General features: G+C 64.8%; 49 protein-coding genes and 7 pseudogenes (1 of these 56 running past the window's edge). 32 read left to right on the forward strand and 24 right to left on the reverse strand.

Going from position 1 to position 57020, the window contains the following annotated elements; all coding sequences use genetic code 11:
- The first annotated feature begins 259 nt into the window (after positions 1-259).
- Positions 260-1039, forward strand: a complete 780-nt coding sequence (locus ALC15_RS34715; protein ID WP_050631183.1) for an SDR family oxidoreductase — start codon at positions 260-262, stop codon at positions 1037-1039.
- Between the two features lie 121 nt (positions 1040-1160).
- On the opposite strand, the gene ALC15_RS34720 is transcribed toward ALC15_RS34715, so the two are convergent.
- Positions 1161-1460: an HU family DNA-binding protein gene (locus ALC15_RS34720; protein ID WP_021077434.1), complete on the reverse strand. Its 300-nt coding sequence runs from the start codon at positions 1458-1460 to the stop codon at positions 1161-1163.
- A gap of 443 nt (positions 1461-1903) precedes the next feature.
- Between ALC15_RS34720 and ALC15_RS34725 the strand changes: the two genes are divergently transcribed.
- The 4 genes from ALC15_RS34725 to ALC15_RS34740 are packed head-to-tail and all read left to right on the forward strand — an operon-like array spanning position 1904 to position 6973.
- A complete protein-coding gene (locus tag ALC15_RS34725) occupies positions 1904-3517 on the forward strand; it encodes an ABC transporter substrate-binding protein (RefSeq protein ID WP_050631184.1) in 1614 nt (537 codons plus the stop codon).
- A 23-nt stretch (positions 3518-3540) separates the two neighbouring features.
- On the forward strand, positions 3541-4518 hold the full coding sequence (locus tag ALC15_RS34730) for an ABC transporter permease (protein ID WP_050631185.1): 978 nt from the start codon (positions 3541-3543) through the stop codon (positions 4516-4518).
- A 2-nt stretch (positions 4519-4520) separates the two neighbouring features.
- Entirely contained in the window at positions 4521-5351 is an 831-nt protein-coding gene (locus ALC15_RS34735; RefSeq protein WP_050631186.1) for an ABC transporter permease, read from the forward strand.
- Positions 5348-6973, forward strand: a complete 1626-nt coding sequence (locus ALC15_RS34740; protein WP_050631187.1) for an ABC transporter ATP-binding protein — start codon at positions 5348-5350, stop codon at positions 6971-6973. The genes ALC15_RS34735 and ALC15_RS34740 overlap by 4 nt, the downstream gene beginning before the upstream one ends.
- A 14-nt stretch (positions 6974-6987) precedes the next feature.
- On the opposite strand, the pseudogene ALC15_RS34745 reads toward ALC15_RS34740, so the two are convergent.
- A pseudogene (locus ALC15_RS34745) lies at positions 6988-8354 on the reverse strand (NAD(P)/FAD-dependent oxidoreductase).
- A 78-nt stretch (positions 8355-8432) separates the two neighbouring features.
- Between ALC15_RS34745 and ALC15_RS34750 the strand changes: the two are divergent.
- The 4 genes and pseudogenes from ALC15_RS34750 to ALC15_RS34765 all read left to right on the forward strand — a co-directional run bounded on the left by ALC15_RS34750 (position 8433) and on the right by ALC15_RS34765 (position 12550).
- A pseudogene (locus tag ALC15_RS34750) lies at positions 8433-9286 on the forward strand (VOC family protein).
- Between the two features lie 185 nt (positions 9287-9471).
- A complete protein-coding gene (locus tag ALC15_RS34755) occupies positions 9472-10794 on the forward strand; it encodes an ABC transporter substrate-binding protein (RefSeq protein ID WP_050631188.1) in 1323 nt (440 codons plus the stop codon).
- On the forward strand, positions 10791-11729 hold the full coding sequence (locus ALC15_RS34760; protein ID WP_050631189.1) for a carbohydrate ABC transporter permease: 939 nt from the start codon (positions 10791-10793) through the stop codon (positions 11727-11729). Before ALC15_RS34755 ends, ALC15_RS34760 begins: the two co-directional genes overlap by 4 nt.
- Entirely contained in the window at positions 11726-12550 is an 825-nt protein-coding gene (locus ALC15_RS34765; protein WP_050631190.1) for a carbohydrate ABC transporter permease, read from the forward strand. The genes ALC15_RS34760 and ALC15_RS34765 overlap by 4 nt, the downstream gene beginning before the upstream one ends.
- Positions 12551-12737: 187 nt before the next feature.
- On the opposite strand, the gene ALC15_RS34770 is transcribed toward ALC15_RS34765, so the two are convergent.
- Positions 12738-13700, reverse strand: coding sequence for an AraC family transcriptional regulator (locus ALC15_RS34770; RefSeq protein WP_050631191.1), 963 nt, complete (start codon positions 13698-13700; stop codon positions 12738-12740).
- A 216-nt stretch (positions 13701-13916) separates the two neighbouring features.
- Here ALC15_RS34770 and ALC15_RS34775 point away from each other — a divergent pair, with 216 nt between their 5' ends.
- Together ALC15_RS34775 and ALC15_RS34780 are read left to right on the forward strand one after the other, a co-directional pair.
- The gene (locus ALC15_RS34775) at positions 13917-14687 is read left to right on the forward strand and encodes an alpha/beta hydrolase (RefSeq protein WP_050631192.1); all 771 of its coding nucleotides are present in this window, start codon (positions 13917-13919) and stop codon (positions 14685-14687) included.
- Positions 14688-14760: 73 nt separating this feature from the next.
- Positions 14761-15294 (forward strand): hypothetical protein, encoded by a 534-nt coding sequence (locus ALC15_RS34780; protein ID WP_050631193.1) that lies wholly within the window; start codon positions 14761-14763, stop codon positions 15292-15294.
- 282 nt (positions 15295-15576) lie between these two features.
- Here ALC15_RS34780 and ALC15_RS34785 read toward each other — a convergent pair whose 3' ends face one another.
- The 3 genes from ALC15_RS34785 to ALC15_RS34795 all read right to left on the reverse strand — a co-directional run bounded on the left by ALC15_RS34785 (position 15577) and on the right by ALC15_RS34795 (position 18025).
- Positions 15577-16407, reverse strand: a complete 831-nt coding sequence (locus tag ALC15_RS34785; RefSeq protein WP_050631194.1) for an LssY C-terminal domain-containing protein — start codon at positions 16405-16407, stop codon at positions 15577-15579.
- A gap of 155 nt (positions 16408-16562) precedes the next feature.
- Positions 16563-16943 (reverse strand): hypothetical protein, encoded by a 381-nt coding sequence (locus ALC15_RS34790; RefSeq protein WP_050631195.1) that lies wholly within the window; start codon positions 16941-16943, stop codon positions 16563-16565.
- A gap of 404 nt (positions 16944-17347) precedes the next feature.
- On the reverse strand, positions 17348-18025 hold the full coding sequence (locus ALC15_RS34795) for a cysteine hydrolase family protein (protein WP_050631196.1): 678 nt from the start codon (positions 18023-18025) through the stop codon (positions 17348-17350).
- A gap of 201 nt (positions 18026-18226) precedes the next feature.
- On the opposite strand from ALC15_RS34795, the gene ALC15_RS34800 reads away from it, so the two are divergent.
- On the forward strand, positions 18227-19240 hold the full coding sequence (locus ALC15_RS34800) for a formamidase (RefSeq protein ID WP_050631197.1): 1014 nt from the start codon (positions 18227-18229) through the stop codon (positions 19238-19240).
- A gap of 138 nt (positions 19241-19378) precedes the next feature.
- On the opposite strand, the gene ALC15_RS34805 is transcribed toward ALC15_RS34800, so the two are convergent.
- Complete coding sequence (locus ALC15_RS34805; protein WP_050631198.1) at positions 19379-20407, reverse strand: YeiH family protein; 1029 nt, start codon at positions 20405-20407, stop codon at positions 19379-19381.
- Between the two features lie 125 nt (positions 20408-20532).
- On the opposite strand from ALC15_RS34805, the gene ALC15_RS34810 reads away from it, so the two are divergent.
- Positions 20533-21504 (forward strand): LysR family transcriptional regulator, encoded by a 972-nt coding sequence (locus ALC15_RS34810; protein WP_050631199.1) that lies wholly within the window; start codon positions 20533-20535, stop codon positions 21502-21504.
- Here ALC15_RS34810 and ALC15_RS34815 read toward each other — a convergent pair.
- The 3 genes from ALC15_RS34815 to ALC15_RS34825 all read right to left on the reverse strand — a co-directional run bounded on the left by ALC15_RS34815 (position 21452) and on the right by ALC15_RS34825 (position 24496).
- Positions 21452-21673, reverse strand: a complete 222-nt coding sequence (locus ALC15_RS34815) for a hypothetical protein (protein ID WP_063781911.1) — start codon at positions 21671-21673, stop codon at positions 21452-21454. The two genes, ALC15_RS34810 and ALC15_RS34815, sit on opposite strands and share 53 nt — an antisense overlap.
- Positions 21674-21822: 149 nt before the next feature.
- Positions 21823-23061 (reverse strand): ATP-binding protein, encoded by a 1239-nt coding sequence (locus tag ALC15_RS34820; protein WP_050631201.1) that lies wholly within the window; start codon positions 23059-23061, stop codon positions 21823-21825.
- A 151-nt stretch (positions 23062-23212) separates the two neighbouring features.
- Entirely contained in the window at positions 23213-24496 is a 1284-nt protein-coding gene (locus ALC15_RS34825) for an allantoate amidohydrolase (protein WP_050631202.1), read from the reverse strand.
- Positions 24497-24867: 371 nt separating this feature from the next.
- On the opposite strand from ALC15_RS34825, the gene ALC15_RS34830 reads away from it, so the two are divergent.
- The 5 genes from ALC15_RS34830 to ALC15_RS34850 are packed head-to-tail and all read left to right on the forward strand — an operon-like array spanning position 24868 to position 30241.
- Positions 24868-25977, forward strand: coding sequence for a BMP family ABC transporter substrate-binding protein (locus ALC15_RS34830; protein ID WP_050631203.1), 1110 nt, complete (start codon positions 24868-24870; stop codon positions 25975-25977).
- Positions 25974-27083 (forward strand): ABC transporter permease, encoded by a 1110-nt coding sequence (locus tag ALC15_RS34835; protein WP_050631204.1) that lies wholly within the window; start codon positions 25974-25976, stop codon positions 27081-27083. Before ALC15_RS34830 ends, ALC15_RS34835 begins: the two co-directional genes overlap by 4 nt.
- A 1-nt stretch (position 27084) precedes the next feature.
- A complete protein-coding gene (locus ALC15_RS34840; RefSeq protein ID WP_050631205.1) occupies positions 27085-28011 on the forward strand; it encodes an ABC transporter permease in 927 nt (308 codons plus the stop codon).
- Positions 28012-28028: 17 nt separating this feature from the next.
- Complete coding sequence (biuH, locus tag ALC15_RS34845) at positions 28029-28712, forward strand: biuret amidohydrolase (protein ID WP_050631206.1); 684 nt, start codon at positions 28029-28031, stop codon at positions 28710-28712.
- A complete protein-coding gene (locus tag ALC15_RS34850; RefSeq protein ID WP_050631207.1) occupies positions 28709-30241 on the forward strand; it encodes an ABC transporter ATP-binding protein in 1533 nt (510 codons plus the stop codon). The genes biuH and ALC15_RS34850 overlap by 4 nt, the downstream gene beginning before the upstream one ends.
- Before the next feature lie 9 nt (positions 30242-30250).
- Here ALC15_RS34850 and puuE read toward each other — a convergent pair whose 3' ends face one another.
- Together puuE and ALC15_RS34860 are read right to left on the reverse strand one after the other, a co-directional pair.
- Positions 30251-31189, reverse strand: coding sequence for an allantoinase PuuE (puuE, locus tag ALC15_RS34855; RefSeq protein ID WP_050631208.1), 939 nt, complete (start codon positions 31187-31189; stop codon positions 30251-30253).
- Between the two features lies 1 nt (position 31190).
- Entirely contained in the window at positions 31191-31604 is a 414-nt protein-coding gene (locus tag ALC15_RS34860; RefSeq protein ID WP_050631209.1) for a DUF3830 family protein, read from the reverse strand.
- Positions 31605-31798: 194 nt separating this feature from the next.
- Between ALC15_RS34860 and ALC15_RS34865 the strand changes: the two genes are divergently transcribed.
- The 3 genes and pseudogenes from ALC15_RS34865 (at position 31799) to ALC15_RS42420 (ending at position 34068) form a co-directional block, all read left to right on the forward strand.
- Positions 31799-32533, forward strand: a complete 735-nt coding sequence (locus tag ALC15_RS34865; RefSeq protein ID WP_050631210.1) for an SDR family NAD(P)-dependent oxidoreductase — start codon at positions 31799-31801, stop codon at positions 32531-32533.
- Between the two features lie 205 nt (positions 32534-32738).
- A pseudogene (trpS, locus tag ALC15_RS34870) lies at positions 32739-33739 on the forward strand (tryptophan--tRNA ligase).
- Between the two features lie 59 nt (positions 33740-33798).
- Positions 33799-34068 (forward strand): hypothetical protein, encoded by a 270-nt coding sequence (locus ALC15_RS42420; RefSeq protein ID WP_244486387.1) that lies wholly within the window; start codon positions 33799-33801, stop codon positions 34066-34068.
- A 27-nt stretch (positions 34069-34095) separates the two neighbouring features.
- Here ALC15_RS42420 and ALC15_RS34875 read toward each other — a convergent pair whose 3' ends face one another.
- The 4 genes from ALC15_RS34875 to ALC15_RS43695 form a co-directional block, all read right to left on the reverse strand.
- On the reverse strand, positions 34096-34986 hold the full coding sequence (locus ALC15_RS34875) for an aldose 1-epimerase family protein (protein ID WP_050631211.1): 891 nt from the start codon (positions 34984-34986) through the stop codon (positions 34096-34098).
- 113 nt (positions 34987-35099) lie between these two features.
- Complete coding sequence (locus tag ALC15_RS34880) at positions 35100-35867, reverse strand: enoyl-CoA hydratase-related protein (protein WP_050631212.1); 768 nt, start codon at positions 35865-35867, stop codon at positions 35100-35102.
- Between the two features lie 76 nt (positions 35868-35943).
- Positions 35944-36378 carry a MarR family winged helix-turn-helix transcriptional regulator gene (locus ALC15_RS34885; protein WP_050631213.1) on the reverse strand — a complete coding sequence of 145 codons (435 nt, stop codon included), beginning with the start codon at positions 36376-36378 and terminating at the stop codon, positions 35944-35946.
- Entirely contained in the window at positions 36375-36656 is a 282-nt protein-coding gene (locus tag ALC15_RS43695; RefSeq protein ID WP_128089665.1) for a hypothetical protein, read from the reverse strand. The genes ALC15_RS34885 and ALC15_RS43695 overlap by 4 nt, the downstream gene beginning before the upstream one ends.
- A 9-nt stretch (positions 36657-36665) precedes the next feature.
- On the opposite strand from ALC15_RS43695, the gene ALC15_RS34890 reads away from it, so the two are divergent.
- Positions 36666-37565 carry a CHAD domain-containing protein gene (locus ALC15_RS34890; RefSeq protein WP_244486388.1) on the forward strand — a complete coding sequence of 300 codons (900 nt, stop codon included), beginning with the start codon at positions 36666-36668 and terminating at the stop codon, positions 37563-37565.
- Between the two features lie 69 nt (positions 37566-37634).
- Positions 37635-38876: pseudogene (locus ALC15_RS34895) on the forward strand (SulP family inorganic anion transporter); the annotation flags it as partial.
- A gap of 35 nt (positions 38877-38911) precedes the next feature.
- Here ALC15_RS34895 and ALC15_RS46705 read toward each other — a convergent pair.
- Positions 38912-39481, reverse strand: a complete 570-nt coding sequence (locus ALC15_RS46705) for a substrate-binding domain-containing protein (protein WP_162240537.1) — start codon at positions 39479-39481, stop codon at positions 38912-38914.
- A 263-nt stretch (positions 39482-39744) separates the two neighbouring features.
- Positions 39745-40020, reverse strand: a pseudogene (locus tag ALC15_RS47730) (LacI family DNA-binding transcriptional regulator); the annotation flags it as partial.
- On the opposite strand from ALC15_RS47730, the gene ALC15_RS34910 reads away from it, so the two are divergent.
- The 5 genes and pseudogenes from ALC15_RS34910 (at position 40019) to ALC15_RS46720 (ending at position 44750) form a co-directional block, all read left to right on the forward strand.
- Positions 40019-40891 carry a phytanoyl-CoA dioxygenase family protein gene (locus tag ALC15_RS34910; RefSeq protein WP_050631217.1) on the forward strand — a complete coding sequence of 291 codons (873 nt, stop codon included), beginning with the start codon at positions 40019-40021 and terminating at the stop codon, positions 40889-40891. The pseudogene ALC15_RS47730 and the gene ALC15_RS34910 sit on opposite strands and share 2 nt — an antisense overlap.
- Positions 40892-40978: 87 nt before the next feature.
- Positions 40979-42312, forward strand: a pseudogene (locus ALC15_RS34915) (MFS transporter).
- A gap of 3 nt (positions 42313-42315) precedes the next feature.
- Positions 42316-43176, forward strand: coding sequence for a sugar phosphate isomerase/epimerase family protein (locus tag ALC15_RS34920; protein ID WP_050631218.1), 861 nt, complete (start codon positions 42316-42318; stop codon positions 43174-43176).
- A gap of 129 nt (positions 43177-43305) precedes the next feature.
- Positions 43306-43929: a hypothetical protein gene (locus ALC15_RS46715; RefSeq protein WP_244486389.1), complete on the forward strand. Its 624-nt coding sequence runs from the start codon at positions 43306-43308 to the stop codon at positions 43927-43929.
- Complete coding sequence (locus ALC15_RS46720; protein WP_244486390.1) at positions 43926-44750, forward strand: hypothetical protein; 825 nt, start codon at positions 43926-43928, stop codon at positions 44748-44750. Before ALC15_RS46715 ends, ALC15_RS46720 begins: the two co-directional genes overlap by 4 nt.
- A gap of 16 nt (positions 44751-44766) precedes the next feature.
- Here ALC15_RS46720 and ALC15_RS34930 read toward each other — a convergent pair whose 3' ends face one another.
- Both ALC15_RS34930 and ALC15_RS34935 read right to left on the reverse strand, forming a co-directional pair.
- A complete protein-coding gene (locus ALC15_RS34930; protein WP_094194312.1) occupies positions 44767-45618 on the reverse strand; it encodes a division plane positioning ATPase MipZ in 852 nt (283 codons plus the stop codon).
- A gap of 208 nt (positions 45619-45826) precedes the next feature.
- Positions 45827-46615 carry a crotonase/enoyl-CoA hydratase family protein gene (locus tag ALC15_RS34935; RefSeq protein WP_050631220.1) on the reverse strand — a complete coding sequence of 263 codons (789 nt, stop codon included), beginning with the start codon at positions 46613-46615 and terminating at the stop codon, positions 45827-45829.
- A 104-nt stretch (positions 46616-46719) separates the two neighbouring features.
- Between ALC15_RS34935 and ALC15_RS34940 the strand changes: the two genes are divergently transcribed.
- The 4 genes from ALC15_RS34940 to ALC15_RS34955 all read left to right on the forward strand — a co-directional run bounded on the left by ALC15_RS34940 (position 46720) and on the right by ALC15_RS34955 (position 50436).
- Complete coding sequence (locus ALC15_RS34940; protein ID WP_050631221.1) at positions 46720-47289, forward strand: TetR/AcrR family transcriptional regulator; 570 nt, start codon at positions 46720-46722, stop codon at positions 47287-47289.
- A 96-nt stretch (positions 47290-47385) separates the two neighbouring features.
- Positions 47386-48144: an SDR family NAD(P)-dependent oxidoreductase gene (locus ALC15_RS34945; RefSeq protein ID WP_050631231.1), complete on the forward strand. Its 759-nt coding sequence runs from the start codon at positions 47386-47388 to the stop codon at positions 48142-48144.
- A gap of 107 nt (positions 48145-48251) precedes the next feature.
- Positions 48252-49175, forward strand: coding sequence for a glutathione S-transferase family protein (locus tag ALC15_RS34950; RefSeq protein ID WP_050631222.1), 924 nt, complete (start codon positions 48252-48254; stop codon positions 49173-49175).
- Positions 49176-49401: 226 nt separating this feature from the next.
- Entirely contained in the window at positions 49402-50436 is a 1035-nt protein-coding gene (locus tag ALC15_RS34955; protein WP_050631223.1) for an LLM class flavin-dependent oxidoreductase, read from the forward strand.
- A gap of 502 nt (positions 50437-50938) precedes the next feature.
- Here the strand turns inward: ALC15_RS34955 and ALC15_RS34960 are convergent.
- From ALC15_RS34960 to ALC15_RS34970, 4 genes and pseudogenes are all read right to left on the reverse strand, one after another.
- The gene (locus ALC15_RS34960) at positions 50939-52489 is read right to left on the reverse strand and encodes a porin (protein ID WP_050631224.1); all 1551 of its coding nucleotides are present in this window, start codon (positions 52487-52489) and stop codon (positions 50939-50941) included.
- 814 nt (positions 52490-53303) lie between these two features.
- Positions 53304-56408: a helicase-related protein gene (locus ALC15_RS34965; RefSeq protein ID WP_050631225.1), complete on the reverse strand. Its 3105-nt coding sequence runs from the start codon at positions 56406-56408 to the stop codon at positions 53304-53306.
- Positions 56409-56606: 198 nt separating this feature from the next.
- Positions 56607-56723, reverse strand: a pseudogene (locus tag ALC15_RS43700) (uracil phosphoribosyltransferase); the annotation flags it as partial.
- 28 nt (positions 56724-56751) lie between these two features.
- Positions 56752-57020, reverse strand: partial view of a URC4/urg3 family protein gene (locus ALC15_RS34970; protein ID WP_244486391.1) — the final stretch only. It continues 976 nt past the right edge of the window; the window shows 269 of its 1245 coding nt (coding positions 977-1245); its start codon lies off the right edge, out of view; its stop codon occupies positions 56752-56754.

Below are 57020 nucleotides of genomic sequence, written 5' to 3' on the forward strand. Positions count from 1 at the left end.
GCGGGCGGGTGGGGCTCTCTCCACGATATGACTCGCGGAGACGACCCCCACCCCACCTCCCCCGCAAGCGGGAGAGGGGGCCGAGCGACGTGCTCACCTGACGAGGTGCCTCACCCGCATAACCATGGAGACCTCCGATGTCCGGCCCGCTCCATCTCGCGATTATCGTCACAGCACACCTGCTCTGCATGACCTTGTTGGTCGCGCTGTCGGTTTGATAGCGTCGCTCCGGGACCTTGATCCATCGGAGAGAACAACAATGAACCTATCGATGAAAGACCGCGTCGCGGTGGTCACCGGCGGCAGCAAGGGTATCGGGATCGCGGTGGCGCGGCGGTTTGCGGAATCCGGCGCCAAGGTCGCGATCCTCGCCCGCGGCGCGGCCGACCTCGCCGCGGCGCGCGAGGCCCTCGCCAAGGACGGCCTCGTGGTGCGGGATTATGTCTGCGACGTCGCCAAGGCCGCCGATATCAAGACGGCCCATGACAAGATCGTCGCCGATCTCGGCGGGATCGACGTACTGGTCAACAACGCCGGCACCGCGCGCACGCTGGCGTTCGAGAGCATCAGCGACGAGGCCTGGCAAGAGGACCTCGACCTGAAACTGTTCGCCGCGATCCGGTTCAGCCGGCTGGTCTGGCCGGGCATGAAGCAGCGCAAATGGGGCCGCATCATCAACGTGCTCAACACCTTCGCGAAGGCACCGGCCGGCAATTCGGCACCGACTTCGGTGTCGCGCGCCGCCGGCATGGCGCTGACCAAGGTCATGGCCAATGAAGGCGGCGCGCACAACATCCTGGTGAATGCGCTGCTGGTCGGCCTGATCATGAGCGATCAATGGGTCAAGCGGCATGCTGCCCAAGCGCCGACCACGGATTTCGGGGAATTTGCCAAGGGCCTTGCCAAGGGCACGCCGCTCGGCCGCATCGGCGAAGCGGAGGAGTTCGCCAACCTCGCCTGCTTCCTGGCCTCGGAGCAAGGCTCCTACATCACCGGCACCGCCATCAATGTCGATGGTGGCCGATCGCCGGTGGTCTAGAGCCCCGATTCTGGTTCGAGCAGAACCGGAGCTCCAGATTTCTTGCTTTGGCAGGCAGCAACCCAGGCAGGTAGCGACGGCTCAAAAGCAAAAGGCCTCCGTCACCGGAGGCCTTTTCGTCTTAAACCGCGTCCTTGGCGGCCTTGACCGGCCGTGCGCGGACGATCTTCCGGGCCGGCTTGGCCTTGAACATCATCTCTTCGCCGGTGAAGGGGTTGGTGCCCTTGCGCGCCTTGGTCGCAGGCTTCTTGACGACCACGAACTTCGCGAAGCCGGGGACGAGGAACACCCCGGCCTTCTTCAGCTCCTTGTGGCCGACATCGACGAGCGAGTCCAAAACGTTCTTGACGTCGCGCTTGGAGAGTTCGGTGGTGGTCGCGATCTTCTCGATCACTTGCGACTTCGACAGTTGGGTAGCCATGGTTGCTCCATTGATTCTGGAGTGGGCACGATATGGCGGAAAACGCCGAGAAAAACAGTGTTTTCTGCACTCCCCACCACAATATCGCTGTGGACAGCCCCCGAATCAGGGATTTTTCCAGTGTTTTTTCCAGTCAAGGCGCTTCCGACCCCTAAAATTACAGGCTTTGCGCCGCTTCGGGGCTCCCGAAACGGGCCTTCGAGAGAATCACTTGGCGCATCTCGCGCCGTCGCCATGCGACAATGCGGCGCGCAATCCGGGTTGCGAGGCACTGCAGCAGGCCACTTCAGGTTTCGGAAACGATCCTCCAAAAGGCCGAGGCATTAGAAAATGACTCGGGTTCCCATTCCATCGTAACATCGCAAAGGGGCACCACGACCGACCTGCTGGCCGCCCCGATCCAAGCCTTTATGTACGTCCTGACCAGTTCCGGAGACCCGCGTATGGATTTGTCCCGCCTTGAGATCAACCGCCGCACGGCCCTGCTGACCTCGGCCGCGATCGCGGCCAACGTCCTCAATCCGATGCGGGCCTTCGCGCAGGAAACCCCGCGCAAGGGCGGCGTTTTCAACGTCCATTACGGCGCCGAGCAGCGCCAGCTCAACCCGAGCATCCAGGCCTCGACCGGCGTCTACATCATCGGCGGCAAGATCCAGGAGAATCTGGTCGACCTCGACGCCCAGGGACAGCCGGTCGGCGTGCTGGCCGAGAGCTGGGAGGCGACGCCGGACGGCAAGACGGTCACCTTCAAGCTGCGCAAGGGCATCACCTGGCACGACGGCAAGCCGTTCACCTCGGAGGACGTCGCCTTCACCGCGATGAACATGTGGAAGAAGATACTCAACTACGGATCGACGCTGCAGCTGTTCCTGACGGCGGTCGATACGCCCGATCCGCAGACCGCAATCTTCCGCTACGAGCGGCCGATGCCGCTGAACCTGTTGCTGCGGGCCCTGCCCGACCTCGGCTACGTCTCCGCCAAGCATCTCTATGAGAGCGGCGACATCCGCCAGAACCCGACCAACCTGGCGCCGGTCGGCACCGGCCCGTTCAAATTCGTCAAATATGAGCGCGGGCAATACATCATCGCCGACCGCAACCCGGACTACTGGCGACCCAACGCCCCCTATCTCGACCGCATCGTCTGGAAGGTGATCACCGACCGCGCCGCCGCGGCCGCGCAGATGGAGGCCGGCGAGCTGCACTACAGTCCGTTCTCCGGGCTGACGATCTCGGATATGGCGCGGCTCGGCAAGGACAAGCGCTTCATCGTCTCGACCAAGGGCAATGAGGGCAACGCCCGCACCAACACCATCGAGTTCAACTTCCGCCGCAAGGAATTGGCCGACATCCGCGTCCGCCGCGCCATCGCGCATGCGATCAACGTGCCGTTCTTCATCGAGAATTTCCTGGGCGATTTCGCCAAGCTCGGCACCGGCCCGATCCCCTCGACCTCGACCGACTTCTATCCCGGGCCGAACACGCCGCAATATCCCTATGACAAGGCCAAGGCGGTCGCGCTGCTCGACGAGGCCGGCTTCAAGGCCAGTGGCGGCAACCGCTTCGCGCTGAAGCTGCTGCCGGCGCCGTGGGGCGAGGACATCTCGCTGTGGTCGACCTTCATCCAGCAATCGCTGGGCGAAGTCGGAATCCAGGTCGACATCGTGCGCAACGACGGCGGCGGCTTCCTCAAGCAGGTCTATGACGACCACGCCTTCGACCTCGCCACCGGCTGGCATCAGTACCGCAACGATCCCGCGGTCTCCACCACGGTGTGGTACCGCTCCGGCCAGCCCAAGGGCGCGCCGTGGACCAACCAGTGGGGCTGGGAGGACAAGACCGTCGATGCCACCATCGACAACGCCGCCACCGAGGTCGATCCGGTCAAGCGCAAGGCGCTCTATGCCGACTTCGTCAAGGAGGTGAACACCGAGCTGCCGGTCTGGATGCCGATCGAGCAGATCTTCGTCACCGTGATCACCGCCAAGGCGCGCAACCACTCCAATACGCCGCGCTGGGGCTCGGCGAGCTGGCACGATCTTTGGCTTTCGGCCTAGCCCTGGATCAGTAAAATAGCGGCATGCGTATCCTGAGCCTTGCGGGGCGGCGGCTCGCCGCCTCGATTCCGACTTTGTTCCTGATCTTGATCGGCGTGTTCCTGCTGCTGCAGCTCGCGCCGGGCGACACCGTCGACGCGCTGATGGCGCAGATGGGCGGCGGCGATGCCGCGACGGCGCAACAGCTGCGCAAACTGTACGGTCTCGACCTCTCGGTTCCGGCGCAGCTCGGCAATTATCTGTGGCACCTGGTGCGGCTCGATCTCGGCTTCTCCTCGATCTACGGCAAGCCGGTGGCGACCGTGATCCTGGAACGGCTGCCGCCGACCATCCTCTTGATGACGGCGTCGCTGTCGTTTGCGTTCTTCTTCGGCCTCGTGTTCGGCGTGATCGCCTCGCGCGGCGTCAACCGCTGGCCGGATACGCTGATCTCGACGCTCGGCCTGATCTTCTACGCCACGCCCTCGTTCTGGTTCGGACTGATGGCGATCGTGGTATTCTCGGTCTATCTGCAATGGCTGCCGCCGGGCGGTTTCGAGGACATCGGCACCGTGCAGACCGGGATCTGGCGCGTGCTCGACATCGCCGCGCACCTCGTGCTGCCTACACTGACGCTCGGGCTGATCTTCCTTGCGATCTACCTGCGCATCATGCGTGCCTCGATGCTGGAGGTCCTGAACCTCGACTTCGTCCGCACCGCCCGCGCCAAGGGGCTGGACGAGACCCACGTCATCACCCGCCACGTGCTGCGCAACGCGCTGCTCCCGATGGTGACGCTGATCGGACTGCAGGCCGGCACCATGCTCGGCGGCTCGGTCGTGGTAGAGAGCGTGTTCTCGCTGCCCGGCCTCGGCCGCCTCGCCTATGAATCGGTGGTGCAGCGCGACCTCAACACCCTGCTCGGCATCGTGTTCGTGTCTGCGCTGCTGGTCATCGCGGTGAACTTCGTGGTCGACCTGCTCTACGCGCGGCTCGATCCCCGCATCGCGGCGGAGGGCTGACGATGGACGCGCTGAAACGCTACTTCCGCAGCCCGGCCGCGGTGATCGGCCTGATCCTGCTGCTGCTGGTGATCGCGATGGCGATCAGCGCGGGTTTCCTGTATCCGCGCGATCCGCTCGCGCTGGCCGGCCGGCCGCTGGTCTGGCCGTTCTCCAATCCGCGCTTCCTGCTCGGGACCGATAATTCCGGCCGCGACATCGCCGCGCAGATCTTCTACGGCGCGCGGATCTCGCTGCTGATCGGCGGCGTCGCCACCGTGATCGCGATCCTGATCGGCATTCTGGTCGGCGCCTTCGCCGGCTATTACGGCGGCTGGGTCGACAATGTCCTGATGCGGATCACCGAGGCGTTCCAGACCCTGCCGAACTTCGTGCTGCTGCTGGTCTTGGTCGCGGTGTTCGGCTCGACCCTCACCACGGTGACCATTGCAGTCGGCGTGGTGTCGTGGCCGGCGCCGGCGCGGCTGACCCGCGCCGAGTTCCTGTCGCTGCGCAACCGAGAATTCGTCCAGGCCGGCAAGACGCTCGGCATGAAGGACGTCCAGCTCATCCTCGGCGAGATCCTGCCCAACGCGCTGCCGCCTGTCATCGTCTATGCCAGCGTGGTGATGGCGGTCGCAATCCTGCTGGAAAGCGCACTGGCATTCCTGAGGCTGTCCGATCCCAACGTCGCCTCCTGGGGCAATCTGATCGGGCTCGGCCGCGACGTGCTGCGGGTGCAGTGGTACGTCTCGGCGATCCCCGGCATTGCGATCCTCGTCACCGTGCTCGCGGTGTCCCTGGTCGGCCAGGGCCTCAACGATGCGCTCAATCCGAGGCTGAAGAGCCGATGAGCGAACCCGTCCTTTCGCTCGACGGCCTGACGGTACGCCTGCCCAAGGGCGCCGACCGGCCGCACGCGCTGTCCGATGTCTCATTGTCTGTCGCGTCGAACGAGATCCTCTGCGTGGTCGGCGAATCCGGATCCGGCAAGTCGATGATGGCGAACGCCATCATGCGGCTGCTGCCGAACGAGGTGACGATCGAACGCGGCCGTATGATGTTCGACGGCCGCGACCTCTGTGCGACCGCCCCGGCCGCGATGCGCGAGGTCCGCGGCGCCGGCATCGCAATGATCTTCCAGGAGCCGATGACGGCGCTCAATCCGCTGCGCACCATCGGCGACCAGATCGGCGAAATGTTCGCGATCCACACCGGCCTGTCCAAGACCGCGATCAATGCGCGGGTATTGGCGCTGCTTGAGGACGTTCGTATCCCCGATCCCAAGGCGGCCGCAAAGGCCTATCCGCACGAACTCTCCGGCGGCCAGCGTCAGCGCGCCATGATCGCGATGGCGCTCGCGCTCGACCCAAAACTCCTGATCGCGGACGAGCCGACCACCGCGCTCGACGTCACGACGCAGGCCCAGATCCTGAAGCTGATCCGCGATCTGCAGCAGCGCAAGAAGACCGCGGTGCTGTTCATCACCCATGATTTCGGCGTGGTCGCCGAGATCGCCGACCGCGTCGTGGTGATGCAGCACGGCGCGATCGTCGAGCAGGGTACCGCCGACGAGGTGCTGAACGATCCGCAGCATGCCTACACCAGGCAGCTGATCGCAGCCGTGCCGCCGCTGAAGGCGCCGCCGCCGCGCATCCTGTCAGGCAAGGACATCCTGACCATCGACGGGGTTTCAAAAACCTACCGTACCGGCGGCTTCCTCGGCCGCGGCGCCCGGGTCACGGAAGCCGTCAAGAACGTCTCGCTGCATCTGCCGCGCGGCGCGACGCTCGGCATCGTCGGCGAGTCCGGTTCGGGCAAATCGACGCTGGCGCGCTGCATCGTCCGGCTGATCGATCCCGAGACCGGCTCGATCGTGCTCGACGGCAAGGACTGGGCCAAGCTTGGCCGCGACGAGATCAGGCGCGAGACCCGTCATATCCAGATGGTGTTCCAGGATCCGTTCGCCTCGCTCAACCCACGCCGCAAGGCGGCTGAACTGGTGGCGCAGGGACCGATCGTGCACGGCACCGACCGCGCCACCGCGATCGCAGAAGCGCGAAAGCTGTTCGAGCTGGTCGGGCTCGACCCGTCCGCCGGCGACCGCTTCCCGCACGAATTCTCCGGCGGCCAGCGCCAGCGCATCGGGATGGCGCGCGCGCTTGCGCTGAAGCCGGACGTGCTGGTCGCCGACGAGCCGGTCTCGGCGCTCGACGTCTCGGTGCAGGCGCAGGTCCTGAAACTGCTTGCCGAACTGCGCCAGCAGCTTGGCCTCTCGATCATCTTCATCACCCACGATCTGCGTGTTGCCGCGCAGATCTGCGATCTCGTCGCTGTCATGAAGGATGGCGCCGTGGTCGAGCAAGGGCTGACCGCCGAAGTGTTCGGCAAGCCGCAGCATCCCTACACGCAGGCACTGCTCTCGGCGATCCCCGGCGGCGACTTCACGCGAAAGCGCGACGCCTTGATCGCCTGATCAAGCCGCGCGCTCTAACGCGAGCGGCGCGAGGCCAGGAAATACTCGGCCCAGCGCAGCAGCTCGAAGCGATCGCCCCTGACCAGCTCCTGGGCGTCGCGCTGCCGGTACAGCAGCAGCATCCAGGGCGCGAGCTTGCGCAGCAAGCCATGCGCCATGTACTGCACCGGCTCGGTGAACGGCAGCGCCAGCTCGCTCTCCGGCACGCCCTGCACTGCCTTCGCCAATTCGCGACCGAGCGGAATCGTCAGCGCGACGGCACGGCCGTTGCAGCCGGTCCAGCCATAGGCATTCGGTCCGAGCCGATGCATGCGCGGCAGGAAATCGGCCGTCATTCCGACATAGCCGTTCCAGACATAGTCGAACGAGACATCGCCGATCTGCGGCCACAATCGCTGCAACCGCTCGGTCACCCGTGCCTTCAGCCGCCCGGTCTTGTCGCCCGGGCCGAGCACGGCGCCGCCGGTGACGAGGCGATTGCGCGCGTCGTAGCGCGCGAAATACAGCTCGCCATGGGTGTCCGACATCGCCTGCCGGCCGGGGATGATGGTCTTGCGGACATTGTCCGACAGCGGCTGCGTCGCCATCTGCCACGACAGCACCGGCATCACCTCGGTCGCGATCTCGGGCACCAGCGATTTCGCAAACTCGCCGCTATAGGCATTGGTCGCGACAACAAGCGCACGGCCGGAGATCTCGCCCTTCTCGGTCTTCACCACCCAGCGATCGCCGCGGCGCTCGAAGCTCAGCGCATGCGAACGGGGATAGATCCGCCCACCGAGGCCGAGCACCGTGCGCGCAAGGCCGCGTGCCAGCGCCAGCGGATTGACGTGGCCGCCGGTCCTGTTCCAGAAACCGCCATACCACGCATCCGAGCCGAGCATGTCCCTCGTCTGTTCGCGCGACAGCAATTCGACCGCGCGCCGAGTTTCGACCATTGCTGCACCCGCCGCTCCGCGATCTTGATGCGGCCCGGCGAATGCACCGGCTGCACCCAGCCGGCCTGCTCCTGTTCGGCTGCGATGTTGTAGCGCTTGACGACCTCGAACAGCATGGCCGCGCTGTCGCGCAGCATCGCGACGAAGCGCTCGCCGGCGGCGCCGTGCCGCTTGATGATGTCATCGGGATCGGGGCGCGACAGCGTCGGGATCACCTGCCCGTTGTTGCGGCCTGAGGCGCCCCAGCCCGGCTCGGCGGCCTCGACGATCGCGACGTCGACATTGGCCTCGCGCAGGTGCAGCGCAGTCGACAGCCCGGTGAAGCCGCCGCCGATGATGACGACATCGGCCTGCTGCGTGCCGGTCAATTCGGGGCAATCGGGGCCTGACGGCGTCGCTGCGGCCCAGAGCGAATTGGGCCAGCGCACGGCATTGCTGCTCATCATGATCCTTTCTTGCGGGCGCCCGGTCATTCTGGTTAGCTTTACTCTACTCTCCTATTTCAGCCGGGAAGACAACAAGTGGCACTCAAGAACGTCATCGGAATCGATCACGCCGTGGTCATGGTGAAAGACCTCGACAAGGCCGCCGAGAATTACAAGCGGCTCGGCTTTACCGTGTCGCCGCGCGGCACCCACAGTGCGCATATGGGATCGGGCAACTACACCATCATGTTCGACCCCGACTACATGGAATTGCTCGGCGTGCTGACGCCGACGGAACATAATGCGCCGGCGCGCGCTTTCCTCGAGAAACGCGGCGAAGGCATCGAGCGGATCGCGTTCACGGCGGTGGATTCCGCCGCCGGCGCCGAGGAGATCCGCGCACGCGGCTACGCGCCGATCGGGCCGACCGATTTCGAGCGCCCGGTGACGTTGCCGAACGGCACGGTCTCCGCGGCAAAATTCCGCACCTTCCAGTGGCCGACCAACGAGGCGCCCGGCGCGTCCGCATCTTCGCCTGCCAGCACAAGACCCGCGAGACGGTGTGGATTCCCGAATTGATGACGCACGCCAATGGGGCAAAACGCCTCAAGCAGGTGCTGATCGTCTCGCCCGATCCCGCAGCCGATGCTGCGCATCTCTCCAAGATGATCGATATCGCGGTGAGGAACGATCCCGACGGTGCGGTTGCGGTGCCGTCCGGCGGCGACCGCGCCGACTTCGTGTTCCTCACCAGGGAGCAGCTCGGCAAGCGCTATCCCGGCGTGTCGCTGGATGGCCTGTCCGATCGCGGCGGCGCCGGCCTCGTGATCGCAGCCGACCTTGCCGCCACCGAGAAGGCGCTGGGCGCGACCGGCGTGAAGAGCGGCGGCGGCATCACCGTGCCGCCGGCTGCGGCGAACGGCACCCTGCTCGCCTTCGTCAAGGCATAGCGACCCAAGCTCGCGCGGCGCTGCATCATGCGGCGCCGCCACTCGAGCATCGATGCGAGCCTTGATTGCATCGATGCTTGACCTGCATCGATTGATGTACGATCCGTCTGGAAAACCGGTGTTCACTTTTCCGGATCATGCTCTAGTATCTCTCCCAAATAAGAACCGTCCCAGGGGAGAGAAACATGTCGCATCACCTGATCTCGCGCCGGCAGATGCTGGCCGGCACCGCCGCCGCCGGCGCGGTTGGATTGACCGGGTTTCCGGCCCGCGCCGAGGTCAACTGGAAGAAATACTCCGGCACCACGCTCGAAGTCAGCCTCGCCAAGGGACCGCGCGGCGACAATCTGCAAAAATACATCAAGGAATTCACCGAGCTCACCGGCATCAAGGTGGAATCCGAGCAGGTCCCCGAGCAGCAGCAGCGCCAGAAATGCGTGATCGAGCTGTCGTCGGGCAAGCCGAGCTTCGACGTCGTCCACCTCAGCTATCACGTGCAGAAGCGGCAGTTCGAGAAGGCCGGCTGGCTCGCCGACATGTCGCCCTATCTCAAGGATCCGAGCATGACGCTGCCGGATCTGGTCGAGAGCGATTTCTCCGCGGCCGGCCTGCAATATGCGCGCAACGACAAGGGCCAGATGCTGTCGCTGCCGTGGTCGGTCGACTACTTCATCCTCTACTACAACAAGGAGCTGTTCCAGAAGAAGGGCGTCGAGGTCCCGAAGACACTGGACGAGATGGCGGTCGCAGCCGAGAAGCTCACCGATCCCAAGGAAGGCATCTACGGCTTCGTCGGCCGCGGCCTGCGCAACGCCAACATGGCGATGTGGACCAATTTCTATCTGAACTATGGCGGCGAATTCCTCGATGCCAAGGGCAACATCCTGACCGACGGCCCCGAGGCGATCGAGGCCACCAAACTCTATCAACGGCTGCTGACGAAATGCGCGCCGCCCGGCGTCGCCGGCTTCAACTGGATGGAGTCGATGGCCTCGTTCACGCAAGGCCGATCGGCGATGTGGATCGACGCCGACGGCTGGGCGCCCCCGCTGGAGGACCCGGCCGCCTCGCGCGTCGTCGGCAAGGTCGGCTACACGCTGGTGCCCGCCGGCCCGAAGGGAAAATTCTCATCGACCTATGGCGACGGCGTCGGCATTGCGGCGGCGAGCAAGAACAAGGAAGCCGCCTATCTGCTGTGCCAATGGGTGGTCTCGCGGGGCCAGGGCGCCCGCCTGCTGCAGGCCGGCGGCGGCGTGCCATTCCGCAACTCGATCGTCGACGATGCCGAGGTCGCCAAGGGCGTGAAGACCAAGGAATGGCTGCAGTCGGTGGTCGACTCGGCCAAGATCTCCAAGCTCGGTCTGCCCGTCATCATCCCGGTCGCCGAATTCCGCGACATCGTCGGTGCGGCGCTGACCGCGACGCTGTCGGGCGCCGATCCCGCCACCGAGCTGAAAAAGGCGCACGAGCAATTCCGCCCCATCCTGGAGCGTAGCGAAAAAGCGTGAGCGTGGTGACACAAGCTTCGCCGGTGGCAGCCGAACAGGCCGCCCCGGCGCGTGAATGGCGGCCGCCGTCGTACTGGCCATTCGTGATCCCGGCGCTCGTCGTGGTGCTGGCTGTGATCATCTTTCCCTGGGTGTTCACGATCTGGATGAGCCTGCAGGAATGGAAGGTCGGCTCGCCCACCACCTTCGTCGGGCTCGCCAACTATTTGCGGCTGCCGACCGATCCTCGCTTCGTCGAGGCGGTCGGGCACACGCTGTCCTACACCGCGCTCTCGGTGCTGCTGCCGCTGGTGTTCGGCACGCTGGCCGCTGTCGTGTTTCACCAGAAGTTCGCCGCGCGCGGCTTCCTGCGCGGCATCTTCATCATGCCGATGATGGCAACGCCGGTGGCGATCGCGCTGGTCTGGACCATGATGTTCCACCCGCAGCTCGGCGTGCTGAACTATCTGCTGTCGCTGGTCGGCCTGCCGCCGCAGCTCTGGGTGTTCAACCCGACGACGGTGATCCCCTCGCTGGTGCTGGTCGAGACCTGGCAATGGACGCCGCTGGTGATGCTGATCGTGCTCGGCGGCCTCGCCGCGATCCCGACCGAACCCTATGAGAGCGCGCAGATCGACGGCGCCAATTTCTGGCAGGTGTTCCGCTTCATCACGCTTCCCCTGATCATGCCGTTCCTGTTCATCGCCGGCATGATCCGCATGATCGACGCGGTGAAAAGCTTCGACATCATCTTCGCGATCACGCAAGGCGGGCCGGGCTCGGCGTCGGAGACCATCAACGTCTATCTCTACAGCGTCGCCTTCGTCTATTACGACCTCGGCTACGGCTCGGCGATCGCGGTGGTGTTCTTCCTGCTGATCGTCGCGTTGGCGGCGCTGCTGCTCTACTTGCGCAAGCGCCTGCTGTGGACGTCCCAGCTCGGGAGCGAGGCATGAACCTGCGCTATGTGCTGGGCCGGATCGGGCTGTGGCTGTCGGTGTTCGTCATCGTCTCACCGGCGATCCTGTTCTTCCTCTGGATGGGCTCGCTGTCGCTGAAATTCGAGATCGACAACGCCTCCTATCCGCCAGTGTTCTTTCCGGAGCATATCGCCTGGAAGAACTATGCCGACGTGTTCGCCTCCAACCGCTTCCTGACCTATTTCACCAACAGCCTCGTCGTCACCGGCTGCGCCACCGGACTTGCAATGCTGGTCGGCGTGCCCGCGGGCTACGGCATCGCGCGGATGGCCGCGCATAAATCGGCGATCGTGATCCTGATCGCGCGCATCACGCCGGGCCTGTCCTACCTGATCCCGCTGTTCCTGCTGTTCCAGTGGCTCGGCCTGCTCGGCACGCTGGTGCCGCAGATCATCATCCATCTCGTGGTCACGGTGCCGATCGTGATCTGGATCATGATCGGCTATTTCGAGACCACGCCGCTGGAGCTGGAGGAAGCCGCGCTGATCGACGGCGCGACGCGCTGGCAGGTGTTCCGCCATGTTGCGCTGCCGATCGCGAGGCCCGGCCTTGCGGTCGCCTTCATCCTCGCGGTGATCTTCTCCTGGAACAACTTCGTGTTCGGCATCGTGCTGGCCGGGCGCGAGACCCGCACGCTGCCGGTCGCCGTCTACAACATGATCTCGTTCGACCAGCTGAGCTGGGGCCCGCTGGCTGCCGCGGCGCTGATCGTGACCGCGCCGGTGCTGCTGCTCACCGTGATGGCGCAGCGGCAGATCGTTGCGGGACTGACGGCCGGTGCGGTGAAGGGCGGCTAGGGCAAGATGAAGTTATGGGGGCGTCGCAGGGGGCGCTGCTAAAATATCGAAAACAACCCCATGCAAAGGTGCCGGCGGCGGCTCCAGGTAGATCGGTCAGCTTGACACGTTGGGCAACTCAGGGATAAGTTTCTAATATTCCGAAATTGCGCAGACATCCGCTCTCGCCAGGACGCCTCGACCAAGCTCATTCGGCAACTTCGGCTTCCTGAGCGTCCCCTTGCCTTCCTCCGCCGTCAGATCGTCGAGCCGCACGATACCGGCCGGGCGACAGGCCGTGATGCCGGTGGAACAGCTTCGAGAACGCCGCCGCCGTCTCGTAACCGACCCGGCTCGCAATGCGTGCGATCGGCTCGTCGCTGGTTTCAAGCAGGAACGCGGCTTCTGCCATCCGGCGTTCGATGACGTAACGATGCATGGACTGGCCGACGAGCCTGGTGAAACGGGCCGAAAATGCCGAACGGCCGAGCCCCACGCGGCGGCCGAGGTCGCTCAGGGCCCAGGGCCGCTCCGGGTTTTCGTGGATCAGCTTCAGTGCGGGCCCGATGTGCGGGTCGGATATCGCTCCGAGCCACCCGCCCTCTCCGGGACCGAGAGATGCGATCCAGCTTCGGAGCACCTCGACAAAGAGCACTTCCGTCAATCGCGAAAGCGCGACGCGTTGACCGGGACGCTCAGTCGCAGACTCGCTCATCAAGCGGCGCAGGATTGCTTCAAGCCAACCATTGTCCGCCGTTGGCTTCAGCAAGAGCACGGGTGGAAGTAACTCCAGCACGTTGCCAAGCAGCGGCCGCGACACCGTGAAATTGCCGCAGAGCATGGCCGAGAGCGGCTTGGCACGGCCGCCGTGACGAATGAAGCCAAGACGCGGCGACGATCGATCGATATCCACGATCCGCAGCGGCTCGGCCCGGCGATCCGAATAAAACACATGGGGCTCTCCGCGCGTGATGACGACAAAGTCGCCCCCGGTCATCTGGATTTTCTGCCCCTGTCCGACCGCAAGGGTCGCTGCGCCTTGGCTGAGATAGTGAAACAGAGCGTAGGGACGCGCCGGCAACTCAAGACGCCAGGGATGACCCAGCTCGAAGTGAAAGAGCAGCGTCCCGCTCAGACGAACGCGATCGAGCACCTGCGCGAGTATGTCCATGCCCGCCGAGATTAGTCCTGCGGACGATTGGACACAACATCCGGACGATTGATCTCTATCGTCCGAAGGGGCCGTGGAATACCAGATACCGCCGCGGGCCGACGTGACGTGCGGCAACCATTTCGCCAACGGCAGATGGAAGAACCGCGACCTGCTGGAAACGCCTGCCCCATTCCCCCGGACCATGTTCGTCCGATACGTCAACAGGAACAATCGATGCGAAATCTCCTCCTCTCAGCCGCCACCATACTGCTGGCCGGATCGACATTGGTCGGCTCGGCCAATTCCGCCGAACTGCCCAAGGGGGCAGCCCACAACATCGTGCTGGTGCACGGCGCGTTCGTGGACCAGACCAGTTGGCAACCCGTCGCCGATATTCTCACGAAGAAAGGCTACAACGTCACGCTCGTAGAAAATCCGCTCACTTCGCTTACCGCCGACGTCGATGCCACCAAGCAGGCGCTCGCGAAGCAGGACGGCAAGACCGTCCTCGTCGGCCACTCATGGGGCGGCGTGGTGATCACGGAAGCCGGCAACGATCCCAAGATCTCGGCACTGGTCTATGTTTCCGCCTTCGCGCCGGAGGTCGGCGAATCCCTGGCGTCGCTGGCCAAGGCCGGCCCGCCGACGGAAGGCGGCAATGCGATCCATCCCGACGCGAAGGGCAATCTGTACATCGATCCCAAGGTGTTTCCGTCGGCTGTCGCGGCAGACCTGCCGCCGGAAATCGCCGCGCACCTGGCCAATTCGCAGCTTCCGTTGAACCACGTTGCGTTCGAAGCCCCCGTCGACATTGCGGCCTGGCATGACAAGCCGACGTTCTACGTCATCAGCACGAAGGACAAGGTCATCGCGCCGGAGGCCCAGAAGTCGTTCGCAGCCAGGATGAAGGCCCAGACGACGGAAGTCGCCGGCAGCCATGCCTCGCTCGTCGTCCATGCGAAGCAAGTCGCTGAGGTCATCGAAAAGGCGGCGCTCGCGAAGTGACAGTGCCGGTCCCGGCGCGTTCGCGTCGGGAGCGGTCACGACGCGAGCTGGACGTTCGAAGGGAATTTCCTGCATGTACTACAAGACATTTCTGGTCGCTATCGCGGCCTCAGTTCTTGCCACCGGCACTGTCACGTCAGCATCCCCCGCCGCCAGGCAAGAGCCGCTGGATGCTACGACCCTCAGCGCGATAAAATCGAAGTTCGGCAAACTGATGGAATTAGCCAACAAGCACGATTTCAAGGCTCTGCATGGGATGTTCTGGCAATCGCCCTCGACCCTGTTGGTGGCCAAGAGCGCGATCCAGTCCGAGGGGAACTGGGCCGGCTTTTGGGGCAACGAGGCGATTGACCAAAAGCTTCATGATATCGGCACCTCCGGCCCGGTCGTGCTCGAGCCGGATTATTCGAAGCTCAGGATTGTCGGCCTGACGCGCGACGTCGCCGAGTCCTACGTGCCGATGAACATCACGGTCTCTTATGCGGGGCAGGATGGAACACCCAGGCCGTTTCTGATGATCATCAATTGGCTTCGGATCGGAAAGGACTGGAAGGTCGCTTCCGAAATCATTCTGCCGGTGCCGCCCGCACCCGCCGCCAAGGGCTAGGCGCTTCGATCCTGCTATGGCTGCGCGTTAATGAAGGCCGCGTTCCCAACTAGGCCGTGCACCCATGACTCCGCCCGCCGAACGACGTCAGCATTATCGTCAGAAGCCGACAAAAGAGGCGCGCTTGGTCGTGTCGGCTTTGGGCCAACAACAGACATGGATGTCGATAGTGGAATCATCGCGGGGAGGACGCGGCCCATCACGGTTATTTTTTTGAAACCGCGAAACCGGGCTCGCGTAGCTGGACAGTTTGAGGGATAGCAGAAAACCCTGGCTTTGACGTCAATCTTCGTTTCCAACCAGAATCGCCAACGTGATCTCGCCATCGGTAATGTAGTGATTGACGCGTTCGGCGAGAAGATTTTCCCCCGCCTGATAGACTTTCACCGCTTCGATGGTTCGAATCCTCTTTAACTCACCGATAATGTGATCGCGCTCTGCATTCGTATCCGAATCTGTGGCGTGGGTGATTTGAAATGAAAGACGAGTGAGGGATAGGCCGGTGTCCCTGGTGCCAGCTCCTATCCAAAGAACGCATTCGTTTTCCGTCGGGCGTTCGGTGTTTAGCCAGAAATCTGCTGTTCCCCAAGTTGCCTGGGCACGCGTTTGACTCAAGGCCCAGAACCTTACGTGGTGGCGCTTCCGAGGGCTGTTATCGATCGCCTTTTGAAAACCGATGTCCTGGCCCCGCCCGAAAAGATAGAGGGTGCTGAACGGGGCGGTGGGGTATGGAGTGTTGAGCACAAAGGCTCGGACCATGCCCCATGAACTGGCTAGACTAAGCCGATCTGCCTCCGACCAGCCGAGCGCTGCGAAGGCCCCGCGAAGCTGCTGGAGCGTACCGACGAGCACGACGTTCACGGGATCTCCCGGCAGCCCGTCGCCCGTAATCGTGTAACTCGGCACACGTTTGCTTTGCAGAATCTTCAAGCCCATCCGAATCGCACGTGGCAGGACGAGATATGCGGCGATTCCGTAGGTGGCACTAATTGCCAGGATCCAAGGTAGCCTGCGATCCGCAGTTTCAAAAACAACAAAGACAATCAACCAAACACAGAAGATTCCCAATCCAAAGATCAGCAAACGCTGCACAAGAAGCTTGAGCAATCTCATCTTGCACGGCCTCGTTGAAACCCCGTCGGTCCGACAGCTGAGGATTTGGCGGGTCTTCGATGCCAGTGGTTCGGCTCCGTCAATAAGATTGCGGATACAGGCTGTCAGCGCCGAACTTGGCTCGCACCGCCAATCAGGAAAGCGGATTGAATCGATCAGGTCACGCAACGGCCAGGCTGCAGGAGCCTTGCGACTTCCGTGAGCGTGCTGACCATGGGTTCGCAGGCGACTGTCGGCTTACGGCTCTGATTCCACAGCGGCGTCTTGGTGATACGGGCTTGCGCAGACGGAACACGGATCAGGACCGATGTATCGGCTTGATCGTTCAAGCGCACAGAAACCATTTTCGTCTGGACTGCGAACGGCTTGGGGGCAGCAAGTTGATCTGCCTTGCCGGCTCGGTTGACGATCTGACCTGGCCGCTCAGAGCCCGCCTGCCAGCGGTCGCCGAGGTCGTGACCTGAAGCGAATTGCACGGCACCGATCGTCAATGCAGTCGCGAGAGCGACTAAAAAACCTTTGCGAATCTGTGACATGCCCTTGTTCCCCGCCCCACGGCGATCGTTGTTCTTTTTGCAGTTGACCTTTTCCCATCGCTTCCAAGGCTATTTTTAACCGCCTGATTGTTTCACCATGCCTTCGTGAAGGCCGGAAAATGGTTTCATCCCGGCAGATTTTGCTTCGTCGCCCCTCGAACACTACTCGGCGGCGGGTATTCCAGAGGAAGCGGCGACCATTGGCTGAGGGCCGCATGGGGTCACAAGGCGGTATCCCTGAAGTCGGGTCGCGTGTCTGCTTCACCGCTGAAAGCGAGCATTTTGGAGTGGTCGGTACGCGCCCTAGCGCTTTTCCCGTTCCGACGGAATTGGAACGGGGCTCTAGATTCCTGTTCTGACGTGTTTTCTTTACGCGACCGGTATCCACTTCGCTCGAAAGCGCTCTAGGCAGCAAGCGCCTTCAGCACCGCGGCTGAATCGGCGACCCAGCCGAAGATGCCGCCCTGGGCCTTGATCATCTTCAGGCCCATCTCGTGGAATTCCGGGAAGTAGGACGCGCAGCCGTCGGAGATGACGACGCAGCGGTAGCCGCGGTCGTTGGCCTCGCGCACCGTGGTGTTGACGCAGACTTCGGTGGTGACGCCGCAGACCAGCAGATTCTCGATGCCGTATTTTTGCAGGACGTCGCCGAATTCGGTGGCGTAGAACGCGCCCTTGCCCGGCTTGTCGATCACGATCTCGCTGTCGAGCGGATAAAGCTCGGAGATGATGTCATGCCCTGCCTCGCCGCGGATCAGGATCCGCCCCATCGGTCCGGGATCGCCGATCCGAAGTGACGGCGCACCGCGTTCGACCTTCGCCGGCGGCGCGTCGGAGAGATCGGGCAGATGGCCCTCGCGGGTATGGACCACCAGCAGCCCGGCATCGCGCACCGCCGCGAGCACCGCGGCGATCGGCTGCACCGCGCGGGCGAGCTGGCTGACGTCGTTGCCGAGCGTCTCGCCGAAACCGCCGGGCTCCATGAAATCGCGCTGCATGTCGATGATGACGAGCGCGGTCTTGCTCCAGTCGAGCGTGATCGGCGCCGGCTCCGCCGCGATTGTCCCGCCTGAATTCGCCATGACGCACTCCCCCGAATGCGAGAAGATCCGCGCTTGATTAAGCAAACCGCGTGCCACTGAGCAATCACCGGCAGCTGATTTGCCGATCGTCCGATCCTGCTGGCATGATCGTTGCTAGCTGGGAGCTGGACCGGAGCCCGACCGAACGAAGATCATCGTTCGCGAAATGACAGCCGATTTCAAACAGGCGGGAGGACAGGCATGAACGGACTTGGCGGCCTCAACAAGTCACCCAATGGCGTCGTGATCGGACTGGTGCAGCTGCAGCTGCCCGTGGTTGCGACCAAGGCCGATCTGGCGCGGCAGACCGAGCGCATCGTCTGGATGGTCGGCAAGGCACGGCGCAATCTCGCCACCATGGATCTGGTGGTGTTTCCCGAATATTCGCTGCACGGCCTCTCGATGGATACCAATCCGGAGATCATGTGCCGGCTCGACGGGCCCGAAGTCGCGGCCTTCAAGCAGGCTTGCATCGACAACAAGATCTGGGGCTGCTTCTCCATCATGGAGTTCAACCCGCACGGCAATCCCTACAATTCAGGGCTGATCATCGACGATCACGGCGAGATCAAGCTCTACTACCGCAAATTCCATCCCTGGATTCCGGTCGAGCCGTGGGAGCCGGGCGACATCGGCATTCCGGTGATCGATGGGCCGAAAGGTGCGAGGATCGCGCTGATCATCTGCCATGACGGCATGTTCCCGGAAATGGCGCGCGAATGCGCCTACAAGGGCGCGGAGATCATGATCCGCACTGCGGGCTACACCGCGCCGATCCGCGACAGCTGGCGCTTCACCAACCAGGCCAACGCGTTCCAGAACCTGATGGTGACCGCCAATGTCTGCATGTGCGGCTCGGACGGCTCGTTCGACTCGATGGGCGAAGGCATGATCGTCAATTTCGACGGCAGCATCATCGCGCACGGGACCACGGGACGGGCCGACGAGATCATCACCGCCGAGGTGCGGCCCGACCTCGTGCGCGAGGCGCGGATCAACTGGGGCGTCGAGAACAACATCTATCAGCTGTGGCACCGCGGCTATGTCGCGGTGAAGGGCGGCGCGATGGATTGCCCCTACACCTTCATGCAGGACATGGTGTCCGGCCGCTTCCGCCTGCCCTGGGAGGATCAGGTCAAGATCACCGACGGCACGTCCTGCGGCTTTGCCGCGCCGACACGGATGTTCGGCAAGACCGCGAAGGCCGCAGAATAGGCGGCCGGTGGCTCAAGCGGGATGCCTGCTCTTCGAACCGTCATCCCGCTCCAGCCGTTCGATTTGAGCATGATCTCCGCGCAAACGCTGCGCGTTTGTCGCGAGGGAAAACCGCTACACACTTTTCCGGATCATGCCCTACTTGAAGAAGTGCACGAGGCCGATGCTCAAGGCCAGCAGCAGCATCAGCGACAGCGTGACCGCGGCCGTCACCCGGCCGCCGACGGTCGACAGCACCCGCACATCGACACCGAGCCCGAGTGCGGCCATCGAGACGACGGTGAGGATCGCCGCCGTCCTGGTCACCGGCGCGATCGCGATGTCGGGCACCAGCTGGAACGAGCGCAGCGCGGCCAGCACCAGGAAGCCGATAATGAACCAGGGCACCAGCTTGAACGGGCTGATCGAGGCGGTTTTTGCAGTGTCCTCCTTGGCTGCGCCCTTGCGCCGCCGCGCCACGAACAGCGAGAGGGCGACCACGATCGGGCCCAGCATCAGGACGCGCACCAGCTTCACCAGCGTGCCGATCTGGGTCGAGACGATGCCGGCCGGCACGGTCGCCGCCAGCACCTGCGGCACGGCATAGACCGTGAGCCCGGCGAGAATGCCGTATTGCGTCGCGGTCAGCTTCAAGAGCGGGATCAGGAGCGGCAGGCCGAGCACCATCAGCACGCCGAGGATGGCGGTGAACGAGATCGACGAGGCGATGTCGTCGCCATCGGCCTCGATCACCGGCGCCACCGCGGCGATCGCGGAATTGCCGCAGATCGAATTGCCGCAGGCGATCAGGATCGCAAGCTTGGTCTTGAGCCCGAGCAGGCGGGCGAGGCCATAGCTCACCGCCAGCATGATCACGACGGTCGCGGCGATCGCACCGATCAGAAGCCAGCCCGACGCCAGGATTGCGGCGAAGCTGATGGACGCGCCGAGCAGCATCACCGCGACCTCGAGCAGCTGCTTGGCGCTGAAGGCGATGCCCGAGCGCCAGCGCTCCGAGGGCTCCCAGGCGGTCCGCACCGCCATCCCGAGCAGGATCGCGACCACAAGCGCCTCGATATAGGGGTGGTCGAACACCCGCTCCTCGGCGGCCTGGATGCCGAGCGAGATGACCGTGACCACCCCGCAGAGCAGAATGCCCGGAATGAGCAGGATGATGCCCTTCAGCATCCCCTGCTTCTGCCCCTGATCTTGTTCTTGTTCCGGCACGAAATCCTCTTTTCGGAGAAGATTTTATGCGCTCGGGCGGGCCGCTTGGCTAATATCTTTTCGGACTGCCCCGATAGAGAGAAGTTATGTCCCTTAACCTGCATCTGCTCCGCCTGTTCGCGGCCGTGGCGAAAAGTGGAAGTTTCTCCCGCGCCGCCGACCTCCTGCACATCAGCCAGCCGGCGATCTCCAAGGGCGTGCGGGATTTCGAGCTGCAGGTCGGCTGCCGGCTGCTCGACCGCACGCCGAAGGGGGTGCGGCCGACCCGGGAGGGCGCGGCGCTGGCCCGCCATGCCGAGACGCTGTTCGCGGCCGAGCGCGCCGCCGAGGACGAGTTGCAGGCGCTGCGCAACCTCGACAGCGGCTCGCTGCGGATCGGCGCCAGCACCACGATCGCGACCTACATGATCCCGGAATATCTCGGCGTGTTCCACCGCGCCTTTCCCGGCATCGACCTGCATGTGGTGAGCGCCAATACCAGCGACATCGCGGCGCTGATGCTGGGGCACGAGGTCGAGATCGCGCTGGTCGAGGGGCCGGTCGAGGACGAGAACCTGACCAGCGAGGCCTGGCGCACCGACGTGATGGTCCTGATCACAGGCCCCGATCACCGCTTCGCGGCTGCCGCAGGCCCGATCGACGTCCGCCTGCTCAACGACGAGATCCTGATCGTGCGCGAGCCCGGCTCCGGCACGCGCGAGGTGGTGGCGCAGGCGCTGGCCGCCCACCGCGTCGAGCCCCAACGAACGCTGGAGATCGGCAGCACCGAGGCGATCAAGCAGGCGGTGGCATCAGGCGTCGGCGTCGCCATCGTGTCGATCGCGACGATCGACGATCAGGTGAAGCTCGGGAAACTGAAGGTCATCCCGATCAAGGGCGTCCATATCGAACGCACGCTGTGGCAGCTGAAATCGCCCGGCCGGCTCGACGTGCCGGCGGCGGTGGCGTTCGAGGGGATCATTCGGGAGGCGCGGGCCGCGAAGACGGCGCCGCGGATAGCTGCCGCTAGAGCGCGGCGAACAGACCCTGCGCCCAGGCAACGGCACGCTCGAAGCTGAACACGCCGGGCTCGAAATAGACCGCGCGTGCCAGCACGATGCCGACCACCAGCACCCAGAACACGCTGGTGCCCGCGGTCTTCAGCCATTTCGACACGCCCTCGGTCGCGGCCGAAGAATCGACTGCGGGGACCGGCTCACCGAAGGGATCGAATGCGGATTGGCTCATCGTCGTAACCATCTGGACTACCCGCAGAATGTCGCGACGGCGGGGGCGAAAGCAAGGGTAGCAGAATGCCTTTTACGGCGGTACCTTGGAAGGACGTTTTCCGGCTCGAAAGGCCGGGAGGATTTCCTTCTCGGCGCTTCAATCCGCCGTCAACTATCGGTCCCGCGCAGCGGGGCCGTGCGCGGCAGGGTGATCCGCACGCGCGTCCCCATGCCCGGGGCGCTGTCGAGATGGAGCTCGCCGCCCAGCCGGTTCGTGACGATGTTGTGGACGATGTGCAGGCCGAGCCCGATCCGTCCGATGTCGCGGCGCGTGGTGAAGAATGGATCGAAGGCCTGCCGCAGCACATCGCGGTCCATCCCGCAGCCATCGTCGGCGAACAGGATTTCGACCTGGTCCACGCCCGATGCGCGCAGCCGGATCGTGATGGTGCCGCCCTTGCCGTCCGGAAATGCGTGCACCACCGAATTGACGAACAGGTTTGATAGCGCCTGGCCGTACGGACCCGGATAGCTGTTCATCACGAGACCCGACGGACAATCGACCTCGAGCGCCAGATTGTTCTTCGGCAATGCCGGACGCAGGTTCGAGAGCACCTGCTCGGTCACCTCGCCGAGATCGAACGCGCTGCGGTCGAAATAGCTGCGATCGACCGCGACCTGCTTGAACGACTGCACCAGGTCGGCCGCGCGCTTGAGGTTGCCGACCAACAGCGACGAGGCGCTTTCGACGACCTCGATGAAGTCGCTGAGGCTGGACCGCTTCAGCTTGCCGCGCGCCGCCTCCGCGGCGAAGTCCGCGCATTTCTGCTCCAGCACCGAAGCGACCGTGAGGCTGGTGCCGACCGGGCTGTTGATCTCGTGCGCGACGCCAGCCACCAGCCGGCCCAGCGCCGCGAGCTTCTCCGCCTCGATCAGCGACGCCTGGGTCTCCTGCAGATGATGCAAGGCCTTCTCGGCCGCATCGCGCGCGGCGCGGATCTCGCGTTCGCTGCGTTTGCGATCAGTGATCTCCTCGGCCGCAACGTTGACACCGACGATGCTGCCGTTCGGCTCGCGCTGCGGATGCCAATGCGTGATCCAGCATCGCTCGTCATTGTGGCCGGGGCGCTGGCCGTAGACCTCCACGCCGGTCACGGGTTCGCCGGTCTCCATGATCGAGCGCACGATGCCTTCGACCGCGGTGGCCAGCGCGGGCACGCAATCATGCACAGTGCGTCCGAGATGACCTTCGACCGAAATGCCGCAGATCTCGGTGAGGCGCTGGTTGATCTGGAGATAACGGCAGTCGGGAGAGAGGTAGGCAAGACCGATCGGTGCAGTGTCATAGATCAGCTGCAGCGCCGGTTGTTTTGGGAACTGAACGTCGTGGACGACGGACGACCGCATGTCCTTCCCCCCGTTGACGCCAAGTCTAGCGGTTCACGATGTTCCCGCAATAGGCGGAGCCGAGCCGGCAGTGGCGGTCGGCCCTGTCCAGATTCGGCACGGGTTGAGGTTGGCGGAGCCGGGATCGGTACCGGCCGCCTCGCGGCAGCCCTCAGCTATTCACTGTACCGTGCGCTCGGAAATTCTCGACGAAACGCAGCAGCACCCGCGCGCCGGTGTCGGCATCGGCGAGCTCGACATGCTCGGCCGGATTATGACTGATCCCGCCGCGGCAGCGCACGAAGATCATGCCGATGTCGGCGACGTCGACCATCGCCATGCCGTCATGCCCAGCCCCGCTCGGCAACTCGAACACGGCATGGCCTTCGGCAGCGACGGCCGCGGCGATCTGCGTCTTGAGCCATGGCGCGCAGGGCACGCTGCGGTTCTCGTGGGTGACGTCGATCTGAAGTGCGAGCTCGCGGCGCTTTGCGATCGCCTCGATCTGCCGCACGATGTCGGCGACGGCGCGCTTGCGATGCATGTCGCTCTGCGAGCGGATGTCCATCGTGAAGGACACCTTGCCCGGGATCACGTTGGTGGCGCCGGGCATGGCGTTGATATAGCCGACGGTGCCGACGAGGCCGGCTTCATCGCTGCGGCAGAATTGCTCGATCGCAACGATGCATTCGGCGGCGCCGGTCAGCGCATCGCGCCGCAGCGGCATCGGCACGGTGCCGGCATGGCCGGCGAAGCCGGTGAGATTGGCGGCGAGCCGGGTCGCTCCGGAAATCGCGCTGACGACGCCGACCGGCAGCGCCTTCTGTTCCAGCACGGGCCCTTGCTCGATGTGCAGCTCGACATAGCCGAGCAATTCGCGGCGGGCGCGCGCCGCCTTGCCGATATGATCCGGATCGAGCCCGAAGGCGATCAGCGCATCGCGCATCGTCGTGCCGGCGCGATCACGGGTGTTGAGCACGCTCTCGTCGAACGTGCCGGCGACCGCGCGGCTGCCGAGCAGGGTCGAGGCGAAGCGCACGCCCTCCTCGTCGGCGAAGCCGACGATCTCGATCGCGAACGGCAGCCGCTTGCCGCGCCGGTTCAGATCGGCAACGCAGGCGATCGCGGTGATGACGCCGAGCGGGCCGTCCCACCTTCCGGCATCGCGCACCGTGTCGTAATGCGAGCCGAGCATCAGCGCCGGCAGGCCCGGCCGCTCGCCCTCGTAGCGGCCGCAGACATTGCCGATCGCATCGAGATGCGCGCTCATGCCGGCCTCGCGCATCCAGGACAGGATCAGATCGGCCGCCCTGCGATGCTCGTCGGTGAGGAAGACGCGCGCCAGATGCTCCGGCGTCTCCGAGATCGCCGCGAGTTGATCGATCCGCGCCACGATTTCGTCGCCAAGGGAAGACGGGTTTGAGGACGGATTCGAGGACGGTTTTGTCTCACTCATGCTGTTTCCCATCGGTCCAACCCGGCGCCGGAGCCCGCTTCACTGGTAGCAGGCCCGGTCCGATTCACCAGCCGGCAAATGCCGCCGTCTGCGACGCTGCGAGCCCGGCTCGCAGCGACCGCTCGGCGGTTAGCGGTTGCTTAACGGCATTGCATACAACGAAGAATGATCGCCTATAAATTAGGCATGATTGGTTTTGCCGATTCCAAAGGCGCACCACATCGATCATCATTCGTATTCACAATCAGCTACTTACGGAACCGTGACTGCCAAACGTGCTCTGGCACGAAGCTTGCGACACTCCGTCAAGCGCTGCCGTTACGGCGGCTGCGACTAGGACAGGCGGACCGGCCCGCCGGAGGGAGCACGCGATGGATTTTGGCAGGATTTCAAGAAGGCATTTATTGCAGGGAAGCGCGGCATTGGCGCTTGGCAGCACGCTCGGCATTCGCGGCGCGGCGGCGGCGGAAACCACGGTCGGCTTCATCTATGTCGGGTCGCGCGACGACTACGGCTACAACCAGGCCCACGCCCAGGGCGCGGCGGCGGTGAAGAAGCTGCCCGGCATCAAGGTGGTCGAGGAAGAGAAGGTGCCGGAGACCGATGCGGTCGAGAAGACCATCGAGTCGATGGTCAATCTCGACGGCGCCACGCTGCTGTTTCCGACCTCGTTCGGCTACTACAACCCGCACGTCGTCAAGATGGCGACCAAGTTTCCCAAGCTGCACTTCGAGCATTGCGGCGGCCTGTGGACCGACAAGGACCCGAAGAACGCCGGCAGCTATTTCGGCTATATCGACGAGGCGCAATACATCTCCGGGATCGTCGCCGGCTATTCGACCAAGAGCGGCAAGCTCGGCTTCGTCGCGGCCAAGCCGATCCCCCAGGTGCTGCGCAACATCAACGCGTTCACGCTCGGCGCCCGGCTCGCCAATCCGAAGGCGACCACCCAGGTGATCTTCACCGGCGACTGGTCGATGCCGGTCAAGGAAGCCGAGGCCACCAACAGCTTGATCGACCAGGGCGTCGACGTGCTGACCTGCCATGTCGACGGACCGAAGACGATGGTCGAGAACGCCGCGCGTCGCGGCGCGATGGTGTGCGGCTATCACGTCAACCAGTCGCCGCTGGCGCCGAAGGCCTATCTCACCGGCGCCGAATGGAATTGGGAAGCGCTGTACCCGAAATTCGTCAAGATGATCGTAGCCGGCGAACCGATCCCGAACTTCTATCGCGGCGGCCTGAAGGAAGAGATCGTCAAGGTCTCGCCCTATGGCGAGATGGTCTCGGCCGAGGCGCGCAAGCATGCCGACAACGTCAAGGCCAAGTTCATGTCCGGCGAATACACCATCTTCAAGGGCCCGCTCGTCGACAACAAGGGCAAGACGGTGATCGCTTCCGGCACCGACCGCGGCCAGCAGGATCCCGAACTCGAGAAGATGGACTATCTGGTCGAGGGCGTGATCGGAGCCACCGCGTGACGACCGAGGCGGCGGAATCGGTGGAGGCGGCCGGCGTTGCTCCGGCCGCCGATCCCGGATTCCTCCAGCGCTACGGCGCGAGCATCGAGTACATCCTGATCCCGGGCGCGGCGCTGGTCGGCGCGCTCGCGGTGTTCGGCGGCTTCATTGCGCTCTACGGCAAGAACCCGCTCGACCTCTATTTCTACATGTATTACGGCGCGTTCGGCACCTGGTTCTCCTGGCAGAACACGCTGACCCGCGCCGCGCCGCTGATCCTGACCGCGCTGTGCACGGCGCTGCCGGCACAGCTCGGCATGGTGATCATCGGCGGCGAAGGCGCACTCCTGATCGGCGCGCTGTCGGCGACGTCGGCGGCGCTGGCATTGCAGGGCGCTGCGCCGATCGTGGTGCAGATCGCGATGGTGATCGCGGGCATGATCGGCGGCGGCCTCTGGATCACGCTGTCGGGCGGCCTGCGGCAGTATCGCGGCGTCAACGAGACGATCTCGAGCCTGCTGCTGGTCTATATCGCGCTTGCCATCCTCAACCATCTGGTCGAGGGGCCGATGCGCGATCCGGCGAGCCTCAACAAGCCGTCGACGCGCGAGATCGGCGCGGCCAACATGATCGGCAGCATTCCCGGCACCGACGTGCATTGGGGCCTGGTGTTCGGCCTCGTCGCGGCCATTGCCGCCTATATCCTGATCTATCACACGACGTTCGGCTTCGCCGCGCGCGTTGCCGGCGGAAACATCCGCGCCGCCAAGATCGTCGGGCTTTCCGTCGGCAAGCTGATCCTCACCGTCTGCTTCCTTGCCGGCAGCTGTGCCGGGCTTGCCGGCATGATCGAGGTCGCGGCCGTGCAGGGCCGCACCAATGCCAACCTCGCGGCGGGCTACGGATTCACCGGCATCCTGGTCGCGTTCCTGGCGCGGCAGAATCCGCTTGCGATCATTCCGGTGGCGATTCTGCTCGGCGGCATCTCAGCCTCCGGCGGCCTGCTGCAGCGGCGGCTCGGCCTGCCCGATGCCTCCGTGCTGGTGCTGCAAGGCATCATCTTCGTGTTCGTGCTGGCAAGCGACGCGCTCTACGGGCGGATCGGCTTCCTGAAGGGAAAGTCCTGACATGGCGGATGCATCGCTCGGGCTCTGGACCGTACCGCTCGCCGTGTTCGGCGGCGCCATCCGCGTCTCGACGCCGTTCTTGTTCGTCAGCCTCGGCGAATGCATCACCGAGCGGTCTGGCCGCATCAATCTCGGCCTCGAGGGCACGCTGGTGATGGGCGCGATGAGCGCCTACGGCATCTCCTATCTCTCCGGCTCGCCGTGGCTTGGCGTGCTCGCGGCCGGCATCACCGGCGCGCTGTTCGGCGCGCTGCATGCCGGGATCTGCTCGCTGCCGCGCGTCAACGACATCGCGGTCGGCATCGCGCTGATGCTGCTCGGCACTGGCCTCGCCTTTTTCCTCGGCAAGCCGCTGATCGAGCCGACCGCCGCGCGGCTGCCGGCGATCGATTTCGGCTGGTGGAGCGATGTGCCGCAGCTGCGCGCGGCGCTGCGCATCAACGTGCTGTTCCTGATCGGCGTCGCCATCGCGCCGCTGCTCTACTGGGCATTCCGGACCACGCGCTGGGGCCTGTTGATCCGCACCGCCGGCGAGAGCGCGGATGCCGCGCGCGCGATGGGCCATTCGGTGCTGCTGATCCGGTTGCGCGCCACCATGGTCGGCGGCTTCCTCGCCGGGATCGGCGGCTCGTTCCTGTCGCTGTTCTATCCCGGCAGCTGGAACGAAGGCCTCTCCTCCGGCCAGGGCATCACCGCGGTGGCGCTCGTCATCTTCGCGCGCTGGGATCCGATGCTGTGCCTATGGGCCTCGCTCGCCTTTGGCGGCGCCGCGGCGCTCGGGCCCGCGCTGCAATCGGTCGGCATCACCTCCGGCTATCATTTGTTCAATGCCGCGCCCTACATCCTGACCTTGGCGATCATGATCATCACCTGCTCGCCGAAGCGCACGCTGACCGGCGCACCCGCCGAATTGTCCATCACCCGATAGAGCCAGCGAGATCATTCATGCCCGAGCGCTTCATCAAGTCCGAGCCCTACGCCTGGCCCTACAATGGCGACCTGCGGCCGGAGAACACCGCGCTTATCATTATCGACATGCAGACCGATTTCTGCGGCGTCGGCGGTTATGTCGACAAGATGGGCTACGACCTGTCGCTGACGCGGGCGCCGATCGAGCCGATCAGAAAGCTGCTCGCCGTGATGCGTGCGCAGGGCTTTCACATCATCCACACCCGCGAAGGCCACCGGGCCGACCTGGCCGACCTGCCCGCCAACAAGCGCTGGCGCTCGCGCCAGATCGGCGCCGGAATCGGAGACCCCGGCCCCTGCGGCCGCATCCTGGTGCGCGGCGAACCCGGCTGGGAAATCATCCCCGATCTCGCGCCGCTGCCGGGCGAACCCATCATCGACAAGCCCGGCAAGGGATCGTTCTGCGCCACCGATCTCGAACTGATGCTGCGGCTGCGCGGCATCGAGAACATCGTGCTGACCGGCATCACCACCGATGTCTGCGTCCACACCACGATGCGCGAGGCCAATGACCGCGGCTTCGAATGCGTGCTGGTCGAGGATTGCTGCGGGGCGACCGACAGGAGCAATCACGACCACGCGCTGAAGATGATCAAGATGCAGGGCGGCGTGTTCGGCGCAGTGACGAAATCCGCTGACCTGATCGGGGCATTGTCGTGATCATCGGCGAACCGCCCGCACCGTCAGGCGCGTTCGGCGTCGACGCCATCGCCATGACGATGCGGTTCGGCGACTTCCTCGCGCTCGACAATGTCGAGCTCAAGGTGCGCCCCGGCTCGTTCCACGCGCTGCTGGGCGAGAACGGCGCGGGCAAGAGCACGCTGGTGAAATGCATCATGGGCTATTACCATGCCACCGAGGGCGACATCATCGTCGGCGGTCGCCAGCAGAGCATCGCCAATCCCAAGAACGCGCATGCGCTCGGCCTCGGCATGGTCTACCAGCACTTCACGCTGGTGCCGGCGATGACGGTTGCCGAGAACCTGGTATTGGCGCGCGACGACGTGCCTCCGGTGGTCGACTGGCGCAAGGAGAAGAAGGAGCTCGAGGCCTTCCTGGCGCGGATGCCGTTCAAGGTGCCGCTCGACGCAAAGGTCTCCGACATCTCCGCCGGCGAGCGGCAGAAATGCGAGATCCTCAAGCAGCTCTATCTGAAGCGTCGCTTCCTGATCCTCGACGAGCCGACCTCGGTGCTGACGCCGGGCGAGGCCGACGAGGTGCTCGGCATGCTGCGCGCGATGGTGGTCGCGGGCGAATTGACCATCCTGATGATCACGCACAAGTTCCGCGAGGTGATGGCGTTTGCCGACGAGGTGACGATCCTGCGCCGCGGCAAGCTCGCCGGCACCGGCCGGGTCGCCGACCTCACGCCCGACGAGATGGCGCGCACCATGATCGGCGCCGAGCAGTTGACGGTGCAGCCGCCGCGCACCGGTGAGACCGGCGCAGCGCGGCTCGAGCTCGACAAGCTCACTGCGCTTGACGATGCCGGCGCGATTGCCGTGCACGGCGTCTCGCTGACGGTGAAGAGCGGCGAGATCGTCGGCATCGCCGGCGTGTCCGGCAATGGTCAGCGCCAGTTGGTCGAGGTGCTGGCGGGCCAGCGCGAAGCCGAAAGTGGCGTGATCCGCGTCCAGGGCGAGACTTACTCGGCGAGCCGCGAGGAGATGCGGCGGCACAGGATGTCGCTATTGCCGGAGGAGCCGCTGAAGAACGCCTGTGTCGGCGGCATGAGCGTCGCCGACAACATCGCCTTCCGCGAGTTCGACCGCGCCCCGTTCGCGCGCGGCGGCTGGTGGCTGAATCGCTCGGCGTTCCGCGCCGACGCCGAACGCAAGATCAACCGCTACAAGATCAAGACCCGCACGCCGGAGACGCCGATCGCGGCGCTGTCGGGCGGCAACGTGCAGCGCGCGGTGCTGGCGCGCGAGCTCTCGGGCGACGTCGAGGTGCTGGTCGCCGCCAATCCCTGCTTCGGGCTCGACTTCGCGGCGGTGGCGCAGATCCACGCCGAGATCATGGCTGCCCGCAACCGCGGCGCGGCGGTGCTGCTGGTCAGCGAAGACCTCGACGAATTGCTGGAACTGTCGGACCGGCTGGTCGTGATGTTCCACGGCGCGTTCGTGCACGAAGCCCGTGCGAGCGAAGCCGACCTCACCGAGATCGGCCGGCATATGGCGGGGCATTAGATCGGGGCGCTAGGCGATCTCGAACGCTTCTGCGGCGAGATGCCTGAGATTGGCGTGCCAGTGCTCGGCGATCTGAAGCCGGGTCGGCACCCAGACGTGCTCGTGCTTCGCGATGTAGTCGAGGAAGCGCATCAGCGCGGCGGCGCGGCCGGGACGGCCGACGACGCGGCAATGCAGCCCGACCGACATCATCTTGGGAGACGTCGCGCCCTCGGCATAGAGCACGTCGAAACTGTCCTTCAGATAGGTGTAGAACTCGTCGCCGCCGCCAAAACCCTGTGCGTTGATGAAGCGCATGTCGTTGGCATCGAGCGTGTAGGGGATCACGAGATGCGGCTCGGTGCCGGCAGCCTTGATCCAGTACGGCAGATCGTCGGCATAGGAATCGCAGAGATAGCGCAGACCGCCCGCTTCCATCAAAAGCCGCAGCGTGTTGATCGAGGAGCGGCCGGTGTACCAGCCGAGCGGCGGCGCCCCGGTCGCCTCGGTATGCACCGCGACGGCGCGGGCGATCTCCGCGCGCTCCTCGTCCTCCGACATGTCCTTGTGCTCGACCCAGCGCAGGCTGTGGCTTGCGATATCCCAGCCCGCCTCCTGCATCGCGGTGACCACGTCCGGATTGCGCTTCAGCGCCATCGCGACGCCGAACACGGTCGCCGGCAGCTTCCGCTCGGTGAACATCCGCCACAGCCGCCAGAAGCCGGCGCGCGAGCCATATTCGAACATCGTCTCGATGTTGGCGTGACGCTGGCCGACCCAGGGCTGCGCGCCCAGCACGTCGGACAGGAACGCTTCCGAGGCGCGATCGCCGTGCAGGATGTTGTTCTCGCCGCCCTCCTCGAAATTGACCACGAACTGCACCGCGACACGCGCGGCGTCTGGCCATTTCGGATCCGGCGGCGTGCGGCCGTAGCCGCGGAGATCGCGCGGGTAGCGGGCCTCGGTCACATCAGACTTCCTCGAAGCGGATGTTCTGCGCGCCCTTCCACAAAACGGTCTTGCCGAAGGCGGTGAGATTCTCCAGCCCCGAGGTCAGCGTGATGAAATGATTGCCGGCGAGTTGGCCCATCTTGCTGGCGAAGTGCACGCCGCCATAGGCGAGCAGGATTTCGGTCTCGCTGATGCCGCCGGGATAGAGGATGATCTGGCCCGGCGCCGGATAGCTGGTGTGGTTCTCGTAGGAGACGCCGAAATCGAGATCGCCGAGCGGCATCCAGACGCCCTCGCCGCTCCAGCGCACGTGGATCGCCTGGCTCTCGAACGGCATCGCCTTGCGGAACGCGGCGACCGTCTTCGGCGCCAGCTGTTCCTCGAAACGGGCGTCAAAGGTGAAATCGCCGGCGCGGACAATCAGTTTGCTCATCGGACTCTCGTGGGTACTGGAAGAAGTGATGCTCCAACCATTGCCGCCGGCCCGCGCCGGACGCAAGGCCGATTCCGGCCCAAAATGCCGGTTTTTGCCGCAAGGGCGGCTGCCGCAACGCAGATTTGAGCAGGGTTGCGTTGCGCCCCGCCTCCCCCTTTGCGAACCTGACTGCACTCACAGGAGGACGGTTGATGACAACAAACAGCTTGCACGGACATGTGGCGCTGGTGACCGGCGGATCGCGCGGCATTGGTGCTGCGATCGTCAAGATGCTGGCGGAGGCCGGAGCTGCCGTCGCCATCAACTATCGCGAACGCTCGGCCGAGGCCGAGACACTGGCGAAGGGCATCATTGCCGCCGGCGGCCGGGCGGTCGCGATCGCCGCCGACGTCTCGGAGGCTGCAGCCGTCGCCGGCCTGGTCGAGCGTGCCAAGGCCGAGCTCGGCCCGATCGACATCCTCGTCAACAATGCCGGGATCGCGATCGTCAGGGGTGTCGACGATCTCACCGAGGAGGATTTCGACCGCACCATCACGGTCAATCTCAAGTCGGCGTTCCTGTGCACGCAGGCGGTGCTGCCGATGATGCGCACCCGGAAATGGGGCCGCATCGTCAACATCTCCTCCGGTGCCGCGCGCGGCGCGGGCTCGATCGGCCCGCACTACAATGCATCGAAGGCGGCCATGGAGGGCATGACCCGCGGCTATGCCGCACGCCTCGTCAAAGAGGGCATCACCGTCAACGCGGTCGCGCCCTCGCTGATCGAGACCGACATGATGAAGGGACAGAGCGACCTGGTCAGCCGGATCCCGGTCGGCCGCTTCGGCACCGCCGAAGAGGTGGCGCAGGCCGTGATGCTGCTGGTCAACAATCCTTACATGACCGGACAGACCATCGCGATGAGCGGCGGCATGGCGTTCAACTAGGGCTGGCACATCTTGACCCGACAGCGCGATTGCCCTACGCCTCAGGCCATGAACCGCTCGATCCTGATCGCCAATTTCTGGTGGCTCGCCGACTGACAGGCGGGCCGAAACGCGTTCATGCATTTTCGGGGCCGCCGCATTGGGCGGCCTTTTTCATGTCAGCAGCCCGCATGCGGCGTCCCCATTCAACCGAATGGAGATAGCCATGACCAAACCGATCATCCTCACCGGCGACCGCACCACCGGGCCGCTGCATCTCGGCCATTACGCCGGCTCGCTCCGCAGCCGCCTGAGATTTCAGGACACCCATACGCAATTCCTGCTGCTCGCCGACATGCAGGCGCTGACCGACAATGCGCACGACGTCGGCAAGGTCCGCAGCAACGTCATCGAGGTTGCGCTGGATTATCTCGCCGTCGGGATCGATCCGAGCGGACGTCAATCTGCCTGCAGTCGCAGCTTCCCGCGCTCGCCGAACTGTCGATGCTCTATCTCAACCTCGTCACCGTCGCACGGCTGGAGCGCAACCCCACCATCAAGGACGAGATCCGCGCGCGCGGTTTCGGGCGCGACATCCCGGCGGGCTTCCTGTGCTACCCGGTGGCGCAGGCTGCCGACATCACCGCGTTTCGTGCCACTGTCGTCCCGGTCGGCGAGGACCAGGCACCGCTGATCGAGCAGACCAACGAGATCGTCCGGCGCGTCAACACGCTCGCCGGCCGGCCGCTGCTGCCGGAGGCCGAGGCCATCATCCCGCGCGCCGGACGGCTGCCCGGCATCGACGGGCGTGCGAAGATGAGTAAGTCCGCGGGCAATGCGATCCCGCTCTCGGCCTCGCCCGATGACATCTCGGCCGCGGTGCGGGCGATGTTCACCGATCCCGGTCATCTGCGCGTCGCCGACCCCGGCAAGGTCGAGGGCAATGTCGTCTTTACATACCTCGACGCGTTCGACGACGATCATGACGCCGTCGAGGAGCTGAAGGCGCATTATCGGCACGGCGGCCTCGGCGACGTGACGGTCAAGCGGCGGCTTGAAGACATCCTGCAAGCCCTGGTCGCGCCGATCCGGACACGGCGCGCCGAGCTCTCGACCAATCGCGATCACGTCGTCGACGCGATCAGGCGCGGAACCCTGAAAGCGCGGGAGATCACCGAGCGCACCAAGCGCGACGTCATGGCGGGGCTCGGCTTGTTCCAGCTCTGAACCTGTCATCAAACCATGGCAGGAACTGTGCTTGGCTAGGGCAGTTGTCCGTTTTCAGCATGATCTCCTCGGAAACCGCTTCGCACTTTTCCGGATCATGCTGTGGCGAAACCGGATTTGGAGCCTGTCGTGATCGATCCGAAAACGCTTCTCGAACGCGCCGCGCAGTTGGCCAATCAGCCAAGGGCGAAGAGGACCAAGGCATCCGCGAGCGGCTGCTGCGCATGGCCGAACACTATCGCGATCTCGCCGCGCATGAGGCCTGGGCGCATGAAAACCCGCCATCGGTCGGCGCGCTCACGGGAGCGCTCGGCAGCCGCCCGCATTGAGCTGCTCGCGCAAGCGATGTCGTTTTGTCAGCTGACGCGAATCCGGTAGCTGAGCGACTGACGCGCTCGCGGGGCGATCAGCATCAGGCCGGGCTTGTCGGCGAACTCGCCATCGAACTCCGCCGGACTGGCAAAACCGTACCATGGCTCGATGCAAAGGAACGGAGCCCCGCCAACCTTCGACCAGACGCCAAGTTCGCGGAAGCCGCGCCAGGAAATCTCGATCGCCGGGCCTTGCGTGGCTGCTGCCGGACCCAGTGTCGCCGTGAAGAGGATCGATGTGCTTGCGATCTGATCGAAGACCATCGCGTCGTCATCGAACAGTTCCTCCGTCAGCGCAAGCATTCTGCCCTTGACCGGATTGGGTTCAGGTTGCCGCCGCATCAATCCATCCTTCAACCGCCGGATCGGCGCGCCCTCAGGCTTGCCGAAGGTCAGCGTGTAGGCCTCCTTCGGCAGCCCCGGCACCAGCGGCCAATTGAACGCGGGATGACCGCCGAGCGAGGCCGGCAGCATCTCGTCGCCGGTGTTGATGATCTCGAAGCCGACCTCGAGATCGGCGCCATCGACGGCGTAGGTGACTTCCAGCCTGAACGCGAAGGGATAGCGCGCCCGGGTTTCCGCATCGTCTGACAGCGCGAGCTTGCACGACCGGGCGCTCTGCTCCAGCCAGTCGAAGCGGCGGTCGCGCGCGAAGCCGTGCTGCGTCATCGGATAGGTCTTGCCGTCGTGGCGAAGCGTGTCGTTCTTCAACCGGCCGACGATCGGGAACAGGATCGGCGCATGGCGCGGCCATTGCGGGCCGGCCTGCCACAGCAGTTCCCTGCCCTCGGCGTTCCTGAGCGACGACAATTCGGCGCCCTGGGCGTTGATGGTTGCGGCAATCCCGTCGCCGCGCAGGGTGTGACTGTCGCTCATGGATGGCCTCGTCGGGGTTGCACTGTGCCCCGTCACGAGATGTTCGATACCGGCGAAGCCGTCAACCCCAAAGCGATGGGGCCGCCCGCGCGTGGCGGCCCCGGGCGCCAAGCCTAACCGGTGATCTTGGAGAAATCGGGCTGGCGGCGCTCGGCAAACGCCGCAAAAGCCTCGCGCGCTTCGGCGCTCATCAATCGCTCCTGGAAGATCTTGCCCTCGCGCGCCATCTGCGCGCTGATCGCTGCGGGATCACGCATCAGCGCCTTGGTGTGCTGCAGCGAGCCGAACGGCCGCTTCGCCAATGCGTCCGCCGCGCCGCGTGCCCTGGCCCGGAGATCCGCGAGCGGCACCACCGCGTTGGCGAGGCCGATCGCAACAGCGGTCTCCGCCTCGACCGGTTCACCGAGCGCGAACATCGCATAGGCGCGCGCGTAGCCGATCCGCTGCGGCAGCAGATAGGTCGAGGCCGCCTCCGGCACTAGCGCAAGATTGACGAATGGCGTGATCAGCCGCGCGGTCGGCGCGAGATAAACGAGGTCGCAATGCAGCAGCATGGTGGTGCCGATGCCGACCGCATTGCCCTGCACGGCAGCGACCAGCGGCCGCGTCGCCTTGGCAAGACAGCCAAGGAAGCGGCTCACATGACGCTCGCCCTGCACGCCGCGCGACACCGCCGCGAAATCGGCAAGATCGTTGCCGGCGGTAAAGCTGTCGCCGTCGCCCTGCAACAGCACGGCGCGGATCGAGGAATCGCCTTCCGCGCGTTCGAGCGCGTCGGCCATCGCGCCATACATCGCATTGGTAATCGCATTCTTCTTGTCCGGACGCGCCATCGTCACGGTGAGAACGCCATTGTCCAGCGCCACGGTCACTTCACTCATGTCTCACTCCTTTGATTGCTACTTGTTTGGCGCGTTTTCTTCACGCGAACCGGTACCCGCTTCGCGCGAAAACGCTCTAACCGTCTTTGTCCTTCGGAAACTTCTCTTGCAGGCTGATCAGCCAGCGCGACACCACGTCGATCTCGGCCTCCGAGAACCCGTCCATCAGGCGATTGTTGATCACCCTGGTCCGCGTCGCGGCGCGCTTGCCGAGTTCCTGCCCTGCCGGCGTCAGATAGAGCCGCTGGCTGCGTCCGTCCTCACCATCCCGCCGGCGCTTCACGAGGCCGGCGCGCTCCATCCGGTCGGCGAGCCCGGTCATCGCCGACGGCACGATGTCGAGCGCCTGCGATACGTCGCCGATCAGCGCGCCGTCATTGCGGCCGAGGAAGAACAGCACGCCCGCCTGCGCCGACGTCAGGTCGTGCGCGGCCGTCTCCTGATCGATGGCGCGTTGCAGCCGTCGATAGGCCACGGTCAGAAGGAAGATCAGCCGGTGTTCCGCTTTCATGCGGTCGTTATATATTTCGCACGCGAAATATCAAGATATTTCGTGCGCGAAATATCTGGCGATGTCCGTTTGCTTTTTTGCGGCTCCTCAATAGTTCGGCATCCAAGTCCCGTAAAATGCCAAAGATGAGCCCTCTCAACCGCTTTGATTGCGACATTTTGATCGCGTCGCCGGATCGTTGCGCCGTGCTCCAGCAGAAAACCCTTGATCGACATCGACCAAACGGGAAATCTTGCATCGGGCAGCCGCGCCTTGCTTTGCGGCTTCGGCGGCACCACGGGAGTGTCATGACGTCAGCGGCTAGTCCGGACAGGGAGCGCGTTGCCCGCCCGATGCGGCCGCGCCATCTCAGCCAGGCCATGCGTTGTGAGACCGCGTTTCGCCTGATCCTGTCGGAATGCCTCGAGGAAGTCGCGACCAATCACGAGGCCCTGAGCTCCGGCGATCCCACGGCGCTGCACCAGACCCGGATCGCACTGACGCGGCTGAAGGCGGCGGTCGCCTTTTACGGCCCGATGGTGGCGGACAGCGAATGGACGCGACTGAAATCCGAACTGAAATGGCTGAGCGCCCATCTCGGCGCAACGCGCGACCTCGATGTGGCGATCACGAACAGCAAGGGCTTGCCCGAGGAGCGCATGCTCCAGACCGCGCGAGCCGACGCCTTCGACGCGCTCAAGGAGGCGCTGCAAAGCGATCGATACTGGCAATGGTTCGACGGCATGTGGGACTGGGTCGGCAGCGGCCCCTGGACCACACCGCAGAACCGCCGCGCCGCGCAGCGGCGGGCGGTACCGGTCGCGGTGTTTCACGCCCGCCGGTTGGCGCGGTGGCATGGCAAACTGTGCCAGAAGAGCCGCGGGCTGCAAGGCATGGGCAAGACCAAGCGCCACCGGGTCCGGCTCGCCAGCAAGCGGCTGCGCTACGCCATCGAGTTCTCGGAGGGTGGCTTGCCTGCCGATGTCTACGCGTCTTGGCGGCACGTGCTGAAGCAGCTGCGCAAGGGACAGCAACTGCTCGGCGAGCTGAACGACGACGAGGTCCGTCGCGCGCTGCTCGAAAATGCCGATTCCCTTGCGCAGCACGCCCACGAGCGCAAGGCCAAGCACCAGCGCGTGCACGAGCGGAAGCGCAAGAGCCAGCTGTTGCGCCGCGCCGCGGCGGTCTACCGGAAGCTTGCCGAATGAACGCAGTCCTCCCATTCGCACACGGCGATTCCGCCCGTTTTCATCATCCTCTCCTTTGTGGTCATTCCCATGCCTGACGGCTCATCTACGACACATCTCTATCGTCCCAAGCTCTTCACCACGCTTACCGAAGGTTACGGCCTTGCCGCCTTCCGGCACGACGTGATGGCAGGCCTGACGGTAGCCGTGGTGGCACTGCCGCTGTCGATGGCGATCGCGGTGGCCTCCGGCGTGACGCCGGAGCGCGGGCTGTTCACGGCCATCGTCGGCGGCTTCCTGGTCTCCGCGCTGGGCGGCAGCCGCTTTCAGATCGGCGGCCCGGCCGGCGCCTTCATCGTGCTGGTCGCGGCAACCGCCGCGAAGTTCGGCGTCGAAGGCCTGCTGCTCACCGTCATGGTCTCCGGCCTCATGCTGACGCTGATCGGCGCATCGGGACTTGGCTCGCTGATCCGCTACATTCCGCATCCCGTGACCGTCGGCTTCACCTGCGGAATTGCGGTCACCATTCTGGCCAGCCAGTTGCGCGATCTCGGCGGGCTGACGCTTTCGGGTGCCGAGCCAGGGCCGTTCCTGCCGAAGCTCGCGGCGCTCGGTCACGCCCTGCCGACGCTGAACTGGTCCGCGCTCGCGGTCGGCGTCGGCTCGGCGGCGGTGATCTTCGTGTTGCGCGCCTGGCGGCCAGCTTGGCCGGCGATGCTGATTGCGATTGCGATCGCATCGGTCGCGGCGCTGCTGCTGCATCTGCCGGTCGAGACCATCGGCACCCGGTTCGGCGAAATTCCGCGCGGCCTGCCGGTGCCGCATCTGCCGGAATTCTCCTGGGCGCTGCTGCTGCAGATCCTGCCGGCGTCGCTGTCCTTCACGTTGCTCGGCGGCGTCGAGAGCCTGCTCTCGGCAAAAGTCGCCGACGGCATGACCGGCCGCAAGCACCGCTCCAACATGGAGCTGGTGGCACAGGGCATCGCCAACGTCGCATCGGCGTTTTTTGGCGGAATCAGCGTCACCGGCACGATCGCGCGGACCGCGACCAACATCCGGGCGGGCGCGCGCAGCCCGCTGTCCGGCATGCTGCATTCGGCGTTCCTGCTGTCGTTCATGATCGTGGCGGCGCCGCTTGCGAGCTACATCCCGCTGCCGGCGCTGGCCGGCGTCCTCGTCGTCGTCTGCTGGTACATGGCGGAGAAGGAAGCGTTCGTGCACCTGATCACGAACTGGCGCGCTGCCGCGGTGCTGCTCCCGACCTTCGGCCTGACGGTGTTCGAGGATCTGACGTTCGGCATCATCTCGGGATGCGTGATCGCCGCGCTGCTCGCCGGCGTCGACCGTTGGCAGCGAAGGGGAACCAACTAACCGCTGTCGCGCAGCACCAGCTCGAAGCCGAGATCGATCCGGCGCTCGCCGCCGCGCTCAAGCGTCAAGGTCGCCGCGGTGCGGCCGATCGCGTCGCCGTGCACACTGATGGTGCTCAGCGTCGGCGAGATCAGCTGGCCCATTTCGAGATCGCCGAGCCCGATCACGGCAACCGGCTGCGCCGATGCGGGCCCGTCACGCAGCAGCCCGGCCTTGCGCAGCCCCGACATGAAACCGATCGCATGTGCATCGTTGGCGGCGAACACGGCATCGACGTCGGGCAGCTTTGCATGCGCCGCCACGCTGCCGGAGGCGTTGCGCTCCAGGATCAACCGGCGCGGCTCGGCGAGGCCGCTTGCCACCGCCTCGTCCCTGAAGCCGAGCCAGCGGCGCGTGCCCCGCGGATCGTCTCCGCCGATGAAGGCAAGCTGCTTGCGTCCTTGCGCAACCAGATGCTTCGCGACGGCCGTGCCGGCCTTGTAATTGTCGAAGCCCGCGACCGCATCGATCGGGTTTGCCGGCAGATCCCAGGTCTCGACGATCGGGATGCGCGCATTGCGCAGCAGGCGGCTGCCCTCCTCCGTTGCCGGCGAGCGACCATTATGATCGCCTCGGGCCGCCGCGACAGCAGCGCCGCCAGCATGCGGTCCTCGCGCACCGCGTCGTAGCGCGACTGCGCCAGGATCACCGAGAAGCCGAGCGGCTCGAGCTTGTCGGACAGGCCCTGCACCGTATCGGCGAAGATCGAATTGGCGATGGTCGGCACCAGCACGCCGACCGAATTGGTCCGCGCGCTCGCCAACGCCCCGGCCACCAGGTTCGGGATATAGCCGAGATCGCGCATTGCCCGCTCGACCCGCGCCCTCGTCTCCGGGGCGACCAGATCGGGCATCCGCACCACCCGGCTCACCGTGATCGAGGACACGCCGGCGCGCTTGGCCACCTCTGAGAGGGTGGGCGCGGCGCCGGCCGGGCCAGTCCCGGGTTCGGTCAGTTCGGAGCTCATGGCCGGAGCCTGCACGATTCCGGGTTGCCAAGCCATGATGTTAGCGCTAGCATCAGCCAATGTTAGCGCTAACATGACGCAAATTGGGAGAAACAGCATGATTTCGGACGAGCAGGCCCAAGCCTACAGGCGCGACGGGGTGATCGTGGTCCCCGAGGTGCTCAACCAGGAGACCCTGGGGCGGGTGCGCACGGTTCTCGCGGAGCTGGTGGCCGGCGCCGCCGCGGTAACCGAACACACCGATGTCTACGACCTCGAACCGGGCCATACGCCGGAGCAGCCGCGCGTCCGCCGCATCAAGGCGCCGCACAGGGTGCACCCGATCTTCGACGAGATCGTCCGCAGCCCGGCCGTGATCTCGATCCTGACCAGACTGATCGGCCCCGGCCTTCGCCTGCACGGCTCCAAGCTCAACATGAAGTCGGCGCAATACGGCTCGCCGGTCGAGTGGCATCAGGACTGGGCGTTCTATCCGCATACCAATGACGACATCCTCGCGATCGGCGTGCTGCTCGACGATTGCGACATCGAGAACGGCCCGATGCTGGTGACGCCGGGATCGCACACCGGCGACACGATGTGGGATCATCACGGCGAGGACGGCTGCTTTGCCGGCCTGATCGATCCGGACCAGATCCAGGACGACATCAAGCGCGCGGTGCCCTGCATGGGCAAGGCCGGCAGCATGTCGTTCCACCATGTGCGCGCGCTGCACGGCTCGGCGACCAATACGTCGAACCGGCCGCGCAATCTGCTGCTCTATGAAGTCGCCGCCAGCGACGCCTGGCCGCTGATGGGCGTGAAGGACTTCGACGAGTTCAACGGCCGCCTGCTGGCAGGCCCGCCGGTGGTCGCGCCGCGGCTGACCGACGTGCCGGTGCGGATGCCGTTGCCGCCGGCCAAACGGCAGGGATCGATCTACGAGACCCAGTCGGCGTCGAAGAAATCCTACTTCACGGGCGCGGCCTGAAGACGACGACAATGCCCGCGGCCAAGCCGCGGGCATTGCTGCTTTCAAGACATAAAAACAAACACTACGGGGAAACGAATGACCAAGATGGCAGATGGCGCCAGCAATTCGCGCCTGCGTGTGATTCTTGCAGCCAGCATCGGCTCCGCGCTCGAATGGTACGACTTCTTCCTCTACGGCACCGCCGCCGCGCTGGTGTTCGGCGAGCTGTTCTTCCCGAAGAGCGATCCGGTGGTCGGCACGCTGCTGTCGTTCCTGACCTTCGGCGTCGGCTTCGTGGTGCGGCCGTTCGGCGGCCTGTTGTTCGGCATCCTCGGCGACCGCTATGGCCGCAAGCCGGTGCTGGTCGCAACGCTGCTGATGATCGGCATCGGCACCACCGCGATCGGCTTCCTGCCGACCTATGCGCAGATCGGTGTCTGGGCGCCGGTCCTGCTGGTCGCGATGCGCGTCATCCAGGGCCTCGGCGCGGCGCCGAGTATGGCGGCGCGGTGATCTATCTGGTCGAGAACGCGCCGCCGAAGCATCGCGGCTTCTGGGGCGGCTTCGCGCCGCTCGGCGTCTCCGTCGGCAATCTGCTCGCCGCCGGCGCCTTCGCGCTGGTGACGATGCTACCGCGCGAGGCGCTGATGAGCTGGGGTTGGCGGCTGCCTTTCCTGGCAAGCTTCCTCCTGATCGTGGTCGGCATCTTCGTCCGCATGCGCATCACCGAGACGCCGGTTTATACCGAGGCGGTGGTTGCGCGCGGCAAGGTCGAGAGCAATCCGGCGATGGAGGCACTGCGCCAGCACCCGCGCAACTTCTTCGTCGTGCTCGGCGCGCGGATGGCCGAGAACGGGCTCGGCTATTTCTTCCCGGTGTTCGGTCTGAGCTACGTGATCACGACGCTCGACGTGCCGAAAGCGGACGCGCTCAGCGCGCTGATGCTGGCGTTCACGGTCGAGCTGTTTGCGATCCTCGGCTTTGCCGCGCTGTCTGATAGAATCGGACGGCGTCCGGTCTACATGTTCGGCGCACTCGCCGGCGTCGCGCTTGCCTTCCCGTTCTTCTGGATGGTCGGCACCAAGGAATGGATCATGATCGCGCTCGCCTTCATCCTGGCGCGCGCCGTGGTGACGGCGGCGATGTTCGGGCCGCAGGCGGCGTATTTCGCCGAGCTGTTCCCGCCGCAGCGCCGCTTTGCGGGTTTCGCCTTCGCCCGCGAGCTCGGCTCGCTGCTGTCGGGCGGCCCGGCGCCGTTCGTTGCCACCGCACTGGTGGCGGCATACGGGACCTGGTGGCCGGTCGCCTGCTACGCGATGTTCCTATCGGCCTGTACGGTGGTTGCGATCTGGATCGGGCCGGAGACCTATCAGGAGAACATCGCCGCCGATGCCAGCGAACAGGCAGAGCTGCCCGCGGCGATCCCGGCGCGGGCCTGATCGGTGGCGCAACGACTCCGTATCCTGCAGTCGCTCTGGGCGATGGAGCGGCGGCTGGCGGACGAGGCCGAATGGCCGCTGCAAACCCAGCTCGCGATGATCCGCGATGCCGGGTTTGACGGCGCCGGCGTTCGCTTCATCGATCCGGCCTTCGCGCGCGAGGTGACGAGCTTCCTGCGCGCGCATGGCATGATCTGGCAGGCGCAATGCTACCCGAAGGGCATCGACGACCTGAAGCCGGTGCTCGAGCTGGTCGCCGAGCTCGGCGCCGATCACGTCAACCTGCAGCCGGACGTCCGGCCACGCAGGCTCGCCGATTGCATTCCCCTGCTCGAAGGCTGGCGGCGGCTCGCCACGGAGGCCGGCATCGCCGTGCATGTCGAGACCCATCGCGACCGCATGACGACCGACCTGTTCTTCATGCTCGATTTGCTCGACTGCTTTCCCGACCTGCGGCTTACCGCCGATCTCTCGCATTATCTGGTCGGCCGCGAATTCGCCTGGCCGGTCGATGACGTCAACCACGCGATGATCCATCGCATCCTCGACCATGCCTGGGGCATCCACGGCCGCATCGCGAGCCGCGAGCAGGTGCAGATCTCGCCCGGCTTCCCGCAGCACCAGGGCTGGGTGTCGCTATTCACAGCCTGGTGGGAGTACGGCATCCGGTCCTGGCGGAAGCGCGCCGGGCCCGATGCGACCCTGACCTTCCTGTGCGAGCTCGGGCCCGCGCCCTATGCCATCACCGGCCCCGACGGCCGGGAATTGTCCGACCGCTGGCAGGACGCGCTGGCCATGAAGGACATGATCCGCGGGCTATGGGATCGCATCGCAAGCGAGCCGCAAGGCGCGCTCCCGCGTTGATTCAATCAGGCCGCGGCGGCATTCTGACCCGAAGCGCAACTCAGAACGCAGCGAGCAACCGTGCGCAATCATGGCCGGGCAGATCCAATTCGACGCCTCGCTCGCGTCGTCGTCCCGGCTATTGCCGCCTTGGTCTGCACGAAGGCGACCGCAGCCGAACTGACGCCTGATGTCGCGGCCATGCCGCGCGTCGCGACGATCGATCCGCGCTTTCAGTCGTACAACATCGAGATGGTCGAGGTGACCGGCGGACGATTCTGGAAGCCCTATGGCGCCGCCGGTGCACAGGCGGATGCCAAGGCAGAACGGTTCGCACCGCGCACGCCGATCGATCTGCGCGATGACAGGCTGCGAAAACTCGCGGCAGCGCTCGCTCCGGCCTACCTTCGCGTCAGCGGAACCTGGGCCAACAGCACGTTCTTTGCGGATACCGGTGCGCCGCCGACCACACCGCCGGCCGGCTTCAAGGGCGTGCTGACACGCCGGCAATGGCTAGATGTGATCGACTTCTCGCACGCCGTCGATGCCCGCATCGTCACGTCCTTTGCGATCAGCGCCGGCACGCGAGACGCTACGGGACGATGGACCCCCGAACAGGCCCGGCAGCTTCTCGCCTTCACGCGGTCGACCGGCGGCGAAATCGCCGCCGCCGAGTTCATGAACGAACCCGACCTGCCGGCAATCGGCGGCGCCCCTGACCGCTACGATGCCGCGCCTACGGCAGGGACTTTGCTGCGTTCCGCACCTTCATGAAGACGACAGCGCCTGACGTGACGATCCTCGGGCCCGGCACGATCGGCACCGGCGCGGATGCGCAAGCGCGCTTCGCCGTATCGGCGAAAGGCATCGATGTGGTCTCCTACCATCACTACGGTGCGCTCTCGGCGCGATGCGGCGGCGATCGCACGGCGAGGCAGGCATTGTCGGACGAATGGCTGGCGCGAACCGGCAACGCACTTGCGTTCTACCGGACGCTGCGCGACCGTCTCACACCGGGCAAGGCGATCTGGCTGACCGAGACTGCCGAGACGGCGTGCGGCGGCAACCGCTGGGCCGCCACCTTCGCCGACACTTTCCGCTACCTCGATCAGCTCGGGCGATTGGCCAAGGCCGGCGTTCAGATTGTCATGCACAACACGCTTGCCGCGAGCGACTATGGGCTGCTCGACGAGCGAACCCATCTGCCGCGGCCGAACTACTGGGCCGCGCTGCTATGGCGGCGGTTGATGGGAACGACCGTGCTCGATGCCGGCATTCCCGTGCAGCCCGGCTTCCATGTCTATGCGCATTGCGCACGCGACATGCCCGGCGGAATAGCCCTGCTCGTCATCAACAATGACCGCCGACGACAACGCAAGCTGACGCTCCCGGCCGCTTCGCAACGCTACACGTTGGCAAGCGAAAAGCTCGCCGACGGCAATGTTCGGCTCAATGGCAGCACGCTCGCGCTTGGAGCTTCCGACCAGCTTCCCGCCCTGAACGGCACGCCAGCTGCGGCGGGAGCGATCGTATTTGCGCCGGCAACGATCACATTCCTGACCGTTGCCAATGCCGGCAATATCAATTGCCCGTAGTGACCGAGACTTCGGCTTATGCCGCGTCGCGGCCGGCCTCGGTGGCCTCCGGCGGACGCGCCACCAGATGGCCGAGCATGATCGCCGTCATCAACCGCTCCATCTCGAGCCGTGCGGTGACATGCGACATGGTCGGCCGGCTGCCCAGCGCGAGCTGGTTGACATCGTCGACCGCCGTCAGGCCGCGCGGATAGAATTCGCGGAAGATGACGCGCTCGGCCAGGCCGTCGACCAGGCGGAAATTCAGCGTCTTCGACAGCTCGCTGAGCGCCTCGCCAACGAGGCGCTTGTTGCGTGAACCGAGGGTCGAGAGGCGATTGCGCAGCACCACCCACTCGAATGCCGGCTGATCGTTTCCGGTGCGCTGCTGCCGCGCCTCCTCCACCATCTTGGAATAGTGGCTGATACCGGTCACCTTGAAGTCGTTCGGATCGACGGTGCCGAGCACGTCGAAGTCGAGGAAACTGTCATTCAGCGGCGTGATCAGCGTGTTCGCCAGCGAATGCGTGAACGTCGTCAGATAGGTATCGTGACCGGGGCAGTCGATGACGACGAAATCATGCGACCGGCTGAGCCGCTCGACGATCTCGGCGAGCGCGCTGCGCCCGAGCGTCTCGACCTCGCTGCTCCTGCCGCTCACCGTCTCGAAGCACATATGCGCCGGGACGCCGAGATCCAGCGAGGTTTCCCGCTCCCAGTCGCGCCGGTTCTCGACGTAATGCGTCAGCGACTTCTGCTTGTTGTCGAGATCGATGGTGGCGACACGCTGCCCCGCCTTGATCAGCGCGATGGCGACGTGCATGGCAATCGTCGACTTGCCAGAGCCACCCTTGTTGTTTCCTACAACGATTACGCGTGCGTTTGTCATGGGAATCCCTACCGGACGCTTGAGTCAAAGCAGGACGAAACAGAATTTAATGAATGGTACGAATCTCCCTGATTCGACGAATCTCGACAAGAGTCGTCGCGACATCGTCATGATCGAAATTCGTGCGGCTGCGACATCATTGTCACAACCGCATCGAGGGCACGTACCGTGAACGCAATGCACGTTTCAGGGACTAACGTCGCTGAGACTAGCGCCCCTGGAACACGGCCGCGCGACGCTCCACGAAGGACTTGATGCCCTCGGCGGCATCCGCAGTGTTGAGCACGCGCTCGCGGATCTCCGGGATGATCGCAATCGCCGCCTGCTCGCCGGCTTCGATGAACTTGCGGCCCGCTTCCTTCGTCACCTGGATTCCGAGCGGCGCATTGCGCGCGATGATCGCTGCAAGCGCCATCGCGCGTTCGATCTGCTGACCGGCCGGCACGACTTCCTGCACCAAGCCGATCCGATGCGCCTCGGTGGCGGAGAACTCGTCGCACAGCAGCAGGTGATACATCGCATCGCCCCATCCGGCACGGCTGATGTAGCGGAAATGCGCGCCGGCAAGCGGCGCGATGCCGCGCTTGGCTTCCATCTGGCAGAAGCGGCTGTCGTCCGCGGCGATGACGATATCGCCGGCCAGCATCATCTCGATGCCGACCGTGAATACGATGCCCTGCACTGCCGTGACGATCGGCTTCCGGCACCGCTTCGACAATCCGAAGGGATCGACGTTGCCCTCCGGCAGCGGCTTGCGGCTCGCCGTCGGACCGAAGAATTTCGGCATGTCGAGACCCGCGGTGAAGCTGCCGCCGGCGGCGCAGAGCACGCCGACCCAAAGGCCGTCATCATTGTCGAGCAAGGTCAGCGCGTCGGACAGCTCAGTCATCATCTCCGGACTGAAGGCGTTCTTCTTCGCGGGATTGTCGATGATGATCTTCAGGATGCGGTCGTGCCGCTCGTGACGGACCCGCCCTTCGCTCGCGCTGCCGGACATCTGTTGCTCCCTGCTTTGTGACTGACAATTTTCTGGATGATACTTGTCATCCAGAAGCATGATGGTCATAATCCAGATTGAGAGTCAAACAGGGGCATTGCGAGATGGGCCATTCCCAGGCCGACAAGGCCAGGAGCCGGGAGCGGATCCTGAACGAGGCGGCGACACAGATCCGCAAGAAGGGGCTCGACGCCCTCAGCATCGGAAACCTGATGCAGCAGGTGAAGCTGACCCATGGCGGATTCTACGGGCATTTTGCCTCGCGCTCCGACCTGGTCGCCGCGGCGCTGGAACAGGCGCTGAATGCCGGTGAAGCGTCGGCGCACGCCGCGCGCGATCCCGACAAGCCGGTCAGCATCAACACGCTGGTGCGAAGCTATCTGAGCCGCACCCATCGCGACCAGCCCAAGTCGGGTTGCGCGATCGGCGCGCTGATCTCCGATGTCGGCCGCGCCGACGCGCAATGTCGCGCGGTGATGGAGCCGCACATCGAATCCTTCATCGCCAAGGTCGCCGAGACGTTCGGTGACGATGACGACAGCCGCGCGATCGTCGCTGTCAGCGCGATGGTCGGCGCACTCGCGATCTCGCGCGTCATCACCGACCCGAAGCGATCCGATGCCATTCTGCGCACGGTGCGCGACAGTATCGTCGCGATGGCCTCGGACGAATGATTGCGCCCGCACCGCGGGTACCTTGTTTGTTTGAGCATGATCTTTTCGGGAAACCGGTTTCCACTTCTCCGGATCATGCTGTTGATGGAGCGAGCCATGAACGACCGATCCACCCTCGAGCCGACGGCTGTGCAGGGCAGCGTGCTGATATCAGGCGTCGGCGCATCCAACGGCCTGGGCGCCGCGATCGCGCGACGCTTTGCCGCCGGCGGCTATCCGGTCGCGATCGCTGGCCGCAACGCCGAAAAGCTCGCAGCAACCGCGGCCGAACTCGCCGCCGATGGCGCCAGGGTCACTCATGTCGTCGGCGATGCATCGACTGCGGCTGATGTCGCCCGCTTCGTCGAGGCTGCGCAGAAGCTGGCCCCGCTTGCGATGGCCGTACACAATGCCGGCTCCAACCGGCCGGCGCCGTTTCTCAAGGTCAGCGAGCAGCGCTTCGAGGAGCACTGGCGCGAACATGCGCTCGGCGGCTTCCAGCTCGCGCAGGCCGCGATCCCCGCTCTGCTCGCGCGCGGCGGCGGCACGCTGGTGTTCACCGGCGCCAGCGGCTCGCTGCGCGGCAAGGCCAATTATTCGCCGTTCGCCGCCGCCAAGGCCGCGCTGCGCGCGATGGCGCAGAGCGTGGCGCGCGAGTTCGGTCCGCAGGGCATTCATGTCGGCCATGTCGTGGTCGATGGCGGCATCGAGGGCGATCGCCTGCTGAGCCTGCGCCCCCAATTGAAGGACGATCGCGGGCCGGATGGCCTGCTCAACATCGCAGCCATCGCCGACGCCTATTGGGTACTGCATCACCAGCATCGCAGCGCCTGGACGCTGGAGCTCGACCTGCGGCCGTGGGCGGAGCAGTTCTGAGCACCCTGCGCCGCCCTCACCCCTGAATATCGGTTGCGATCCGCCGAAATCTTGTCAGGCTATGCCGCAGGGTTTGTCGAGATCGCACCATATCCCGGGAGAAGGCCATGTCGCAGCCCACGCCGATCCTGCATCATTTCGATCAGTCGCCGTTTTCCGAGAAGATCCGCGTCATCTTCGGATTCAAGAAGCTCGCCTGGCACTCGGTGCGGATTTCCCGGATCATGCCGCGGCCGGACCTGATGCCGATGACCGGTGGTTATCGCCGGACGCCGACGATGCAGATCGGCGCCGACATCTATTGCGATACCCAGATCATCATCCGCGAACTGGAGCGGCGTTATCCGACGCCGACGCTGTTTCCCGCAGGCAATGCCGGGATGCCCTGGGCGCTCGGGATGTGGACCGACCGGCCGTTCTTCCAGAGCACGGTCAACCTCGTGTTCGGCTTCATCGGCGACAAGGTCCCGCGGGATTTCATCGAGGATCGCGAGAAGCTGCGCGGCGGCAAGTTCGACGTCGCCGCCATGACCGCGGCGCTGCCGCAGATGCGCGACCAGTTCCGCGCCAATGTCGACTGGATCGAGGCGCAACTCGGCGACAACAGGCCGTTTCTGTTCGGCGAGTTCAGCCTCGCCGATGTCAGCGCCTACATGAACGTGTGGTACGCGCGGCAGAGCCTCGCTGCGATGGACGAGATGATGAAGCCCTTCCCGCACGCGCTGGCCTGGGAGGCGCGCGTCCGCGCCATCGGCCACGGTACGCGCAGCGAAATGTCGTCGGCCGACGCGCTCGAGGTCGCAGCGAAGGCGCAGCCGGAGACGCCCGTGTGCGCCGACCCGGCGGATCCGAACGGCCGCAGGCCCGGCGACATCGTCAGCGTGATGCCGGATGACTACGGCAAGATCCCGGTCCGCGGCGAGATCGTCTCGCTGTCGGCACAGCACATTGCGATCCGGCGGTCGGACGAACGCGTCGGCGAGGTCGTGGTGCATTTCCCGCGCGCCGGCTTCCTGATCGTCCCGGGCTGATCGCCGCGACTGCAGCTGCCGGCTGCACTCCCGCAACCTGGAAACGCTGCGTTTCGTGGCCTGACCTTGCCGCGCGCCCGAGCCGGCAATAGCTCCAAATGATCTCCAACCGAAGGCTCCACAGCGCAGGCTTGCGGACATCTCAGCAAGCGACATGACCTCTCGGCCTGCGTGCGATGGGTGGCCCGTGGCGGATGCTCCGCCACGCCGACAACTGGACTATGTGATGACGACCTCCCTCGAATTCGGGCTCGATACGTTCGGCGACGTCACCAAGGACGCCGTAGGCGCGCCGCTTCCGCACGCCCAGGTGATCCGCAACGTCGTCGACGAGGCGGTGCTGGCCGATCAGCTCGGGATCGATTTCATCGGGCTCGGCGAGCACCACCGGGCCGACTTTGCGATCTCCTCGCCCGAGACCGTGCTGGCGGCGATCGCTGCACGCACCAACACCATCCGGCTTGGTTCGGCGGTGACCGTGCTGAGCTCGGACGATCCGATCCGGGTGTTCCAGCGCTTCGCCACCGTCGATGCGGTCTCGAACGGCCGCGCCGAGGTGATCCTCGGCCGCGGCTCCTTCACCGAATCGTTCCCGCTGTTCGGCTTCGACCTCAGGCAATACAGCGAGCTGTTCGAGGAGAAGCTCGACCTGTTCACCGAGCTTCTGAAGCAGGAACCGGTGACCTGGGAGGGAAAGCTGCGGCCGCCGCTCAAGGGCCAGTCGGTCTATCCCCCGGTCGAGCACGGCCGGCTGAAGACCTGGATCGGTGTCGGCGGCAGTCCCGAATCGGTGGTGCGGGCAGCGCATTACGACCTGCCGCTGATGCTCGCCATCATCGGCGGCGATCCCAAGCGCTTTGCGCCCTATGTCGATCTGCACCAGCGCGCCTACCAGCAGTTCGGACGGACGCCGCAGCCGATCGGCGTGCATTCGCCGGGCTACATCGCCGAGACCGACGCGCAGGCCCGCGAAGAGCTGTGGCCGGACTACAAGGTCATGCGTGACCGGATCGGCAAGGAGCGCGGCTGGCCGCCGATGGGCCGTGACGAGTTCGTCGCCGAGGCCGAGCACGGCTCGCTCTATGTCGGCGCGCCGGAAACTGTCGCCCGCAAGATCGCGGCGACCGTGAAGGCGCTCGGCGCCGCGCGCTTCCAGCTGAAGTATTCGGCGGGCCCGCTGCCGCATGAGAAGCTGATGAAGAGCATCGAGCTGTACGGCAGCAAGGTGGTGCCGATGGTGCGCGACATGCTCGCCGCGTGACGCCTGCGAGCCGCCCGCACAAAGCAAGACCCCCGGCGTTTTGGTGGCGCCGGGGGCTCATTAAAGACAGACCACGCGATGCCTAGCTGGCCGAAACAATCGGATCAACCTCAATCTTGGTTCAGAGGTTGGGCCTCGCGGCGTGATACGTGAACGGGTCCGCCGCCCATCCTCGACCATGTCGCTCCAGCCAGCCCTCTGCCACCAACTTTCGGCACGTTGGATTGACGCGCTGTATGGAACCTCCGTCGCCGAAGATACGCTCGGCAATCTGGCGTTCGGTTAGACCCGGCTGTTCGCGAATGAGCCGAATTATTTGTTGAGCTACCGTCATCGGTCGCCAAAACGATCCATCGGTGGGTTGGGTACTAATTAATGAACCAAATATGACTTCGTACAAAAAAATGGCGCTCTTGTGGGAGCTGGCGCACGGCCTGAATAAAGCAAAACCCCCGGCGTTTCCACCGGGGGCTCTGTTAGCTGGCTATCAGATCAACCGGTATTACCAGTTGCGCTGAGCGCGGAGCAGCAGGGTCACAGTATTCTGGTCCTTCAGCTCGTAGAGAGCAGCAGGCTTGCCGATCGTCGCGCTGGGCGCCGACACCGTACCAGCATACTTCTGATCCAGATGGGTGTAGGTCAGGTCTGCCGTGAAGGTCAGGTTCTTGACCGGGGTCCACTGGGTCTGAGTACCAATCTGCGCGATATTGTAGTCGGGGTTGCAGGTGGTGATCGCGCCGCCCAGAGCATTGAGGGTGGTGCGAACCGAACCGCCCACGCCGCCGATGCCGCAGAGCAGGGTCTTAGCCGTATCGTTGTAGGTGATACCGGCATAAGCACCGTAGATCGAGGTGTTCCAGTAGGGGTTCCAGTTGTGCACGTATGCACCGCGGAAGCCCCAGGTCGTGACCAGCTGCTGCCCGGTGTTCACGCCACCGATAGCACCGAACACGCTGTCAGGCGCAACGCCGATACCAACGCTCTGGTAGGCGCCCGGCAGACCGGTTCCACCATAGATGGTATTCGCACCAGCCGAACCAGCGAGGTCCTGGATGTTGTAGCGCGTCGCACCGTTGGTGTAGACGCCCTGCAAGTTGATGGTGTCGCCAGGTCCGGTCGGGATGTTCTTGATCGACAAGGCCAACTGACCAGCCCAGCCCCACTTGTCGTCCGGATGACCGGTCAACTCAGTGCCGCCGTAGTAGGCCGCGTGGTTGTCATGCGCCGCGAACGACGCCTGGAACAGACCCCAAGCCTGGTCGACGCGCAGCATCGCGACGAGGTCCGGAGCAATCGTGCCAGCGTAATCGCTGGTGCCGTAAGCGCCACCCGCGAGGACGTTGTTCACGCCAGCCTGGTAGTAGGCCGTCTGGTCCTGAGCCGACAGAGACAGCGACACGCCGTTGCCGAACTGAGCGGTGTAGGTGAACTGGTTCACGCCAGTGATCGTACCGCCGCCGCCGACGAGACCGTCGAAGTTGTTGCCCGGATAGTTGGCCCACGGAGCCGAGAACTGCGAGACCGCCTTACCCATGGTGAAGCCGGCGAACTGGATGAAGGCGTAGTAGACGCCAACCGTACCACCAGCAACCGCACCGGAGTTCGAGTTGTTCGGAGCCTGAACCGCGCCGATCGGCGAGTAAACGGTCGCGCCGTTGCCCTGGCCGGCGTAGGTATCCGAAGTCCACGAGAACGTCGCATCGAAGAAGGTACGGACGACACCGTATTCGGTCGCGGTACGCGTATCGATGTTCAGGTCTTCACGAGAGCGCCAGGTGTAGCCGTTGGTGAACCGGTTGTTCGCGCCGGCGGCACCCGAGGTGTTGCCGGTGTGATCCGAGTTCGTGTTCACGGTGACGTCGGCACGGACGTAGCCGCCCAGCTTGATACAGGTATCGGTGCCCGGGATGTAGTAGAAACCGGGACCATACAGGGAGCAAACCTTCACGTACTCGACCGCTTTGGCCTTGACGGGAAGATCGGCCGCCTGAGCTCCGCCGACCGCGACGAGTGCCGCCGCCGAGCCGAGGATAAGGCTCTTAACCATCTTCATGTTAAACCTCCAAGTTGCTCTATCTCAGGGAAGGTTCCGGTTCCGCCGGGTAAAACACCCTCAGGTTGGTTCCCTTTGTCCCTTAAATCCCCGCTCAGTCGCTTCGCGCCTTCGGACACACCCGCATGAACGCGAGGGACTTAAGCGAACCACCTAGAACGGGACGACCTCGGGATGCCCCCCTCCGTCGCAGTTCCATATGAGACAGAAGGCCCCCGATCACGCAACAAAAGACCGCTCGGGTGAGCAGGAGTTGCGGCTGTTTTCGGGCAAATGTTGCACAAATATCACGGGCATTTGAACTGCGGCATTTCAACAAACCATTGAAATAAAAGAGGAATATTTAAGATACCGCTGGCGGGCACAAGTTTGGGCAACACCGGGCGGAACGGTGTGCAAAACGCGTAGTGCTACGGAGAAAGCGAAAATCGGAGCCTGTTTGGACGGCACTGATTCCGGTGTCGGGCTCAAGATTTCAGCCCAAAAATACCTATTGCTGAACAACATAGCCCGCTCCCGATACCGCCGACTCGGGCCTGAAAGGGGCGTTCCAATGGCTCGGATCAGGTCGAAGAACGGCGGACGGACCGCTTCATGTGTGCAGTACCGGTGCTACATGTCACCGCGATGTCAGCGCGCCGGATCAGTCGATTTGTTCTCCGCAGCAGGCGCGCGACGAAATATCTCCACTGCGTGCGTGATGCAGTCACGAGGCGCGATGCAGTCGGATCGAGTCATAAGACTCGTATCTTGAGCCAGTTCGCGAAGCAGCGGGCGGGTGACGCAGCCCCGCGCAGCCAAGTTGACGTCGCACTCACTCGTCCAGAACATCCAGCAGATCGTTGATCCGCTCGAAAGGCGGCTCCTGTGTTCTGCCTGAGTAGAAGACGCGATCGCCGTCGCGTTGTAGCGATCGTGCCCTGGATTTCGGCAGCCGCCCCGGGAGGAACGTCGCCGCGACGGCCTCCGGTCCGACGTCGAGCCTCACGATGCCTCGCCGCTTGCAATCGATCCTGAGCCTTGCCGCCGCGAAGAAATCCCGCCCCGCCGGCGGCAGCTTGCCGAAACGGCGCGAAGTCTCTTCCTCGAGATCTTCCAGATCGTCCTCGTTCCGGCACCTGGCGACGCGGCCATAAATTTCAAGGCGCATCGATTCCGACTGCACATAACTCCGTGGCAAGAGATCCGCGAGCGGAAGGTTGAGGTCGGGCACCCACAGATCGGCGGACCGATCGTTGGTCTTCTCCGAAGCCTGCTTCAGAAGGTGGCTATAGAGCACCGGCCCGAACACCTGCACGTGGCCGGACTGCCGCTCGGACAACAGGTCTCCGGCACCTCTGAGGTCCAGATCACGTTCGCTGATCGCAAACCCGGCGCCCGGCCTGCTGAACTCCTCCAGAACGGCCAGACGCTTGCCGGACTGCTCCGAGCTCGATTCCGTCAGCATGTACGCGAAGGCGCGCGTTCCGCCGCGCCCCACCCGTCCCCTCAGCTGGTGCAGCTGCGCCAGACCAAACTTTTCCGGCCAGCAGACCACGATGGTGTTCGCCCGTGGAATGTCGAGACCGCTTTCCACGATGTTGGTCGCCAGGAGAACGTCTGCCTCGCCTTCGACGAAGCTCATCATGCGGTCGTCAAGCTCATCGGCGGGCAGTCTGCCATGCAGGCAAACGATGCGGAGCTCCGGGGCGACCGCCTGCACGCGTGCCAGCAGCGGATCGAGATCCTGGATGCGCGGACAGATCAGGAAGCTCTGCCCGTGACGCCGCTGCTCGCGCAGCAATGCCGCGGCCATGGCGGCGTCCGACAGCGGCGCGATCTTGGTCACGACCGGCAGCCGATGCACCGGCGGAGATGCGATCACGCTGAGATCCCTGAAGCCGGCGAGCCCCGCCGCAAGCGTGCGCGGGATCGGCGTGGCGCTCATCCACAGCGTATGGACCCCCTTCGCCAGGCCCGAGAGCTTCGCCTTCTCCGCTGCCCCGAAGTGCTGCTCCTCGTCGACGATGACGAGGCTGAGCTTGGCGAATTTGACGTCCTTCGATGCGATCGCCTGCGTGCCGACCACGACCTTCATCTTGCCGCTTCGCAGGCTTTCCTTGGTCTCCCTCATCTCCTGCGCCGACGTCGCGCGCGACAAGCTTCCCACCTCGATGCCGAGCGGCGCAAACCGCTTGCGGAACGTCGCGACGTGCTGCCTTGCCAGAACGGTGGTCGGCACGACGATGGCAACCTGCTTGCCCGACAGCGCGACGGCGGCCGCCGCGCGCAAGGCCACCTCGGTCTTGCCAAATCCGACGTCGCCGCAGACCACCCGATCCATCGGATGACCCGACGCAAGATCATCCAGCACGTCGCGGATCGCCTTTGCCTGGTCGACGGTCGTGAAATACGGAAAGCGCGCGACGAAGCGCTCATACGCGGGACCGGGAGCGACCAGCTTGGGCGCGCGCCGGCGACGCCGCTGCGCGATATGTTTGGCAAGCGCCTTGGCGGCGATCTGGATTTCCTGCTCCGCCTTGGTCCGCCGCCCCCACCACGTGCTGCCATCGGCCCTGTCCAATGTCAGCCGGCCGAGCTCCGCGGCATACGGCCAGATCAGCGCAAGGTCGGCGGGCGGCACCAGGACGGCATCGTCGCCCGCAAATGCCAGCCGGATCATCTCGCGGGATGATCCCTTCCCCATGTCGTAGGTCTGCAGGCCATCGAGCACGGCGAGGCCCCGTTGCAGATGAACGACGACCGCGCCCCGCTCCGGCACGTCGGGGTGATCGAATGCCGCACTCCAGGCTCTGGCCATCGGCTGCGGATGATGAGCCCGGCTGCCGAGCACATCGGTCGCCGTCACCACGACAAGCGGCTTGCGGCCTGAACCGATGAAGCCGGTGTCGAAGTCGGCCAACAGCGCAGCTTCGCCGCCCCGTCCCTTGGCCGCCTCGCTCCAATCGGTGAAGCGCTCCGCCTTGATCCCGCCCATTCGCTCCATTGCGCGCAGGTCGTCCTCCACTGCCGCGACGAGCAGCAGCCGCGATCCGGCGCGCTCCGTGTCGGCGATGAAAGCTCGGAGCGCTTTGCGCGACGAGGCGACCTTGGAGAAATCCGGCGTCGGGATGAACGCCGCCTTGCGCGGCAGCACGCTCATCCGCTTGGTCAGCCGCTTCCAGTCGGCGGGGCCCAGGTACTCGCGCTCCGCCTCGCGGCGGCCGGCCGCCTCCTTGATCGTGCTCAGCCAGCTGTCGGCGTGAGCGGAGACGCCGGCGTCCGCGATCCAGCGTGCGCGGTCGCAATAGTCCGGCAGCACCGCGCGCTGCGCCCTTTTGCCTCCCAGCGCGATCTGCTCCGACATCGGATCGATCAGCAGTTCCTGCGCGTCGAAGACGACGTCGTGCTCGTCCGGATCGACGCCGGCGATCCTGCGGATCACGCCGCCGGAATGCTCGATCCTGAACGGCCCAAGGGCGCCGGCCGGAAACACCTCGAACGTCATGCCGTGGAACAGAACGCTTCCCGGATAATCCGCCTCTTCGTCGAGATCGTATCCGAGCGCCTCCAGACGATCCTTGAGATCCTGCTCGGAATGGCGCGCCCCCACCTTCAAGCTGATGCTGAGGCGGCTCCAACTCGCGGGCAGCGGCAACCGCTCCATGACCGCCTCGGCGGTCGACACCAGGAAGACGGGCCTCTTGCTCTTGGCAAGACGCCGCAACACTGAAGCGCGTCGGCCAGCGATCTCGCGCGACGGCTCCAGCCCGTCGAACGGCAAGGTATTCAGCCGCGGGAACACCAGCACCTCGAGCGACGGATCGAGCGAATGCAGCACGCTGCCGAGGCGCTCGGCCCTGTTCTCGCTCTCCGCCAGGAAGACGATGCCGTCGCGGCCGAACTGCTTCCATTGCTCCAGGAGATGCAGCGCCAACATGCCGAGAGGCGAGGAAGATGAGATCCCGGAACGCGCCGCTCCCTTACTTTTCTTGTTCGCGCCAGCAGCAGCGCGGGCCTTCTTGGTATTCGCCACGTCAAATCCATCGTTATTTTCGTGAGTCCGATCGCCCGTTGACGTGGGTCTCGGGGCGACTCAGGGCTTGTCGGCCACCGGCACGGAAACCAAAGCGGCACGGATTTCCAGATATAAACCCCGATCGATCTCCGTGAAGAGTTCGCGAAACGACCTAGTCGAGGTATCTTTACTGCGCAACAGCGTCAGCTTGTGCTGCACCAGCGGGTGTCTAACGATCGTGACGCTTCCATGGCAATTCTCTGCGTTAAAATACCGTGCCGTCGCTGATGATCCGGATCGGGGGCGATGCGTCGGCGCGGCGTTCGCGCGCCAGCCGTCGGCCCGCGGCCCAAGTGCCACCTTCCAGAATTTTCGCCAGCGGCAATGCATTTGCGTCGAGCCCGAGACGGCGTCGCACATGATCCGCGACGCGATCGAGCAACGCCACCGTCAGCGCCCGCCACTCCACGACCAGCGGCGAGGCAACATCGTGCTCCCGGCCTGCATCGCCTTCGTTGCGGAATGTCAACACGC

The organism is Bradyrhizobium viridifuturi, from assembly GCF_001238275.1.
GTDB classification, from domain to species: domain Bacteria; phylum Pseudomonadota; class Alphaproteobacteria; order Rhizobiales; family Xanthobacteraceae; genus Bradyrhizobium; species Bradyrhizobium viridifuturi.

Coding starts and splice junctions, on each gene's coding strand:
- ALC15_RS34735 (WP_050631186.1), top strand. CDS start 4,521: ATGGACGCGCTGAAACGCTACTTCCGCAGCCCGGCCGCGGTGATCGGC.
- ALC15_RS34880 (WP_050631212.1), bottom strand. CDS start 35,867: ATGAGTGAAGTGACCGTGGCGCTGGACAATGGCGTTCTCACCGTGACG.
- ALC15_RS34780 (WP_050631193.1), top strand. CDS start 14,761: ATGTACTACAAGACATTTCTGGTCGCTATCGCGGCCTCAGTTCTTGCC.
- ALC15_RS34795 (WP_050631196.1), bottom strand. CDS start 18,025: ATGGCGAATTCAGGCGGGACAATCGCGGCGGAGCCGGCGCCGATCACG.
- ALC15_RS34785 (WP_050631194.1), bottom strand. CDS start 16,407: ATGAGATTGCTCAAGCTTCTTGTGCAGCGTTTGCTGATCTTTGGATTG.
- ALC15_RS34950 (WP_050631222.1), top strand. CDS start 48,252: ATGTCGCAGCCCACGCCGATCCTGCATCATTTCGATCAGTCGCCGTTT.
- ALC15_RS34725 (WP_050631184.1), top strand. CDS start 1,904: ATGGATTTGTCCCGCCTTGAGATCAACCGCCGCACGGCCCTGCTGACC.
- ALC15_RS34730 (WP_050631185.1), top strand. CDS start 3,541: ATGCGTATCCTGAGCCTTGCGGGGCGGCGGCTCGCCGCCTCGATTCCG.
- ALC15_RS34740 (WP_050631187.1), top strand. CDS start 5,348: ATGAGCGAACCCGTCCTTTCGCTCGACGGCCTGACGGTACGCCTGCCC.
- biuH (WP_050631206.1), top strand. CDS start 28,029: ATGCCCGAGCGCTTCATCAAGTCCGAGCCCTACGCCTGGCCCTACAAT.
- ALC15_RS46720 (WP_244486390.1), top strand. CDS start 43,926: ATGAAGACGACAGCGCCTGACGTGACGATCCTCGGGCCCGGCACGATC.
- ALC15_RS34955 (WP_050631223.1), top strand. CDS start 49,402: ATGACGACCTCCCTCGAATTCGGGCTCGATACGTTCGGCGACGTCACC.
- ALC15_RS34840 (WP_050631205.1), top strand. CDS start 27,085: ATGGCGGATGCATCGCTCGGGCTCTGGACCGTACCGCTCGCCGTGTTC.
- ALC15_RS34875 (WP_050631211.1), bottom strand. CDS start 34,986: ATGAGCGACAGTCACACCCTGCGCGGCGACGGGATTGCCGCAACCATC.
- ALC15_RS34885 (WP_050631213.1), bottom strand. CDS start 36,378: ATGAAAGCGGAACACCGGCTGATCTTCCTTCTGACCGTGGCCTATCGA.
- ALC15_RS34775 (WP_050631192.1), top strand. CDS start 13,917: ATGCGAAATCTCCTCCTCTCAGCCGCCACCATACTGCTGGCCGGATCG.
- ALC15_RS34770 (WP_050631191.1), bottom strand. CDS start 13,700: ATGGACATACTCGCGCAGGTGCTCGATCGCGTTCGTCTGAGCGGGACG.
- ALC15_RS34830 (WP_050631203.1), top strand. CDS start 24,868: ATGGATTTTGGCAGGATTTCAAGAAGGCATTTATTGCAGGGAAGCGCG.
- ALC15_RS34890 (WP_244486388.1), top strand. CDS start 36,666: ATGACGTCAGCGGCTAGTCCGGACAGGGAGCGCGTTGCCCGCCCGATG.
- ALC15_RS34860 (WP_050631209.1), bottom strand. CDS start 31,604: ATGAGCAAACTGATTGTCCGCGCCGGCGATTTCACCTTTGACGCCCGT.
- ALC15_RS34940 (WP_050631221.1), top strand. CDS start 46,720: ATGGGCCATTCCCAGGCCGACAAGGCCAGGAGCCGGGAGCGGATCCTG.
- ALC15_RS34825 (WP_050631202.1), bottom strand. CDS start 24,496: ATGAGTGAGACAAAACCGTCCTCGAATCCGTCCTCAAACCCGTCTTCC.
- ALC15_RS34800 (WP_050631197.1), top strand. CDS start 18,227: ATGAACGGACTTGGCGGCCTCAACAAGTCACCCAATGGCGTCGTGATC.
- ALC15_RS34935 (WP_050631220.1), bottom strand. CDS start 46,615: ATGTCCGGCAGCGCGAGCGAAGGGCGGGTCCGTCACGAGCGGCACGAC.
- ALC15_RS42420 (WP_244486387.1), top strand. CDS start 33,799: ATGATCTCCTCGGAAACCGCTTCGCACTTTTCCGGATCATGCTGTGGC.
- ALC15_RS34865 (WP_050631210.1), top strand. CDS start 31,799: ATGACAACAAACAGCTTGCACGGACATGTGGCGCTGGTGACCGGCGGA.
- ALC15_RS34930 (WP_094194312.1), bottom strand. CDS start 45,618: ATGACAAACGCACGCGTAATCGTTGTAGGAAACAACAAGGGTGGCTCT.
- ALC15_RS34720 (WP_021077434.1), bottom strand. CDS start 1,460: ATGGCTACCCAACTGTCGAAGTCGCAAGTGATCGAGAAGATCGCGACC.
- ALC15_RS34715 (WP_050631183.1), top strand. CDS start 260: ATGAACCTATCGATGAAAGACCGCGTCGCGGTGGTCACCGGCGGCAGC.
- ALC15_RS34755 (WP_050631188.1), top strand. CDS start 9,472: ATGTCGCATCACCTGATCTCGCGCCGGCAGATGCTGGCCGGCACCGCC.
- ALC15_RS34960 (WP_050631224.1), bottom strand. CDS start 52,489: ATGAAGATGGTTAAGAGCCTTATCCTCGGCTCGGCGGCGGCACTCGTC.
- ALC15_RS34790 (WP_050631195.1), bottom strand. CDS start 16,943: ATGTCACAGATTCGCAAAGGTTTTTTAGTCGCTCTCGCGACTGCATTG.
- ALC15_RS34945 (WP_050631231.1), top strand. CDS start 47,386: ATGAACGACCGATCCACCCTCGAGCCGACGGCTGTGCAGGGCAGCGTG.
- ALC15_RS34910 (WP_050631217.1), top strand. CDS start 40,019: ATGATTTCGGACGAGCAGGCCCAAGCCTACAGGCGCGACGGGGTGATC.
- ALC15_RS34965 (WP_050631225.1), bottom strand. CDS start 56,408: ATGTTGGCGCTGCATCTCCTGGAGCAATGGAAGCAGTTCGGCCGCGAC.
- ALC15_RS34810 (WP_050631199.1), top strand. CDS start 20,533: ATGTCCCTTAACCTGCATCTGCTCCGCCTGTTCGCGGCCGTGGCGAAA.
- ALC15_RS34765 (WP_050631190.1), top strand. CDS start 11,726: ATGAACCTGCGCTATGTGCTGGGCCGGATCGGGCTGTGGCTGTCGGTG.
- ALC15_RS34815 (WP_063781911.1), bottom strand. CDS start 21,673: ATGAGCCAATCCGCATTCGATCCCTTCGGTGAGCCGGTCCCCGCAGTC.
- ALC15_RS34805 (WP_050631198.1), bottom strand. CDS start 20,407: ATGCTGAAGGGCATCATCCTGCTCATTCCGGGCATTCTGCTCTGCGGG.
- ALC15_RS34820 (WP_050631201.1), bottom strand. CDS start 23,061: ATGCGGTCGTCCGTCGTCCACGACGTTCAGTTCCCAAAACAACCGGCG.